Below are 48,053 nucleotides of genomic sequence, written 5' to 3' on the forward strand. Positions count from 1 at the left end.
CTTTTCCTTTCAATACAGGCCCTTCATCCCCGCCAATAAAATGATGACCTATTTTTTGAGGATCTGGATGAGATTTTCTTATTCCATCCATGTCCATAACTACAATAAATTGAACACCTGTGTTTTTTAATATCCTATTTGTATACGTTTGGATTGCAGAGGTATCTGCTTTCCCAACCAAACCATCGATTACAATCGAATCATTCGCCACAATGTGTGCAATTGTTTTTGCCTTCTCTGATTGGCTATCCTCCGTCGTCCGTTCTACATTATGACTAATTAATATATCTGTCACAAGTAAAGAAAAAATTACAACTGTACAAACTAACAATGTAATCGTTTTCCATAAATTCCATAGTCTTCTTCTTTTTTTCATCCCGTTAATGACTCCCCTAATTGCTGAATAGAAAAATAAGTAAGGTGATATTATTTTCACCTTACTTATCTGCTGTTATTATACTTTAAATTTACTAGTCATCGCTTGTAGTTCTTCTGCCATCTCAGCTAAGTTTTGCGAAGCTGAACTAATTTCCTCCATGGAATTAACCTGTTCTTCTGTTGAAGCTGCAACACTTTGCATACTAGCTGTATTTTCTTCTGCAGCAGCTGCAATTTCATCAATAGCATTTGTCACTTCATTTGCATCTCCAGCAATTCTCTTCGTTGTTTCTACCATTTGATTAACTTGAGAAACAATATGTGTAGTAGAACTTAAAATTTCCGTAAAACTTACTTTCGTTTTTGTTACAACATCAAGGCCCTGTTGAACTTCTCCATTCACATTATCCATCGCCTTAACAGTATGTTCAATATCCGCCTTAATTTCTGCAATTAAATTTGCAATCTCTCCAGATGACTCTCCTGATTGCTCTGCTAATTTTCTAACCTCATCTGCTACAATAGCAAATCCTCGTCCCTGTTCACCTGCTCTTGCTGCTTCAATAGCCGCATTTAAAGCTAATAAGTTTGTTTGAGTTGCGATGTTTTGAATTGCTTCAGAAATAGCTCCTACTTGCTTTGATTTCTCATCAAGCAGTTTAATAATAGCATCTGACTCGGATACCGACCTAGAAATAGACTGCATTTGTTTTGCAGTTTGTTCAACTAAATCTTCTCCCTCTTCAGCTCTTTCTCGCGCATGTAATGAGGAAATAGAAATTGACTCTGCGCTTCCAGTTACATCTTGAATTGCTGTATTTACTTGTTGCAATGTAGCCGCACCTTCTTCAACACCTTGACTTTGTGATTCAGCCCCACCTGATACTTGTTCCATTGCAATTGTAATTTGATCTGTCGCATCATTTGCTTGCTGTACGCTCGCTGTTAACTCTTCTGCCGATGCTGCAACATGTTCTGCTGAAAAGCTAATTTGGGTAATAACATCTTGTAAAGACGTAGACATTTCATTAAATGAATTCCCTAATTTCCCTATGTCATCCTTGGAATGGATTGTAATTTTCTCTGTTAAATCTCCCTTACTAATTTTATATGCCGATTCAGCTATTTTTCGTAATGGCCTTGTAATAGACTTTGTAATGAAATAAATTAATATACTACCAAATGCAATAGCGATAGCAATGACAATCAAAGTCTTATAAAACACTGGACTGGCAGCTTGGGTAATTTCTTCATCGAACATAACGCCAACTACTTTCCAGCCCGTTTTCTCATTTGTTGCAAAGATTAAATTCTTTTTATCATCTTGTTCTGTATAAGACACATTTCCTTGTTTATCTTCATAAATTGGTTTAATCCAAGGATCAGTAACTTTTGCACCTGGTTTTCTAGATGGATGACTAACAATTTGCTTATTTTGATCTAAAATAACTGTATAACCTTTTTCACCAATGTTAATCATTTTGGAAATTTTTAAGATGTTATCTAAGTTTAAATTAATTCCTATAACACCTTTACCATCTTTTACTTCTTTTGCAATTGTCACTACCATATTTTTTGTAGATGCTGACTGATATGGTGCAGTAACAATTACTTTTCCTTTATTTTCATGTGCTTCTTTATACCAAGATCTATCTGTTGGATTATACCCATCAGCCATCTGGATAAATGGTTCTCTTATAAACTTTCCCGTCTCTGTTCCAATATAAATACCTTCTACTTCTGGATGAAGCTTTATATATTGCGCTAACTTCGTTCTTACTATTTCTTCTTGTCCGTTTGGATATGTATCCTCTGTTAAGATGTCTGCAAAGTACGTCGCATCAACAAATTTCTCTTCTATATTTTGAGAAATAACAGTATTTAAAATCGAAATATTCTCCTTTGCTTTAGCTGTCATTTGATGTTCAAAATTTGTTTTGGCAGTTTGATATGAAACACCACCGATAATAATTCCTGGTATAGTTAAAATAATAAAAAATGAAATGATTAATTTTTTATTGATACTCATACATTTAACCCAGTTAAATATTTTTTGCATAATAAGCCTCCTTTATGTAATGTGGATACTTGTGTCATTTTATACAATTAACATATATAAAACAATATATAATGATAACATGTAATTTTTTCGTCAATTATGCATTTTTGCATATTCACTCCTTATACTTATTTTAATCATAAAAATAAGAGAACTTTAGCATTATATATGCTAAAGTTCTCTTATTTCTTAACAGCTTATACTCTATAAAACTTCTCTTATAATCCTCAAATCTTTATCCTTCGCCTTATAGTCATATTACTAAAACTCTTCGTCCTAATTTATTTGACGCTCTTTACATAACTAATTGCCTGACTTCCCATTTGCGCCCATGCCTGTTCAAAGGTTTCTCTCGGTACTTTTACATCTAAGCTACCCTCAAGTGGATCTCGAATATATACAGATTCCTGATCATACCCGATAAGTACAATACAATGTTCATTATACGTAATAGAAACATCTCCACTATTTGTTTCCCATGTAGTAAATTCATCTGCATCTAATGGTGCAAATGTTGCATTTGTGATCATGACTACAGGTTGCCCTGCTTTTATACTCTTATAAATTTCTTCTATATTCTTCCCTGTTAAGTCTACAGCTTTATTAGGTAAATATTTTTCCGCTAACTGAAAAAGTGGCCCATGATATACACCATATCCCGATTCAGAAAATGTATAAATATTACCTACAAATCCTTCATTTGGATTCCCGCGCACACCATCGTCTATAAAATCAACTTTTTTTATTTCATTTGCTAATGTCATCTTATCCACTGAAACACCAGCGTATTGTAACATCATCGCTAAACTCGTCACTTCACAGCCTCTATCCAATTCTGGTAACTGCTGAATTAAGGGAACATTTGATAAGATGACTTTTTCATCGTTATTACTAAACTCCGTTTCTTTTCCTCTTTGTATATTTGAGAATGTTAACTTCTCTACATACTTTGGAATTCCATTTGTATATACACTCCATATTGCTGCACCTAGTAAAGCTGTACATATATACCACTTCAATTTTCTTATCGCTTTCACACCCTTATTAATTCGTTAAATAAGAATAAAATGCGTCAGCATCCGTTCGTACCATCGGTACAAAATTTAGTTCTTTTCCTTTTTCAGGCTGATCTTTTTTTATCTTTTCCACTAACTCTTGAATATTCATATTCATTTTATCCATATTAAGCTCATCTGCCATTTGTAGCACCTTTTGTTCATTAATTTCTCTTAATATTTGATATATATCTTTACCATACAAATCAATATGATGTTTTTTTGCTTCTTCTTGTACTTTTTGTTCGTACACTTCTTGTGCTAACTCTTCAATTTCTTTTCCTTTTTGAGAAATGTCTAGCTTTTCTGCTTCTTCTCTTACTTTCTTTCCGTAGATTTCTTCCGCGATGTCTTCGATTTCTTTTCCATCTGTCGAAATACCTAATTTATCTGCTTCATCTTTAATTTTAATCGCATTAATTTGAGTAATTAAATCTACAATTGATGTATTCTCTATAGATATACCTAGCTTTAACGCTTCTTGCTTTACTTTTGTTTCATAGATTTCTTCTGACAGCGTCCCAACATCTTTTCCTTCAATCGATATGCCTAACTGCTCTGCTTCCCTTCCTACTTCTGTTTCATGAATTTCTTTTTCTAGTGTAATTTGTTCTTTTCCTTCCGTTTCAATACCTAGTTTCTCTGCTTTTTCTTCTGTATGCACTGCATGTATCTTACCATTGTTCAATTGTTCTTTACTGCGCTGCGTGTAATCTGTCTTTCCTTTTTGTGTTTCAGAAGGAGAGGCACCCCCTAATATACTTAAACTCATTACTCCAATAGTGAATACCGTCATCATTTTCTTTTTCAAAATTAATTCCTCCCTCTTATACTTTCTTTCCCATCATTCCCCTAGTTTTTTTAATACTATACATACATCTCATCGCTGCTTGAGATAACATTATGATTGATAACCCCCACTCACATACACCTAGTCTCTTCTTCATGTAACGAACTTTCTTTATGCCATACATAATATAAATAGTTTCTTAACTTTACCTTAAAAAAAGACGACCCTGTAAAAACAAGGTCGTCTTCTTACTTATATTTTTTGGTTTTTAGGGAAAATCACTTCAAAACAAGTGCCATCTCCCCATTTGCTCTCTACTGATATTTTTCCGTAATGCTTTTCTACAATCCAATTTGCGATTGAAAGACCTAATCCAGCTCCTTCTGACGTACTTCTTGCTTTATCCCCTTGATAAAAACGATCAAATAATTTCGGAATATCTTCTTCTTTCACTCCTATCCCGTCATCTTTCACCTGTATGCGAATTGAACTACTCGTTTGCGTGCAATCAATTTGAATATGCCCACCTTCGTTTGTATACTTCATCGCATTATCTAACAGTATGACCATCATTTGATGAATCCGCTCTCTATCAGCCATAAAAGATACACCACGTTCTACTTTTAGCATCATTTCTTTTTCTTGATAAGAAGCAATCTCTTTATATGGAGCTACTATTTCTTCTAACAATTTATCAAGTTCAAATGTTTTCTTATCCATCTCAATTTGATTAGAATCAGAACGTGCTAGCAATAATAAATTACTAACGAGTTTCGATAACCGCCTACATTCTTTTGAAATTGTAGAAATATCCATCGCTTTTTCTTCTATCGTAGCGGATGGTGACTGGAATAAAACATCCGTTTTTGATTGAATAACTGCAAGTGGTGTCCTGAGTTCATGTGATGCATCAGAAACGAATTGTTGCTGTTTCTCCCATGAACTTTGAATAGGTACAAGTGCTCTACCAGCTAGGAAAAAGCCAATACCTATCGCACAGAGGCTTCCTATGCTACAACCTATAACGAGAATTAAAAATAAAGTATTTAACATTCCTTCTTCCGCTGTTATATCTCGCACGATTTGAACTATTTCTCCATCTTTTTGAAGCGAAAATGCTCTAAAATATCGTCCTTGTATTTCAATATCTTGTAACTCCTCTAATTTTTCGGGAGAAAAACTTTCCAAATTCTCTTCAAAAATAGAACGGAATTTACGGTTATCGCCCTCTATTTTCACTATTTTTCCATTCCAAGTTATTCTAGTTACTCGCGGATCTCCAATTTGGATATTCTCCATGCGTTTTCTTGGTGGTATTTTAACATCTAATTTTTCTCTATACTGAGCCATCATTTTTATAGATTGATCCACTTCATTATAAATACGCTTATATGTGTATGAATAAATAATACTACCTAATATACCTATTAATAGAATAAATACTAATGAGTTCACTATAGTCAAACGAATGCGTGTTTTTTGAAACATACTTCCTTTTTTCATTGTTCTTTTAATATATATCCAATACCTCGAACGGTTTGAATATCTTTCTGATAACCGAATGGTTCTAATTTTTTACGCAAATGATGCACATATACTTCTACAATCGCTACTGTAGTATCTGAATCAAATCCCCAAACACGATCAAAAATTTGTTCACGCATTAAAATCTTCCCGCTATTTTGAATGAGATACTCTAGTAGCTCATATTGTTTCAATGTCAACTTAATACTTTGTCCATCTACTTGAACGTCTTTATCTTTTCCGAACAATTCAATCCCTTTATAACGAATTGTTTGCTGCGTTGTTAAACTACCACTTCTGCGTAGTAAAGCACGAATTCTCGCTTTTAATTCAGGGGCCTGAAATGGCTTAACAATATAGTCATCTCCACCAAAGTCCAATCCCTTCACCCGATCTTCTAAAGAATCTCTCGCTGTCAAAAACAGGACTGGTGTTTCAATCTTTTCATCTCGTATTTTTTGAATCACTTCAAATCCGTCCATCCCTGGCATCATCACATCCAGCAAAATTGCATCATATATATTTTGAAGAGCTAAAAACAATCCATCTTCTCCATTTATTGCCGTATCTACTTCAAATTCATCACGTAAAATTTGTACGATAGACTCTAATAACGAAGCATTATCTTCTACTACAAGTAAACGCATGCTCTCACCTTCCATCAAATAGTTCAATTCTATTTATTATTACATTTCTTCTCTTTATAACAAAAGAATGTAGTTACATTACGTAATTTCATTTTTAACTATTTCCTTCTAAAATTTTGAAGTTTTATTATAAAAACTTTGTCTTAAATTTAGCTTAATAAAAAATTGAAAGAAATAAGATTCCTCTTATCTCTTTCAATTTTTTATTACATATACCTTTTTACTCGGCAACTCTAAACAATTTAGCTGACCGCCATACACAGCCCCGCCATCAATCCCAATAATACGATTACTACCAAAATACACTCCGCAATCCTCACTACCATGAAGCGTTTTTGTTTCCGTATGCCCAAATACAACAACCTTTTCACCGCTATATCCATTATGAAATTCATTACGGATCCACATTAATGTATATGGTTCAGATTCAGAAACTCGTTTCATCGGTTCAACCCCAGCATGTACAAATATATACTCTTCTGTTTCAATGTAATGATCTAATTCTTGAATAAACTTTATATGTTCCTCTAATACACGAGAGTGTAAAATCGGTTTTTGGAAGTCTTTCTCATTAACCGCAATATCTTCTTCTACAAATCCATAGCTATATAATGTCTTATCTCCACCATTTCTTTTTACCCAATGGTTCCATGAACGTTCCTCATTTGTCGTTAACGCCTTAATCATCATATCTTCATGATTTCCTTTTAAAATGAGTGCTCCCTCTTTTTTCAATTCTCTTACCTTTTCAATTACAGCACGCGCATTTGGACCACGATCTACATAATCTCCCAGTAAGATTAATTGATCCTGTTTCGCATCATATTGAGCTTCTTCCAATAACTGTTCGAACTTTTCTATCTCTCCATGAATATCACTAATAACAAGAATTCTTTTCATATTATCCCCCCTCTTTCTAATTATAGTTCAAAACGACAGAAAGTTCAGAATTGAAATCCCGCATTAACGGGCAGTAAGCCCCCCACTGATTACAGTTTCACTTTATTACAAACTAAACTATTATCCTTACAACAATGTAAGTCTCTTGTCATCCAATTCGATAGTTGTAATTACTGTATTTCCTTATACTGAGAGTAAGAAATGAAACAAAAAATAAGGAGAGATGAGAGATGAAAAAAGTAATGGAAGTTGTAGTAGCGGTAGTAGAGGTTTTCGTAAATGGTAAACAAGTCGCAATGGAGTTAAATAAATAATGAAAAGGACAACATTCACTCTAGACCCTTTACTCATATAAAAGAGATAAGACTTCATCATTTCTTTGATCCCTTATCTCCCTATAGAGAAAGCCGTATCCCTTTTAAGGATACGGCTTTCTCTTATTTTTGACTCGTACGAGCTGAAATGCTAATTGCTCTATCTGTTGCTTTGGCAGCTTCATCTAACGCTTCTTTACTATTCTTCCCGTCATACATCGCTTCTAATGCTTTTACAACTGCATCTCGTGATTCTGGGAATACACTAATTAAAGCCCCTTGTGTTGCTGGAGATTGCTTCGTCGCTTGCAATTGATCTACTGTTACTTTCAACTGTGGATATTTTTCATATTGCTCTTTTACTAATGGCTCATTATATGCATCTGGATTAATTGAGAAATAACCTGTTGCAGTATGCCATTTTGCTTGTACGTCTGGCTTCGTTAAATATTTCATAAAGTCCCAAGCACCTTGTTGCGTTTCTTCTGAAACCATATTCGTCATCCATAATGATGCTCCACCAATAACAACACCATTTTGTTTCGAATCCTCTGGATACGGAATATATGAAACACCTACATTAAACTTAGATGCATCGATTAAATCACGAACACCTGCTGAAGAATCTAAATACATAGCAACTTGTCCAGACTGGAACGCGGCACGAATATCATCCCAACTTGCTCCATACTTTCCAAGGGCGCCAGCTTTATTTAAATCATCTAACATTCCAAATACTTTCTGTCCTTCTTTACCGTTGAATACCGCCTTCTTTGCAGCATCTTTACGGCCGTTTTCGTTATCTACATATAAAGCACCTTGTGTCGCTAACAATTCTTCAAAGAACCAACCGTAGTTAAGCATGGAGAATCCATATTGTTTTACATTTCCGCCTTCTTTAATCGTTAACTTTTTCGCTGCTTCTTGTAATTCCGCATATGTTTTTGGAGCTTTCTCTGGATCTAAGCCCGCCTTTGCGAAAGCATCTTTATTATAAATTAATACTGGTGTAGATGAATTAAATGGCATAGAATACATTTTTCCATCAACTGAATAATAATTTGTAATTGCTTTTTCTAATTTTGACGTATCGTACTTATCTTTTTTTATCCAGCTATCAATTGGTGTGATTTTTTTACTATCAATCATATATTTCGTTGTAATTTCACTCGATTGAACAAGAGCTGGCGCTTCTTTCGTTGCAGACATCGTTCTAAATTTCGTTAAAGACTCTTCATATGTCCCTTGGAACTCTGCCTTTATCTCATATTTATTTTGCGACTTATTATAGTCTGCAACAAGACCATCTAATACTCCTTGTGTTTTTCCACCCATCGCATGCCAGAAGCGAATTACAGTTTTATCACCATTTTTTTCAACTGGTGCTACTTTTGCCTGTGCTTCAGGTTTTCCCTCTGTTTTACTATTTGAACAAGCTGCACTAGATAATGCCATTGTTGCTACCATTAATAGAGCAGCACCTTTTTTAACTAGACTCATTTAAATCCCACCTTCTCTTAGTTATTTAATTGCACCTTTTGTTAATCCTTGTTGTAATTGCTTTTGCCCTAAAAATAGTAAAATCAATGTTGGAATAACGATAACCGTAACACCGGCCATTACGCTTCCCCAATCAGTTGCAACTTCTTGAGACTGAAGCTGCTTTACACCGATTTGCACTGTTCTTACTTTTTCATCAGTGGTCACTAAAAGTGGCCATAAATACATATTCCATGTTGTTAAAAAGCTATATACTCCAAGCGTAATAAAACTCGTTTTACAATACGGTATTACAACGCTGAATAAAAATCTTATATTTCCAATCCCTTCAATAAAAGCAGCTTCTTTCAGTTCATTCGGGAGTGTCATAAAATGTTGGCGTAACAAGAAAATACCGAAAGCTGTTGCAAAAAACGGCACTGTCATCCCGGCGAAACTATTGATCCAGCCAAAGTTTTGAATCGTTAAAAAGTTAGGCACCATCGTTGCTTCCCACGGAATAAGCATCGTTGAAATAAACAGGAAGAAAATTAAGTTTCTCCCTTTAAACTGAAGAAAAACAAAAGCATAAGCTGCTAAACTTGATACGATAAGTTGTCCAATCATAACGACTGTCGATACAATTAAACTGTTATATAAGTATGTAAAAAGCGGTACTTTTTGAAAAATATTAATGAAATTATCAAAAGTAAACTGGGTCGGAAATAACCTTCTCATTTGAATATCGTCTGGTGTCATAAAGCTTATTAAAAATGCATACAGTACAGGAAAAAATACCATCACTGCACTAATAATGAGTAGCATGTATAATAGGAAATTTTGTTTCCACTGTTTAACAATCATTTATAATGCACCTTTCTCTCAGCAAACTTAAATTGAAGTAATGTAGCAACGAAAATGAAAACAAATAATACCATCGCTTGTGCACTTGCTGTTCCAAATTGATGATTCACAAACGCCTCTTTGTAAATCGAGTACACAATTAAATTCGTTGCATCATTTGGTCCACCGTGCGTTAAAATATCAATTTGTCCAAAGCTTTGGAACGCACTAATTAATGTTACTGTTACAATAAAGAATAAAGTTGGTGATAGCATCGGTAATGTAACACGGCGAAGCTTATATAAATAACTAGCGCCATCTATAGATGCACTCTCATATAAAGACGTATCAATATTTTGTAAACCACCTAATATAACTAAAAATGCAAAACCTGTATTCACCCAAACTGTTGTAACTGATACAGAGAATAGTGCCCAGTCCGGACTCGTTAACCATGCGATTGCAGGAAGGTTCATAGAGGCTAATATATTATTAAATAATCCTACACTTGGATGAAATAAAAATAGCCAAATCACTGCACTAGCAGCTACTGATATTCCCATCGTCGAAGAAAACAGAACTCGGAATAACCCAATACCTCTTACCTTTCCATTTGCAATCAATGCAAGAAACAAAGCAAATATAATACTCGTAGGAACTGTATATAAAACAAATAATAAAGTTGATTTTATACTTTTGTAGAAGGCTGGATCAGAGAATAAATATTGATAATTTTCTAAGCCAACGAAAAGATTAGCTTCTCCATGTATATCGGTTACATAAAAACTATAATAAATCGTCCTAAACAATGGATAGAACAGAAAAATCGAAAATAGCAAAATAGATGGCGCCAAAAACAATAATCCTATTCTTAAATCTTTCGTTCTCTCCCATAATTTTTTCTTTTTTGACACCTTTGTTTGAACTGGTAACTTACTTACTTCGATCATTATTTCGCCACCACTTTCAACTCTTCTTCAGCTACCACTTTTAAGCGTTCATTCGTGTTTTCGTTAAAGAAGCATAACTTTTCTTGCGGGAATAATAATTTTACTTTGTCACCTTTGTTCAGGAGTAACTGTCCGATAACTTTCGCACTCCAAGTTGTTCCATTTACCGCAAAGTTCAATATAGATTCATTCCCTAATACTTCTACAGATTGCAACGTCACTTCTTGTCCCTCCTCAGACAGTGCAATATGCTCAGGGCGCATGCCTATGCGAATTGTTCCTTCTGGTAATTGCTTTAACTGTCTAATAGATAATGGAATTTGCAATTGTCCTATATGTAATACACCTTTTTCTTTATTTACTTCCCCATCATTTATATTCATAGAAGGAGAACCTATAAAGCTTGCAACAAATTCGTTTGCTGGTTCGTTATATATGTTAAGTGGTGTTCCAACTTGCTGTATACTTCCTTTATTTAAAACCATGATACGATCACCCATAGTCATCGCTTCTATTTGATCGTGGGTAACGTAAATCATCGTAATTCCTAATCGCTGCTGAATTTCTCTAATTTCAATTCTCATTTGCGCACGTAATTTCGCATCCAAATTCGAAAGTGGTTCATCCATTAAACAGATTGGCGCTTGACTCACAATTGCCCTGGCAAGTGCAACACGCTGTCTTTGTCCGCCTGATAATTGGCCTGGTTTCATTTTCACATACTCTTTCAGTCCTACCATTTCAATAGCTTCCATTAATCGCTTTTGTCGCTCTTCTTTTTGTACTTTTCTTACCTTAAGTCCAAATAAAATATTTTCTTCTACAGATAAGTGTGGATATAATGCATAATTTTGAAATACCATTGATAGATTACGGTCTTTCGGCTCTAGATCATTTGCAACACGTTCATTAATAATTAAATCTCCTGAAGAAATCTCTTCTAAGCCAGCGATCATTCGTAATAATGTGCTTTTCCCGCATCCCGAAGGTCCAACTAAAACAAAAAATTCACCCTTCTTAATATGAACCGATACGCCTTTAACCGCTGTCTCTTCTGCATTTTTATATACCTTTGAAACATTTTTCAATTCAATCACAAGGTTGCACTCCTTTTTTCTTCTTGTATCCATACTTCATAATGACTTGTTGAAATCGCACTTGCTCCTGCACGAATTGCAATTTCCGCATCTTCTCGCGTTTGAATCAGCCCTCCTGCAATAATAGGAAACTCTATTTCCTCTACTAGTTGCTTAATAATAGAAGGCATAATCCCCGGCATAATCTCTACTGCATTTGGTTTAGTCGTTTTACAATTTTCAATTGATTTAGTAAGAGATAAAGTATCTACAATAAAAATACGTTGAATTGTTTTCAATCCAATTTTATTAGCATTTCGAATTGTTGAACCCTTTGTTGAAATAATACCTTGTGCCCCGATAACATCTTGAATATACAAAAGCGCTTCCTCTGTATTCGTATTTAAGCCTTGTATAAAATCACAATGAAGAAATACATCATGTCCATGTTTCTGCAATTCATATACACGCTCTGGTAATTCCAGCATTGAACCAGTCATAAGAAAAACTGTTTTCGGCAATTTTTTGTATGCTTTGTATCCTTTCCAATCCTTTATCATCGCAATATAAGGTTCTTTAAACATTTATTCCACCTAACTGTTCTATTTTTATCCAAACTAAAAACACCTACTTACATAGAACGCCTTTCTCCTTATTTGAACTCTAGGGAATAGAGCACACCTAAGAAAGTGGCACATTATATGTAAGTGGGTGTTCTCAAATGTTCTCTACCCTAGTTATTTTGTTACCTTTACTATATTACGCATTTATTAAGTCAGTTTTGATAGATTGTTAATTAGGTGTTAATCGAATGTTAATATTCACCATATCATTATTTACATTAATCTAGATATTAAAATATAAATAAATAGAACGAAACAATACTTAAAATTCAATCAATATGTAAATTCATTCCATAGTTAATGATTTTTAGTTTGCTTGCCACTGCTTGCAAACTAAAGTTATCCCAAGCAGTACTATAAAGTGGAATGCGCCTTTTCTCTTGTATTGATATGGCCTAGGCTGTAACAACATCAGTACCATATCCGTTCCCTTGAAACTCAGCTAAAGTTTCCACACTTGCCTCAGCAGCTACGGGCGTACTTCTGGCACTGCAACAAACAGAAACTACTTTTTCATTTTTTACAATTGCCAAATAAGGTTGCCTCCTTATTTACTCCATTTACCATCCATTCATAATCTATTTTTCATGTTCAAAATAAAAATCCCATTCAAATACACATTACTGAATCCATCATACTAACTGATTTCTTCATTCTGTCTATCTAAATGGGATTATTTTTCGTTTTTTACTCTACTGGTTGTTGTGGCTGTACTACTTCATTCGCTCCAGCTACCCTCAACATATTTACAATATCTTTAAAACCTCTTTTTTCAGCGTATTGCAGTGGTGTCAGATGTTCCTTGTTAGCCATGTTTACATCTGCACCGTGATCAATAAGTAATTGAATTACTTTCTTATGGTTTTCACTACCATTTCCTAATACAATTGCTTCTAATAACGCTGTTCCACCACGTTCATTTTTATAATTCACATCAATATCTGTATGCTCTAATAATTCTTTAACAACCTCTACATGGCCACGCTCAGATGCAGAAATAAGTGCTGTCCCACCTGACCTAGTCGTTTCTTTCGTATTAACTCCTGCATTAATTAATACTTTTACAATATCCGTATATCCTTCTCTACTTGCATAAAGAAGTGGATTACTTTTTTTCTCATCTTTAATTTCAATATTAGCACCTGCACCAATTAATGCTTTAACTGTCTCTACATGATTTTGGTACGTCGCTGCAAGGACAGGCGTTTCTCCGTTGTCACCTTCTACGTTTATATTCGCTCCATCCTGAATCAACTTCATAGCTGTCTCTGTGTCTCCAAGAGTAGCTGAAAGTAACAACTGTTTGTCCATTAAATTTATACTTTTCTCTTCTTTAGATTCTTCCTGTTCTTTATGCTTCTCTTTTTTCTTCTCATTTTTCACATGAACCGGTTTCGATTCTGGTTCTTCTTGCTTATCGCAAGCCACTACCGTCATTAAAAGTCCTAATAAAATACATAATAAAATTTTTTGTTTTCTCACAACTACAGCTCCTATGAAAGATAATGTTTTCTTAACCATTCCTCCATCACATACAATAACTCTTCTTGAGTACATTTATCCATAAGCCCTTTAGATTCCTTCTTTAATCGGATTATCTTAAGCTTATACTATGTTTCTCAACCTATTGAAATGATACGCCTGATGGCCCCATCATTAACATTATGAAGCAATTAGTTTAGCACGTTTTTACCGCATTTGTATACATTTCTAAAAAGTACATAAAGTGAAACTTTAATTAGTGGGGGTTTTGTTCATCCACCACTAATTATTAGCCCACACCAGTTGGGCTTTTACGGGCAGCCCGACTCCACCTAACTTCTTTGCTTTCACTAAATTTTGAGGTGGGGATCTTACCGCCCGTTAATGCGGGATAAATGATTGCTTTAGGTTACTATATTCCATTGTAACCGTTCTTCTAAAAATTTTACACCTTTTCTATATTTGCACCTGAGTAATAATAGAAAAAGACAACTATATAGTTGTCTTTTTCTATTATTAATGATGTCCACCATGATTTCCTGCCTTCGGTTTCCCCATCATCTCTTTATTCATTTCCCATTTATGCTCTGCTAGCTCTTTATACGAAAGAACTTTCCCCTTATAGTTAGATACAAAGCTCTCTGCATCTTTTTTATTTTTAAATGAGATGACATTATAAGCCATCGGTGTCGTTATTGTTTTATCATATACGTAAGTAGCGTCTTCTAACGAAATCCAATCTTTCGAATCATAATCTCGGACAAATTTCTCTTTCGTCTTTTCATCTGAGTTGATCTCCATCCATTTATACATACAACCGATATCATCAAACTTTAACGCTTTTCCATTTTCTAAAATAATTTCTGTTGCAAATTGATTATCTGTTACCCTAATTTGGCAAATATCACATTTATCATGTTTCTCATCAATGGCAACAGCTGCTGTTTCCTTTTTCCCACACCCGACTACCGTAAATACGAAACATAAACATATAGCAAGTACGACATATTTTACTTTCATCAATATTCCTCCCTAGAAACCGTATACTCCACGAAAAGAATACCAAAAGGTTGTGTGAGATTTGTGAAAAAACAATGTGCTTTTTGTAATATAGGAAACCAAAAAAGATGTGTAGTTATTTCTACACATCTCTCATCACTCGCAACCTGTAATTAACAAATCATCTTCTAATTTAACTAATAATGTATCCGCACTAATTTCCTGTCCAACTTCTACATTTACCAATCTTATATTTCCACTAATCCCGACTGCAACCTTTTCAAGCTCACCGTTACTTTTTCGGATCATCATTAATTTTTCCCACTCATATACGTAAGAAGATTCATTAACAAAAATCTCTTCTACTTTTCCTTCATAAGAGCTATAAATCTCTTCCATTCTTGTTTTCATATAAAATCTACTCCCTATTTCACACTTCACTATTTTCATCTTATTCTACCATTCTTATGAGAAGCAGCTTACTTTTTAAAAATTCAAATTAACTACCGTGAACAAAATGACCAAAATAAAAATTATGCTTCTAATGATGTTATTTTTCAAATTATTTACCATTTGAATAGATGCTTTTATTATAAATAAAAAACCTTTTTCTGAATTTTTATTCTATTTTGAAAGCGCAATCATTCTTTTAAGGGGGAAATTACATGTTAGCACTACTTGGATTTGCGATGGTATTTGTCTTTATGTTTTTAATTATGACGAAACGTATGTCAGCGCTAGTAGCATTAATATTAATTCCGAGTGTTTTTGCATTAATTGGCGGATTCTATGCCAATATGGGGCCTATGATGTTAGAGGGGATTCAAAAATTAGCACCTACTGGTATTATGCTTATGTTCGCTATTTTATATTTTGGGATTATGATTGATAGCGGTTTATTCGATCCTGTCATTAGTAAGATTTTAAAATTTGTAAAAGGAGATCCTTTAAAAATCGTTGTCGGAACGGCTATATTGACTATTATCGTTTCTCTAGATGGTGATGGTACAACAACATACATGATTACAGTTTCCGCAATGTATCCACTATATAAGCGCCTTGGAATGAACCCCCTCATATTAGCTGGAGTTGTTATGTTAGGGGCAGGGGTAACAAATCTTACACCTTGGGGTGGACCGACAGCTCGTGTTATGAGCGCACTTGGACTTGAGGCTTCCGAATTATTTACACCTCTTATTCCAGGAATGATTGCTGGTGCAATTTGGGTTGTTTTCGTTGCCTACTATCTTGGAAAAAAAGAAAGAAAACGTTTAGGAATTATGGATGTACAGTATTTAAAACAAATGCAAACAATGGATGAGCAAGCTGCAACTGTCGAAGCCGCAGTGCATAAACGTCCTAAACTTCTATGGATTAACTTTTTATTAACCGCTACATTACTTGTCTGTCTCATACTAGAAGTTATGCCGTTACCTGTTTTATTTACAGTCGCTTTTGCTATCGCTGTTATGATTAACTATCCAAACTTAGAGCAACAGAAAGAACGTATTGCTTCTCATGCAGGGAATGTATTAGCAGTTGTTTCTCTCGTATTTGCTGCCGGTATTTTCACTGGTATTTTATCTGGAACAAAAATGGTAGATGCCATGGCTAACAGTGTAGTAACTCTTATACCAGATGCACTTGGACCACAATTGCCAATTATTACAGCTCTTCTTAGTATGCCATTCACATTTTTCATGTCCAATGATGCATTTTACTTTGGGGTATTACCTATTTTAACTAAGGCTGCTGCTACTTACGGAATTAGTGCAGCTGAAATGGGACGTGCTTCCTTACTTGGGCAACCCGTTCACTTATTAAGTCCTCTTGTTGCATCCACTTATTTATTAGTTGGGATGGCAAAAGTTGATTTTGGTGAACATCAACGTTTTACTTTATTGTGGGCAGTTGGAACGACAATGGTGATGTTGATTACTGGCATTGTAATTGGGATTATTCCAATATAAGACGCAAAAAACAGTAGAAGAAATAAATCCTCTACTGTTTTTTATTATGAAGAAACAAGAAAATACCGTCTCTCCGGTCTCCCCACACTCCCATATATTAGCTCTGCGTGGACTTTCTTCCCAGATATTAAATACTCTAAATAGCGCCTTGCAGTTGATCGACTTACGCCTACCATTGAACTTAGTACCTCTGCTGTAATCCCTTCTTCATTAACTGTTAACATATGTTTTTTTATTTTTGCTAAAGTTAAGGGGTCTATCCCTTTCGGGGCATATTCCATTTCATTTCCCTTTACGCCTCTTTGAGACCATAAATGTTCTATTTGTTCTGTAGATAATTGATTATTTTTCTTCAGCTGCACAATCTTTTTTTGATAACTTTCCAAACTCGCCTTAAATCGATCAAACATTAGTGGCTTTACAATATAATCTGTTACTCCGCCCCGCAGGGCGTGCCTCACTACATCTGTTTCCGATGCCGCTGTAATCATAATAATATCTGTATCGTGCAAATGATGCCTAATATATGTGACAAGTTCCGTTCCTTGCATATCAGGTAAGTACACATCTAATAACACAAGCTGTGGCTTCACAAGCTCTAGCCATTCTTTCGCTTGTTCTCCAGTCGTTGCCGTTCCAATTACTTTAAATCCCTCAATTTTTTCAGTAAAACGACGATGAATGTCAGCAATCCGAATATCATCTTCTACAATTAATACTTCAATCTCCTCACCCATTACTATTCGCCTCTCTCTTTCGGTAGTGCAATAATAAATAACGCACCACCTAAATCCCCTTTTTCGATTGCAATACTTCCATTTAAATCTTCTACTAACTCTTTCACTTTTGCTAATCCATATCCTCGCTCTCCTCCTTCTTTCGTCGAAAAGCCTTTATAGAATATGCTAGTAATTATTTCATCATGAATCCCTTGCCCTGAATCTTCCACTTCAATTAATATTTCTTCTCCAATATCAGTTACAAACATCCTTACCCTCTTATCATTCTCTTCATTTTTTTCAATTGCTTCAAATGCATTCGTAATTAAATTTCCTAAAATAGAAACGACATAATTACTCTCAATATGTGGACTTAATTTGTCTAAACCACTTTCTCTATCTAGCATAAAATCAATCTTCAACTCTCGTGCTCTATTATAAAATCCAATTAAAATTCCACCTAGCCATGGATTTTGAATCCGCTTCATAATAAATTGAACAAAATCTTGATATACCGCTGTTTCCTTATGAATAAGCTCTAAAGCATCTTCATATGATTCTAATTGGATAAGACCTGAAAGCGTATACAATAAATTGTTATATTCGTGCGCTTGCGCTCGTAATGCCTCTGTATATTGCTTCGTCTGAGATAATTCTGCTGTTAACTGATCCATTTCAGATTTCAAACGTAAGCTCGATACAACGCCAGTTACTTTATTCTTTACTTTAATAGGTAGACGGTTCGCAATAACAGCCTGTCCTTTTATATTTAATTGGCGATCAAACTGTTCTTCACCAGTTTGAAGTACATCTAGTATCGTTGAATTAGGAATTACATTTAAAATAAATTCCCCAATAATATTTTGTTGTTTATCTAGCGAAAGAATATCATAAGCTGCTTGATTGACTAAACTAATCATGCCATTTTTATCGATTACAATAATCCCTTCACGTACAGATTGAATCACTGTACTATGCTCTTCATATAAAGATGAAATTTCTTCTGGTTCCATACCGAACATCATTCTTTTTATACTTGCCGCTAAATATATAGAGCCGATTACTCCAATTAATAGCCCTATTATTGTAATCCAAAATACACGCTTTCCATACACCTCTACCGCTCCATGAATATCATCCATTGAAAATCCAACAGACACCACACCAATGATTTCATTTTCCTGATTACGGATTGGAACTTTTCCGCGTAATGAAGGGCCTAATGATCCAGTTGCTTTCGAAACATATGATTTTCCTTCTAATAAAACGCCTTTGTTATCTCCACCAATCATCGCTTCTCCTATTTTATCTCGCTCAGGATGTGCATATCGAATCCCCTCTTTATTTCCAACTACAATGAAGTCAGCCTCTGTATCCATTCGAATTCTTTCTGCAATCGGCTGAATAATAGAAGCTGGGTTTTCTTTTTGAAAAGCTTCCTTTATTTCAGGTATAGCAGCAACTGTTTTCGCAACATGCAAAGCCCTTTTGCCAATTTGCTCTTCTACCGTTTCAGATAATATGTAATAAAATAAATAACTCGTTAGCATAAGTACAACTAAAATAAGTGTACTAATAGTTAATGTAATTCTCGGTTGGAGTTTTAATTTTTTTAATTTCAAAACCATTCCCCTAACATGATTAAAGATAGAATTTAAAGAATATACAGTCTCTTTAATTATACTTAATCATAACACGGTTACTCTATATTTCTTTCTTTTTCTCTTCATAAAAAAAGAAACGAAGTAAAATTACTACCTCGTTTCTTAACATTCGTTATTACACTTTAAACTTACTAATCATCTCTTGTAATTCTTCTGCCATTTGTGATAAATGGACTGCTGCTGCATTTATTTCATCTACTGAAGCTAATTGTTCCTCAGAGGAACCAGCAATATTTTGAACGCTTGCTGCATTTTCTTCAATTGTAGCTGCAATTTCATTAATAGATGCACTTACTTGTTTTGCATCTACCGTCATTTGTTTTGCTACATCTACCATGTTATCAATTTGTACAACTGTATCATCCGTAGATTTCAATATTTCAGCAAAGCTTTGCTTCGTTTCATTTGCAACTACAAGTCCTGATTGTACTTCTGCTCCAACTTGATTCATAGAGCTTACTGTTTCTTTTATATCAAATTGAATCTCTTTCACTAGTTTCCCAATTTCCGTAGAAGACTGTCCTGATTGTTCTGCTAGCTTTCGCACTTCATCTGCTACAATTGCAAATCCTCTTCCTTGCTCTCCAGCTCTCGCAGCCTCAATTGCCGCATTTAACGCTAATAAATTTGTCTGTTCTGCAATATGTTGAATCACTTCAAGGATTGCTCCAATTTGTTTCGACTTATCGTCTAACAAACCAATGATTTTGTCTGACTGTGAAACAGACTCATGAATTAATTGCATTTGATTCACAGTTTGTTCAACTAACTTCCCACCATTTTCAGCTTTTTTCTTCGTATACATAGAGGCTGTAGATACTAATGAAGAACTATCTGCAACACGCTGAATTCCTTCTGTAACTTCTTCTAACAATGTTGCTCCTTCTTCAACTTCTTTCGTTTGTATTTCTGCACCACTTGATACTTGCTCTATCGCCTGTGTAATTTGTTCCGTCGCTTCGCTTGTCTGCTTCATACTAGCTGTTAATTCTTCTGAAGATGCCGCTACATGACTTGCTGAAGTGTTTATATTGGAAATGACACTTTGTAACGATGCAGCCATCTCGTTAAAACTTTCTCCTAGCTGTCCAATTTCATCTTTAGAATGAACTGTAATTGATTCTGTTAAATCACCTTCACTAATCTTCTTCGATGATATGACAAGTTGTTTTAACGGTTTAATAATAGACGCAATTATGAAGTAAATTACAATCCCACCGATTATTAGTGAAATTCCAAGAACAGTTACTGTTTTATAGAAAATAGGTTCAGCCGCTTCGATAATTTCTTTGGAAGGCATAATTCCTGCTATTTTCCACCCAGTTTTCTTATTCGTTTTAAAAGTGATATTGCGATCTTCACCATCTAATGAATAATGAAAATCCCCAGCTTCCTGTTTATACAATTCTTTACTAAGTTTCTCTTCTAATTTCTCTCCTGGCTTCATTTTCGGGTGCGCTACTACATTTTTATCTTGATCAAATATCGCTACATATCCTTCCTTACCGATATTAACCATCTTGGAAGTAGTAACAATATTATTAATGATTAAGTCAATCCCAAGAACTCCACTTTTATCCTCGTTTTGTTTTGCTAGTGTAATAACAATATTCCCTGTCGTTTTTGACTTATATGGAGCAGTTACAATTACCTCTCCACTTTTCTTCACGGCCTCTTTATACCAATCTCTTTCTGTAGGATTATATCCATCTGGCATCTGAATAGCTGGTGATTGAATGAACTGTCCATTACTAGATCCTGTATAGATTGCTTCCATTTCTGGATGCAGTTTATTGTATTCTTCTAGTTTATTTTGTATGTTTTGAATTTGATCTGCTTGGTAACTTGATTGTGTGAATAATTTCGTAAAATAAGTTGCATCTACTTTTTTACTATCCAATTCTTTATTAATTACATTATCCAAAATTTTTATATTATCTTTCGCCGAGTTTAAAATCGTTTCATTAAAATTCGTCTTCGCCTGTTGATAAGACGTCCAACCAATTACAATACTTGGAAGAACTAAAATAATAATAAATGATACAAGTAACTTTGTTTTTAAACTACTACTCCTTAATTTCCCTTGAAACATACTTCTACCCCTCCATACCGTTTTAAATGTAATTAATTAACATTTAATCTTTCTATAAAAATAATACGATTTAAATGTATCGATGAGACTCTCTATCTTTTTCTACATCATAAAGAATTGATACATATCTTTTTCATTCTATATAAATTAAATAATTAAAACAATATATAAAAATGTATATTATTCGAAATATTATAATTCACAGAAGAACCTCTAGTATTTCACTTACTAGAGGTTCTTTCCACCTTATTATTCTTTATCTTTTTCTACTTCTTTTTTCTCATCTTCTACTACAGATACAACAGGTTTATCACTTGATAATTGTTGTACTGCTCCTTTTCCTGCAAATCCTTCTAATAGCTCTTTTAAGTCAATTCCAGAAGAAGCCTTTAACGTTTCTTGCATCGTTGCCATTAAATCAGTCGCATAGCCCGCAACTTTTCCGGCCCCGCTATTTTTACCACCGCCGCCTGTATCGACAACTGTGATTTTATCAATATTACTAAGCGGACTTGCAACTTCCTTCGCATAACTTGGAAGCATTTTAAGTACCATATCCATAATTGCCGCTTGGCCATATAACTCAAATGCCTCTGCAATTTTTTGTTTCGCTTCTGCTTCTGCTAAACCTTTTAACCTAATAACATCGGCTTCTGCCGTACCTTGTGCTTTTTGTACTTCCGCTTTTGCTTGACCTTGCGCTTTTTCGATTTCCGCCTTCGCTAAACCTTCCACACGTACTTCTTCCGCACGCGCTCTCGCTTCAGCCTCAATCTTATATTGATCCGCATCTGCCTTTTTAATTTGTTTTACTTTTTCTGCTTCCGCTGATTGCTCAACAGCATAGCGATCTGCATCTGCTTTTTTCTTTACTTCTGCATCGTATTGCTTTTCACGACGCGCAATCTCTTTTTCTTCTAATTCAATTTGTTTCTCACGCTCAATGATTTTAACGCGCATTTGCTCTTCTGTAACACCTTGTTGCGCTTTCGCTTGTTGTAATTCGTAAGAAAGATCCGCATCTGCACGTGCTTGCTCTTGTTCTCTCTTATAGGACTGTACTTTTAATTCTTTATGTTTTTCAGCTTCAGCGATTTGTGCATCACGTTGATATTCTGCTTCTTTTGCCTCTTTTTCAGCACGTGCTTTTTCAATACGTGCTTCTTTTTCACGCTCTGCATTTGCAATTGTTGCATCACGCTTAACTGTCGCAATTTGCGGCTGACCAAGCGCATCTAAGTATCCGTTTTTATCCATTATTTCTTTAATTGTGAAAGAAACAATGCGAAGTCCCATCTTCTTTAAATCTGTAGAAGCTACTTCATGTACCTTTTGAGCAAATTGCTCTCTATTACTATACGCATCCTCTACTGTCATAGAAGATAAGATTGCACGTAAGTGACCTTCTAAAACCTCTTTTGCTTCTACTTTTAACTCTTCTGTTTCTTTTCCTAAATATTGCTCAGCTGCAGTAGATACTTCTTCAATTGTAGAACCTACTTTAATAATAGAAACACCATTTACTGTAACTGGAACACCTTGCTTCGTATACGTATCACGTGTACCAACTTCTAATTTGTAGTTTAATAAGCTTAAAGGCTCTGCTCTTTGCATAATTGGAACTACGAAAGTACCGCCCCCACGGATAATCTTAATCTTCTTTCCATCATCAGTGGTAACAACATTCTTTCCTCCACCAAGCCAGTTCCCTGTAACAATTAACGCTTCATCTGGACCAACCGTACGATACTTCGTAATGAATACTAAAATGAGTAGAATTAAAATTGCCAGTAAAACTCCACCGATAATTAATGGAATCGTCATGTAAATTCCCCCTTATAATTTTGGTTTTTTTAAAGAATAAGCGATGTTTTGTACAAGTAAAACACCATCTTGGACTCCCTCGATAATAACCTCTGTTCCTTGCGAAATATCTTTTTTTCCAACAGTTTTAGCTGGGATTGCATTACTTCCAAATTGGGATAAAATTAATACTTCACCAAATCCTTCTGTAGGAATTGTCGTAATGACTTCTCCTTTGCAACCGATAAATTCATCCATACGTTGCATCGTATTTTGTTCTGCTTCTGCAATCGGTTTTAAAATTAGTATTTTCATGATGAAAACACCGATAAAAGATATAGCAAATGCAGCCCCGAAAATAGTAATACTATTAAAGGAAAATAAGTACTCTCCTATATAACTAAGCCCACATAACATGGCGAAGAAACTAAGTAATAAAGTAACAACGGATACAGATCCGCCCCCAAAACTAAATATCGATTCAAATATATCTCCAAAGAAGATATAAATAACAGTGAGTATAGTAGCAATAATAAATCCATATAAATAAATTGTTTCAAGTGGATAACCAAACAAGACCATTTCTTATCCCCCTTTCTTAAACAATCCCTTTTTTGTTATGTGTATGCCCCACCTCTTTCAAAGATTATAGTTCTTAATTTTCAGTTATTTAATCTTTAAAGAAAAGCCTGTAAAACAGGCCCCTAAAAAAGAACAGGAGAAACCTATTGTGACAGGCTCCTCCTAGAAAATAACCGATATATTATATATCTATATAATATACTATTTTCCACAAAAAGTAAAGTTAAACATACATTGGAAAAGTGCTTATTTTCCCCCGATTGGTGTGGGCTAATAATCATTGGAGGATGAATGATTAAAGTTTCACTTTACTGATAATGAGTACGTTCCATCGCCATTATCATATTTATATACATACAAGTAATACTTGCCTGGTTTTGCATTAAATTTCGCTTCTATATGATTCCCATTGGCTTGACCGTAAGCTGCATAATTTTGCATATCTGATTCATGGTGAAGTACCCATGTCATCCCAATTCCATACTCATTTAAAACAGAAATGTCGATATCTTTCGCTGATGCTACATTAAATGTATAAACATCAGTATGGTCCCCGCCAATAAGATTACCTTTTATCGTACTATTTAGCCCGATACGATTTGCTTCCTCTGGACGATTATTTGGTTCTGATTCTGTTAAACTTCCATCTTTAATCGTAACAGTTGTTTCGCTTCTACTCTCTTTGCCTTTATCATCTTTTACTCTTAACGATACTTTATAAGAACCTTCTCTTTCATATACATGTACTGGATTCACTTCTACACTTGTGCTTCCATCTCCAAATTCCCATAAATAAGAAACAATTTTTCCATCTTCATCGTTTGAGCCATCACTTTTAAATTGAATTCCCTCTTTTACAAGACCGCTATAAGGGCCATTTATATTAACCGTTGGAGCTTTATTTTCTCCATCATCTTTTGCGATTCCATGGAAGACTACATCATATTCAAATTCATTTGAGCTATTCACACGATAATTGACGAAGTATGCTGTAACAGTTTTGTAGCCACTCCATTCTTTTTGCGCCAATTGTTCTAAAGATTCATTTACTCTTTTACTCATTGCTTTCCAATCTTCTGATTCACCTTTTGTGACACTACCTGTATACGTACCTTCTAATGTAAATGTATTAAAGAATTGAGAATTATGTTTTGTCATTTTTGTATCTTTCATAGGCAACGTATCACTAATTTCTTTTTTCACTTCAGTTAACGATTTCGGTGCATGTTCAGCTAAATAATCATCTGCTACTTCCGGTACATTATATTTATCTTGATTATCAATTAACTGCTGCATATACTCTTGATACTCTTTATTTAACTTAGGATCTTTACTTAGATTTTCACGATATGCATCATAATTTTTCACGTCATTCGCACGAATCAAATCTTGAATTTTATCAAATGTTTCAAACTGATGCGTATATAAGTAAGACTGCAATGCGAACGAGTAATTATAGAAATCCCAAGAACCGTATTTAGCAAATAGTGTACGCTCTGCTGTATAACGGCTTGCAGGATCAGATGATAATCCGCTAATTATACTCTTTCTTGGTACAACGTTATTCGTACGAGTAGATCCTGCGAAAAACTCTGCATTTCCTTCTTGGAACCAAGTTAGCCTTTCATTTTGATACATATCTCCTCTTCCAAATAAACCAGGAACTTCATATCTCCCTTGCAGATAATGAGTAAATTCATGACGGAATAACTCTTCTAAACTATAAATACTTTGCTCTGGTGTACGCTCATATGTAAAGAATGTACCTGTCTCTTCAATATAAATTCCACCGTTGTTTGTTTCATATCCATACAATTGTCTATTTAACTGATATTCATCTGGACTATTATAAATTACGATCGTTAATACATCATCCGCATTTCCTGGCTCTAACGCTTTGTCATTTCCAATTACACGGTGATACTGTGCCTTTACTTCCTTCGCAGCCCAATATAGTCTCTTAATTTTTTCTTCTGATACTTTATCTCCTGTTTTGAACACAATTGATCCATCGTCGAATGTATACGTTTTTGGTAGGTATTGCTCTTTTCCTTCTTTACGTATTTTCTCTAAATCTACTGTATTCCCGCTATAATCTTTACCATTATAATTTGTTGTAATTTGTTCTACCGCAACAAAATACGGTTCACTTAAGCGCGGGTACATATGCATTGCTTGTGTAACAACCTCTAATCCTTTATTTGGATTGCTATGAAACTTCCCTAAACGGCTAGCAAAATAAATGCCATTATTAACGAGCCATTTATTTTCTGGCGTTACTTCATTTAGAAGAGCAATACGATTTATTTCATTAATAAACCCATCTACTTTTCCATACCACATCGTTTCATTCGCTTCTTTACGAGCCTCAGTTAAGTACGACTGCATATCATAGTCAATACCTTGCATAATATCGTATATTGCTTGTCCCTTCATTCGATCATTTACATAAGTAGTATAATTATCATTGTATTGCTTTAAAATATTCGATGCATATTGAACCGTTTCAACATCGCTTGAAGCATTACTAATTAATTTACCGTACGCAGATACGACTGTATCTTGTTCAACTGTACCAAGCTTAAAGTTTGGATTTTTTGCGATTGCTTTTAAAGCAGGTAAACATTTATCCTGGAAGCTTCTTTCATTTAAGTCGCTTAATTCACTATTATAAAATGCAAGATAAAAAGCTGAACGCAGCACTTCAGTAAACGTTTGAATTCCTTTTGAATCATCTTTCGTAAATGTACTACCTCTATGAGCTAATTCATCTATAATGACTTGCATTTTTCCTTTATCTTTATAAAAAGCCTTTGCATCTTCATTAAACTGGAATAAGTCTGTAATTTGGTGCCATTTAATACTGCCTAACGTTTCAACTAATTCTTGGTCATTCATTTTGTTTAAATCAGCCATTGAATAGCTTTCTTTAACCTGCTTTACTGCAGTTTTCTTCGTAATAGATGCTGGTCGCTGTGAAAAATCTCCTACTTTTAAACGTTCTTGAAATGATAAAGTTTCATCAACTTTTGAAATATGTCCAACTTCATCTACCGACTTTTCAATTCCAACCGGTTTCGTTTTTAACACGTTATACGGTACTTTTTCTTCCGCTGCTGCATGAGTTTGAAGTGCGCCTAACGATAAAGCCATTGTACTAATGCTAAGCATCACTTTATTGATCTTTGATTTCTTGTTCATATCCTTGCCCCCTATTTTAATATTCCATTCAAGAATTTAACATAAAATCTGGATGTAACAATATAAAATGCAATATTTCATATTATTTCTTCCTATAATTTGTACATATCGTGAACGCATTGCTCTTTACCTCCCTAAAACAAATTGCATCCTTTCACATTATAAAAAGGGAATTTTTTGACAATTAAAAACTTAATTGTTATGATTATTATAATTGTTAACTTTATTAAATAAGGGTGGGATTCTATGATAAAAAAAGAAAACAGTGTATTTTATATCTCCTTCTTGCTAACAACATTATTCATTATATGGGGAATTACCCCAGCAAGTTGGATACAAGGCTACGATTTACAAAGTGTTACATCTTCTTTAAACTCATTTATCCTCAATAAATTTGGATGGTTTTACTCTCTACTTATGACTACAATGATTATTTTGGCTGCTTATTTAGCATTTTCCAAGTACGGTTCTATTCGTCTTGGTAAAGATGGAGAAAAGCCAAAATATAATTATCCATCTTGGCTATCCATGTTGTTTGGGGCAGGAATGGGAATTGGACTCCTCTTTTATGGAATCGCTGAACCGATTTCACATTTTACAGATCCATTAACAGGAAAAGCGGGGACAGAGGAAAGTGCCAAACTCGCTATGCAATATTCATTTTTCCACTGGGGTCTCTTTCCATGGTCACTATACGCAATGGTCGCTTTAACAATTGCATATTTCACATTCCGCAAACAAAAAGGTAGCACTATCGGGGCTACAGTTACTCCATTATTTAATCGATCGAAAAATTCTCGTATCGGAAAAACAGTCGATATTTTAGCTGTTTTAGCCACAGTATTTGGCATTGTACCATCTGTGGGGATTGGTGCTCAACAAATTGCTGGAGGATTAAGCTATTTATTCCCTTCTATTCATAACACTTTACTTACACAGCTCGTACTTATCGCCATCTTCGCCGTTTTATATTTAACGAGTGCACAAACTGGCTTAGATCGTGGGATTAAATATTTGAGTAACTTAAATTTCTCTCTTGCAGGTATTTTACTCGTCTCCTTTTTATTTTTAGGGCCAACCGTATTTATTATGAAATATTTCACATCTACACTCGGTTCTTATATTGGAGCTTTGCCTAGTATGGGATTAAATTTAGGAGCATTTAATGAAAAATCTTCTTCTTGGATTGAAAACTGGACTATTTTCTATTGGGGATGGTGGATTTCTTGGTCTCCATTCGTCGGTACATTCATCGCTCGTATTTCTAAAGGGCGCACAATAAAAGAATTTATTTTTGGAGTTGTATTAGTCCCGACTCTTATCTGTACATTTTGGTTTGCAGTATTTGGTGGTACCGCAATCCATATGGAAATGTTCCAATCGCTTGGAATAGCTGATGAAATTGCAAAAAATGGTACAGAGATTGGATTATTTGCTGTTATTTCACACCTACCATTCTCTACATTTTTAACGATTATCGGGTTGATTCTAGTAGCCACATTTTTCGTTACTTCTGCCGATTCAGCAACATTTGTCGTTTCCATGCAAACGAGTAACGGAAGCTTATCACCGAAAAATAGTTTAAAACTTATATGGGGATTAACAATCGCGATAATTGCCGCTATTTTATTACAAGCTGGAGGATTAAATGCACTACAAATCGCAGCTATAATTGCTGCGCTACCATTTTCTATTGTAGTCGTTCTTATGGTTATTTCACTCTTTAAAGAACTACGAAAAGAAGATGTTAATTTGCAAACGAAAGAAGTGCCGAAAAAAATAAAAAAGGTTATGTAACGATTGGCGCCTCAAATTACTTTTAAATCCGTGATAAATGAGGAAAGAATAAATTAATAAAACCCATTCATATGAATGGGTTTTTTACTCTATTATATAGTGTTGTAAACATGCCTTCTCCTCAAAACCTACCCTCTTGTACAACTTCATCGCACAATCATTATTGGTATTCAAGCATAGTACTATCTCTCTCATCCCTTGGAAAGAGAAAATATACTGAATTGCCCCTTGCAATATCCGCTCTCCGACACCTTTTCTTCTACTATTTTCAGCGGTTGCAATAAATTCAATATTCGCTTCATGAAACTCCGGATTTACTTCAACATATACATAACCTTCTAACTTACCATTCTTCATACTTACAAATAATTTATTCGTATCACTTAAACGTTCAATGATTTCATTTCCTTCATAATATGTATTAGGAAAAATATTATTATGTAAAACAATAAACTGCTCAAATACTTGTTGAGATGCTTCCTCTACTTGATTTATTGTACATTGCTCCACATTAGTTTTCTTTAAAATTAAAACGCTATGTTTCTCTTGTTTTTTAGCTTGTAAATATTTCATAAAGTCGATACCATTACTATTTTTCACGTGATAAAATCCATGAAACTTTTGAATATGAAGTGGAATTTTCTCGATAAGTTTCTTCCACATACTTAAAGCAATCTCTCCCCAATTCGAAGCTATAATAAAAGGCCCCCAAATCTCCGCACTTTCGCTTATCTCATCTATATCAAATCCTAATACACCTACAATTTCATTATTAGCATTATAAGAAACGACAAAAGACTTCTCCCACCCTATATCAGAAAAACCATGAAGAATAGCGTCCAATATTTCTTCATGATTTTCCCCGCAATAACCAACATGCTGCGTAATATCTTTATTCATCATCGAAATAAATTCTGCAGCTTCTTCGATCTTTGAAATAGAATTAATATGCATAACTTCCCCTCCTTTTCTAATACACTTAGACAATCACTAGTAATATCCTTCTCTAGTAAAAAAAGACATCATCATATGCATGTTTCTAATAAAACCGCCATGATAATGTCTTCTCAAAAAAGCAAAAATTAATTATATATAATAATAAGATTAAACGTTATTTATTTCTTAAATAATCTCTTTCTAAATACGAACATACTTAGTGCGGAAAGAACAAGTGTTATGCCAGAAAGTAAAATCGAAGTGCTAGCTTCACCGCCTGTTGATGGTAAAAATTTCTTGCCTTCCTCTGGCTTATTAGTATGTTGTTTATTTAAAGTGTCTGCTTTTCTTCCCTCGTTTTCAACAACTTGATTATTCCCTTTTGGCTCTTGATCCAATCCTGTTGCTGATTCTTTTACTTCTTTCTTTGGTTCTTTCGCTTCTTCAACTTCTTTTGTTGGCTCTTTTTCTTCTTCTTTTGTTCCTTCAACTTCTTTTACCGGCTCTTTCACTTCTTTTTTTGTTCCTTCAACTTCTTTTACCGGCTCTTTCACTTCTTCTTTTGTTTCTTCAACTTCTTTTACCGGCTCTTTCACTTCTTCTTTTGTTTCTTCAATTTCTTTTACCGGCTCTTTTTCTTCTTCTTTTTCCACTATATTCTGTATAACTGTTCCGTTAAACCTTATGCTAATTTCATCAGAATCTAAATCAAATTTATACACCTTTTCACCTGGGGTACTCCATTTTATTACTCCGTTATTAAACGTCCCTCCCTCACTTACCAATTGAATATTTTCAATACTTTCTCCTTCTAAATCATATACAGGAACTTGAATTTCTTCGTTTATTTTTGCATCATTTAAAATGATATTTTGTCTTCCAACATCAATTGTAAACCACTGACCTAATTGTATTAACGGCCTTACATCACGAATCTCATTTCCAGCTAAATTTAAGCTAAATAAGTTTAGCATGGAACCAATAACCGTTACATCTTTAATATGATTGTCCGCAAGATTTAACCACTGTAAATTTTCCAATGAAGATAGTGGTGTTATATCTTCAATTTGATTATGAGATACATTCACATTATTCAATTGTTTCAAGTTTGAGATAAACTCAATATTTTTCAGACCTACTCCTTCTAAAGTGAGTTTTTCTAAGTTCGTCATATATTCTAAACCTGTTATATCTTTTATCTCATTTCCTTTTTCTTTAAGTATCTCTAATTTTTTAATCTGTAATAAATCTTCTTTTGTGATAGGAGCGTTTAAATTCTCTCTACCTAAATTCTCTTTATTAATATGTTGTTGTAAAGTTTTATCGAGAATTACATTTTGACTTTCTTTTTGTTTTTCAACTATATTCTGTATAACCGTGCCATTAAATCTTATTTTACTTTCAGTAGAATTAGTATCTAGTTTAAATTCATATATTTTTTCTCCAGGACTATTCCATTTTATAAATCCGTTATTCAGAGTAGCCCCCTCACTTTGTAGATTAATATTTTGAAGTGGCTCTCCTTTAAGGTTGTATACTGGGATTTTTATTTCTTCATCTACACTTGCTTCATTTAAAAAGATTTTTTGTCTTTGAATGTCAATTGAAATTCGCTTACCTAATTCCTCAACAGGCCTTACGTCAAAAATTTCATTTGCTCCAAGATTTATCTCATGTAAATTTGTTAAAGTGCTCAACGGCGATATATCAGAGATATAATTCTCTTCTAAATTCAGCACTTGTAAATTTCCTAATTGAGATAGTGATGATATATCTTTTATTTCACTATCAGAAATTTCTAGTTCAATAAGATTACTCATTTTACTAATAGATTCAACATTATTAATTTTATTGTTCCCTATCCATAATAGTTCCACATTATTTAATCGATCAATTCCCGTAAGATCACTGATTTGATTATTTGCTAAGTATAATTGTTTCATAGTTGATAATGTAAATAATGGCTGGATATCTTTAATGTTATTACCGATTAAATCTAATGTTTTAATTTTTTTCATTTTACTTAATGGTGTAAGATCAGAAATTTTATTATCTCTTAAAAAAAGCATATTAATATTCTCTAACTGCTCAATTGGGTGAATACTTTCAATTGAATTAGATGTTAAATCAACGTACTTCAAACCTCTCAATTTCGAGATGGCTGATATGTCTTTTACATTAGACTCTCGTAACGTCAACTTCTCTAAGTTTGTCATATACTCTAAACCAGTTATTTCATTTATTCCTTTACCTGAATAAATGGATAATGTTTTAATTTGTAATAAATCTTTCTTTGTGATTGGCGCATCTACATTATCTCTATTTAAGTTATATTTATTAATATATTTTTGTAATTGCTTATCTAATATTACATTTCCGTTTTCATCTTGTTTCTCCTCTTTATTTTCCTTTTGTTTTTCTGGAACATTGTTCTCTAAATTCAATGTATTTACTTCAAACTGTACTTGGTACTTATTGTCATAGGCCATTGTTGGAATATAAATATGCATTCGCATATTATACCTTTTTCCTAATTCCCCTACTTCAAACTGAATCACTTTCGTTCCATTTTTCTTTTTGTCTTCTGATATTACTTTCACATCATGAAACACACCTGGAGTGTGAATATCCTCTGTCTTCAAGTATTGAAAGAAATCACTATCACTTAACGTTGCTGTTACAATTTTCTTTCCATTCTCAATTGTTAATTTCGGATCCTTTATATAAACAGCTGCCATAGACTCTTCATTCGTTTTATCTTTATACGCTTTAATAACAGCGTCATATGTACCATCTTCTAAACCTTGTCCAGTTTTATTCGCCTCAATTGCTACTGCCGCTAAAGCAGGTGTTGAATACAAAGCAAACGGAAGTGATAACGCCGCCGCTATAATCATTGCATTTATACGTTTTCTTTTATTTTGTTTCAACTTTACATCTCCTCCGAAATATATAATTCGAAATGTAATCATTTCTCGAATAAATGATAATGATTTTCGTTATCATTGTCAACTGAAAAAATAAAAAGTTTACAAAAAAAGAACCTCTTTAAAAGAGGTTATGCCATTTTCTCACCTGATTCTTCTCTAAAAAAGCTTTTCATCGCATGAAATACGTCTGCTTTTTGCTTTAAAATATAATATCTGAAATTATCATCTTTAATATTTTTATAGGCTGACATAAGTGTACTATGGCGGTTGTACTGGTTCACTTCCCCATACCCAAACATATTACACTTCTTCATTAGCTCTTCAACAAGCTTTACACATCTAGCATTATCTGATGTTAAATTATCACCATCTGAAAAATGGAATGGATAAATATTATAGCGGTCTGGTGAATATTTATTATCGATAAGTTCTAATGCTTTTTTATATACGGAGGAACATATTGTTCCGCCACTTTCTCCTTTTGAGAAAAATTCTTCTTCTGTAACGACTTTCGCTTCTGTATGATGAGCAATAAATTCAATATCAACTGTTTCATACTTTGTGCGTAAAAATCTTGTCATCCAGAAAAAGAAGCTACGTGCCATATATTTCTCCCATATTCCCATCGATCCACTCGTATCCATCATCGCTAATACAACAGCTTTTGAATCTGGCTTTAATACTTCATTCCAAGTGCGGAACTTTAAGTCTTCTTGATGAATTGGATGAAAAGATGCTTTACCACCCATCGCATTTCGTTTATATGCGGATATCATTGTTCGTTTCTTATCGATATTTCCCCATAATCCTGTTTTTCTAATGTCATTAAATTCAACATGTTCAATCCGGTTTTCATCCATTTCTTTTCTCTTTAAATTAGGCAGTTCTAACTCTCTGAAAAACGCTTGCTCTAATTCTAAAATAGAGACTTCAGCTTCATAGTAATCTTCCCCAGCTGCATCTCCTGCTCCTTGCCCTTTTCCTGGCCCTTTTTGTTTTTGACCACCTGATCCATCTCTCGCAACGACATCACCAACTTTGCTGTCACCGTTTCCTTGCCCAACATGTTTATTTTTATCATAATTGTATCTAATCTTATATTCATCTAGAGAACGAATTGGTATTTTTACAACATCCTTACCATTAGACATAACTATACTTTCTTCTGTTACAAGATCGGGTAAATTATTCTTAATTGCCTCTTGTACTTTTTCTTGATGGCGCTGTTGGTCGTCATATCCTTTGCGATGGAGGGACCAGTTTTCCTGTGAAATCGTATAATTTGGTTGATTTTCTTCGCCCATTCCTTTCCCTCCTTACTGTAATTGTCTTCCTGTATGAACAGCAATCTATAAATTTTGTTCTGTAATATGCAAGCTAGAATATTTGAAAGGTAACTGCCCACAGAAAATCATCCCATAAACATTTATAACGTTTTTCATACAATACCCCGAGCATCCTAAACAAAATTTTGCCACTCACATAAATAGAAAGAAATATTCAGCCACTGATAAGAAAGAAACACAATGCATTGTTGCACACATTTTTACTTTGCAACATATTGTATTGTGTTGGCTTTTTTCGTATGAATGGTTGGTTACTCTATCATATGCATATTGTAAAAATAATTGACAATAAATTCATAAAATTGCATCTTAATTTATTACATTTGGACAAGGTATGACACTTTATACACATATGAACGGATAATAAAACGCTGTCCCGCAAAATACAAGAGACAGCGTTTTGTTATCAAACTATCTGTTTAACAAGCTACCTACATAGCGTAGTAATTCATTTGCTGAAGAAGAATTATAGCCATGCTCATCAATTAAACGCGCAACAACATCATTGATTTTCTTAAGCTGATTTTCGTCCGGCGTTTTCGTTGATGTTGTAATTTTCACTATATCTTTTAAATCAGCAAATAGTTTTTTCTGAATCGCTTCACGAAGACGTTCATGTGAATTATAATCAAAACGTTTTCCTTTACGGGCATAAGCAGAAATGCGAATTAAAATCTCTTCACGGAACGCTTTCTTAGCATTTTCTGAAATTCCAATTTGCTCTTCAATTGAGCGCATTAATTTTTCATCTGGACTCATTTCTTCTCCTGTTAACGGATCACGTAATTTCGATTTATTGCAGTACGCCTCAACGTTATCTAAGTAATTATCCATAAGCGTCTTAGCTGATTCTTCATATGAATAAACAAACGCTTTTTGTACTTCTTTCTTCGCGATTTCATCGTATTCTTTTCTCGCTAATGAGATGAAGTTCATGTAACGTTCACGGTCTTCATTACTAATGGATGGATGCTGATCTAGCCCATCTTTTAAAGATCTAAGTACATCTAACGCGTTAATAGATGGTACCTCTTTTCGAATGATTGTAGACGAAATTCGGTTAATGACATAACGAGGATCAATACCCTTCATACCTTCATCTTGATATTCGCGTTGTAATTCTTCTACATCAATCGCATTATAACCTTCTACCGTTTCTCCATCATACAAACGCATCTTTTTAATTAAATCAATATCCGGACGCTTCGGATCTTTTAAACGAGTTAAAATAGTGAACATTGCTGCAACGCGAAGTGTGTGTGGTGCAATGTGAACATTCGATACATCACTTTCACGAATCATTTTTTCATAAATATGTTCTTCTTCACTTACTCGTAAATTATAAGGAACTGGCATTACAATAATTCTTGAGTGCAATGCTTCATTTTTCTTATTTGCTATAAATGAGCGATACTCTGTTTCATTCGTATGCGCTACAATTAATTCATCTGCTGAAATAAGCGCAAATCTTCCCGCTTTGAAATTCCCTTCTTGCGTAAGCGATAATAAGTGCCATAAAAACTTCTCATCGCATTTTAACATCTCTTGGAACTCCATCATTCCTCGGTTTGCCTTATTTAATTCTCCATCAAATCGATACGCACGTGGATCTGATTCTGAACCATATTCTGCAATCGTAGAAAAGTCCAGACTACCTGTTAAATCTGCAATATCCTGTGATTTTGGATCAGACGGACTAAATGTACCAATCCCTGTACGGCGATCTTCAGAGAAGAAAATACGCTCTACAACTACATCCTCAATTCTTGATCCGTATTCTTGCTCTAAACGCATGACATTTAGTGGTGATAAATTCCCTTCAATTCTAACCCCATACTCATTAAAGAAATCATCTCGTAAATGATGTGGAATTAAATGCAGTGGATCCTCGTGCATTGGGCATCCTTTAATTGCAAAAATTGCTCCGCGATCTGTTCTTGAATATGTTTCTAATCCTCGTTTCAACATTGTAACTAACGTTGATTTCCCTCCACTAACAGGACCCATTAATAATAAAATTCTTTTTCTAACATCTAATCGTTTTGCAGATGGATGAAAATATTCCTCTACAAGACGTTCTAGAGCATCCTCTAATCCAAAGAGCTGATTACTAAAGAAATTATACTTTCTTCTACCATCAACTTCTTCAATTCCAGCGTCTTTTATCATATTGTAAATGCGAGAGTGTGCTGTTTGAGCCACCCATGGTCTTTCTTTCACAAGCTCCAAATACTCCGCAAACGTACCTTCCCATTGTAAACGTTCTTCTGCTGCTCGATGCTGTTCAATCTTTTTTAGAATATCCATTATAGCTCCTCCCCCATCTCCTTGTTCAATCGGATTATTATAAAAGGTATGCTAGGATGTCCTTAAACATTCTTTAAATCAAAACGAAATATATAATAGCACGCTAAAATTCTCTCCAAAATTCAAAGAAAATTCTGTATAATATAGGTATTAACATTTTTACACTGCTATTCATTATAAATAAATTCTTTTCTTCTAAGAACCTTACATACATTTTGGATAATAAATAAAACTCATGAACCGAAAAAAGTAAGGAGGATATTAGTATGAAATTATTATTAATTTTAGGTGTATCACTCACATTTCTTACAGCTATTTTTACATCCGGTTACAATGACAAACCAGGTACACATAAAAAATGATGTGCTTTTAGCACATCATTTTTTTATTTATAATACATATTTTCCATATCATATTTGGATAGTGGTCGGCTATAATAATAACCTTGTACAAGCTTCACATTCTTTTCTTTCAAAAACTGTATTTGCTCCTTTTTTTCTACTCCTTCTGCAATTATATTCAATTCTAAAGTATGAGCTAAATGAATAATTGCAGCTGTAACATTCGTATCACGTTCATCTATATGTATACCTTCCATAAAAGAACGATCAATTTTTAAAGTATCAATTGGATATGTTTTTAAATAACTTAAAGATGAATAGCCTGTTCCAAAATCATCTAAATGAATCTTTAAATTTTGTTCTTTTAATTGTAGTAACACTCTCTTTGATATATCTTTATGTATAAGAGCTCCTTCTGTAACCTCTATCGCTAATAAATGAGCTGATACATTGTACTTATTTAAAGCCCGTGTAATCATCTCTATTAATGTAATAGAACGAAAGTGTCTAGCTGAAATATTAACCGCAATTGGGACCACTTCATATCCTTTATTTAACCATTCGCGCAGTTGCTGACACACTTGATTTACTACCCATTCATCGAGCTTAATAATAAACCCTGTTCTTTCTGCCAACGGAATAAATTGGTTTGGAGAAACAAATCCTAATTCCTTATTCTCCCACCTTATTAAAGCTTCCATACTAGCTATTTTTTTCGTTTCAATATTAATTTGTGGCTGATAATATAAGAAAAATTCATTTTTTTCTATAGCACGATGTAACTGGTTTTCTATTATAAACCTTTGTTCACGCTCACAGTCTAATCCACTACAATAAAAATGATAATGTCCTTTTCCTTTTTCTTTTGCTTTTTCTAAAGCAGCATCGACCCTCTGAAATAGTATTTTTTCATCTTCTCCATCTGCTGGAGCCATTACAATTCCAATTGATGCACTTAAATATACATCTTCTTCTTCGATTACAAAATATTCACTAATATTTTTCAGTATGCTTTTTGCAACTTCCTCTACATATTCTTTCGTTATATTTTCTATCAACATAACAAATTGATCATCGTGTTCTCTAAATAAGTGCATATCTTCTATTTTTAGATTGCTTAAACATTCTGTAACTTTTTGTAATACTTTATCTCCCTCTTTATGACCAAATGTATCATTAATACGATGAAACTCATCTAAATCTATAAATACAAGTGCAAAATTTACACTCTCATTTAAAAAAGTATTTAACTTATTTGTACATGAAATTCTATTCATTAATCCCGTTAACTGGTCATAGTAAGCTAAATATTCTGTTCGCATTTCGTTTAATACTTGCCTTGTAACATCTCTCGTAACAATATAAATCCCAACAATTTCACCGTTCACAATAATCGGGATAGTTCTCAAAGAAATATATAGCTCGTACCCTTCTTTATGAACATATTTCTTTGAAACAATTTGTTTTGCTTTTCCTTGCATCGATCCCTTAAATATAATTTGAAAATCTTTTTCATATTCTTTATTAATGAATTCAAAAATAAATTTATTATTTAATTCCTCATACCGGTATCCAAATATTTCATACGTTGCCGGATTTGCATATGTAACTCTCCCTATAGAATCTATAGATATAATTGAGTCATTATTATATTCCAGTAACGACTTAAATAACATTTGTTTTTCCTCTATCTTTGTCTTCTCCTCAATTTGAGCTGTAATATCTCTTGTAATACAAATAACAAATTGACATATTCCTTCTTCGTCGCAGACAGGATTAAGTGAAGATTCATAATGTATCTCACCTTTTGGTAAATTGACTACATCACAAAAGGTGTGTGCTTTCGCTTCTCTCACTACTTTTGCATATTGCCTTTGCAATATCCCCGCTATATCTTTTGGTAATACTTCTGCAAAAGTTTTTCCATAGCACTCTTCGCTTAACCTAGCATAATCCATTCCTATTTTATTCACATACATATATTGAAACGTTTCATTATCAATAACTTTCAATATGAATACTAAATCTTGAATAGTATGTAATAATCCTTGTCTAATTAAATCCATATCTATCATACTTAAAAAGGTATTTTGATTACTATATTCTTCCTTCATATTTATCTCAACCCGTCTTATCTATTTTTAATCATATATCCCATTCTATATGATTATGTCCTCTCTTTTAAATGTATGATTATATATTATTTTTATTTTATAAAAAAAGTCGCCATATGGCGACTTTTAATAAACGATTTCTAAATCTAATCCAGGGTAATTTTGTTGACGGAACGCTTCATAAATTAAAATTGCTGCTGTATTAGATAAATTTAATGAACGTACTTTATCTGTCATTGGAATACGTAAACAATGATCAAAGTTTTCTTCGATTACATTAGCTGGTAAGCCGTTTGTTTCTCTTCCAAATACAAAATAGTAATCCTTCTCACGCTTGCTATAGTCAAACGCTGTATGAGCTTTCTCGCCATACTTTGTTAAATAGAAGAATTCACCGTCTTTATTTTTTTCATAAAATTCTTCAATTGAATCATAATACGTAATTTTTACGTGCTGCCAATAATCTAATCCTGCACGCTTTAACATTTTATCATCCGTTGAAAATCCAAGCGGTCTAATCAAATGTAATTCTGTTCCAGTTGCTGCACAAGTACGAGCAATATTCCCTGTATTTGCTGGAATTTCTGGCTGATATAAAACAACATGTACTCCCACGCGATATTCACCTCTGTTTTTTGTCTACTACGTATTATACCACTTGAGCGAAAAATCTCTACCCATTAATAATATGAAAGAATTTATATTTCATTTGTGGTGTATATTTACTAGAGTCTTCATAGTTCCAATAACGTCGACGGCTATTCGCTGAATGTGCATTTACAAGCGGCATACCATCTGCATCTTTTGCTACCACAATCGTCGTATGATTCCATCTTCCGTCATCCTCGAAATCATAAGCAATGACATCTCCAAGAATAAGTTCTTCTGGCCTCTCTACCGCCTCTGCTCGAAGTCCTGTTGTAGCACCTGACAAATACCAATAAAAAGAATGTGCAACAGCCCAGCTCCAACTCCACTGATTCTCCCTTTGCCACCATCCTTTACGAATATTAGGATACCCGTTCATAGGTACTTCTCCAGTATGAAGACATTGAGAAATGAAATTCGTACAATTATCAGGGAAATTACGATACATAGGATTCCGGTCATCCCACCAACGCTCTGCATATTTCACTGCCTCTAAACGATTATACTGATAAGAACCGTACTTCTCTTTCGTAATATCCCTTTCTAATGTCTCACCCATTCTAATTTCTTCTGACACTTCAATAGCAGAATCGCCTATAATTCGACTATTATTTAAACAAACTCTTCGTTTTAATTGTTCCTCTTCAATATAAAATAATTCTTTATGCTTAATTAAATATTTAAAATGTATTTGATAATCAATTTCTTGATGGTCATTACTATTTAATTGTCTAATGAAAGAAACATCCGCAGTTGCTTTCACTATATGTGCACTACGCCTTTGAAACAATTGTTTCTTTCTCAGTGCCATTTGTAATAAATCCTCAGCAATACCATCCACATTCGTTCTTTTCTCCGTTATATATGCTAAAAATTGTTGTACTTGGTTTTCAATCTTCGTTTTTACAACCATTCCGTCTCCCTCCCATATTACAATATGAAAAAGGGAAATATTATCTACTCTTTTTTCTGTGCTAACAATTCAAGCCCGCGATTCATTTCATGAAGCACTTCTTCATCTTTCTCACGTTCCATCGCTTTCTCAATCGCTTCGCCTACTCCATCTCCGCCAATTTTCCCAAGTGCCCATGCTGCCGTTCCGCGTAGTACCGGTCTTGGGTCATCTTTCATAACACCAATTAAATCAGGAATTGCCGATGCTTCTTTAAAATGTGCTAATGCTAAAATCGCATTTCTTTGCAGTGGCTTTTTCCCTCTCCATGACCCTGACATAATCCCATATTTCTCTTTAAAATCACGATTACTAATTGTTAAAAGTGGCGTTAATAATGGTTTAACTAGCTCAGGATCCGGCTCCATCTCAGGATGATTATGAAAATCCATTCCTTTGTTTTTCGGACAAACAGTCTGACACGTATCACATCCATATATGCGATTTCCTATTTTATCGCGATATTCTTCAGGTAGGAATCCTTTCGTTTGTGTTAAAAACGCAATGCACTTCTTCGAATCTAACTGTCCCCCCTGTATTAAAGCACCGGTAGGACAAATATCGATACATTTCGTACAGCCCCCGCATTGATCTTCTATCGGCTTATCTGGCGGGAATGGAACATTTGTAATCATTTCCCCTAAGTATACGTACGAACCAAATTCAGGTGTAATAATAGAGCAGTTTTTACCGCTCCATCCAATACCAGCACGCTCTGATACAGCTCGATCACTTAATTCACCTGTATCAACCATGGACTTCACTTCTATATCGGGAAGTTTTTCAATTAAATATGCCTCTAATTTTTGCAAACGATCTCGTAAAACAAGATGATAATCTTGTCCCCAAGAAGCACGACAAAAAATCCCACGGCGTTCTCCACGCTTACTTAATGGTGCATTTTTTAATTTTGAAGGATATGCTAAAGCAATCGCAATAATTGATTTAGCACCCGGTAATAACAGTTGCGGATTCGTTCTCTTCTCTATATCAGGCTCTTCAAATCCAGATTGATAATTTAATTGTTGTTGCTGGATTAAGCGCTGCTTTAATTCCTCAAAAGGAGAAGCGCTCGCAAAGCCTATTTTATCTATGCCAATTGTTTTACTATACGCAATTACATCTTGCTTTAATTGTTCAAAATCCACTCTTAATCGCCTCCTCAGATGAATCCACCCCTTATGTAACCACTCTATTGGTTAGTAATTCACGTTTGGAATACTATTATTTACTTCTATTTTCGCATGTAATTATATTTTTCAAACATTAAAAAACGCAATGCCTCGTTTATCTCGGAAACGAAACACTGCGTTGATCACAATTTATAGAAAAACATTTAATAAAATTTGGAGCGGGTGAAGAGAATCGAACTCTCGACCAGAGCTTGGAAGGCTCTTGTTTTACCACTAAACTACACCCGCAAATATGAATTACATATAAGATATTAGAATAACTTATGTAAAGTAGTATAGCATGTAAAAAAAGTAGAGGCAAGAATTTTATCGAAAAAAGTCGAAAAAGTGATGAGAGACCTCATCACTTTTTCAATTCTTTATCAATTGCCTTCTTCATACTATCAAAATCAGGATTTGCAAGATTTCCGTTTACATATACAGAAGGAGCACCTTGAACTTTTAATTTTTGAGCACGATCTGAATCTTTACTTACTTTTTCTTTAATGTCTTTACTGTGTAAATCTTTCTTAAATTGCTCTACATTAACTTTCGGCAGTTTCTCTTTCACAATGCTAAGAAGCAAATCTTCTGTAATCCATTCTTCTGTATCTTTCTTTTGATTTTGATAGATCTCATCATAGAAGATCCAGAATGAATCTTTATCTTGTTTATAAATTGCTTCACCAGCTGCTGCACCTAAATCTGAGTCTTTTCCAATAAATGGGAAGTTAATAAAGTATAACTGCACTTTGCCTTTATCAATATACTCTTCTTTTAATCGAGGTAATACTGTTACATCCCAAGTACGACAAGCAGGACATTTAAAGTCTCCAAATTCAACTACCTTAACTGGAGCATCATCTTTCCCTAAAGATTGTTGCGTAGAATAAGCAAACATCTCATTCCCTTTATCTTTTTTGTCATTTATGATGCTATACGCAATTGTTCCAATTACAATTAATACTGCGATAGAAAAAACTATACCAAGAGCCATGAGTTTATTTGATTTCATATACATTCCTCTTTAAATTCATATTCTGTATACAGCATTGTACACAATACACATAATATCAACACTTATATACGTCACGCAATGAACACGCTCACATAAATTACAAAAACACAATAATTGTGACGATATTGTGTCACAATTTATTCAAAAAAAGAAGCTCCTCTGTAGGAACTTCTCTTAACTTACTGCTTTTTTACGCGCGCTATTTAACATCGACTGCTCTATTTTTATATCATGACGAATTACCAATTTCTCACTAACTGCTTGAACATACTCATCATGGCTTATATAGCCTTCTTTCTCCATTAGTCTCAAAACGACATTACGTCTCTCTACTGCTTTATCATAATTTTGTGCAGGTGAGTAATAAGCAGGTGCTTTTACTACAGCAGCCATCATTGCACTTTCAGCCAACGTTAATTGGTTCACCTTTTTACCGAAGTAAAGGTTTGCTGCTTTTTCAATTCCCCATGCTCCTTCTCCATAATAAATATTACTTACATATAATTTTAAAATTTCATCCTTCGTAAATGTGCGTTCAATTTTTTTCGTATAAAAAATCTCTTTCCACTTCCGAGAAAATGTACGTTCATTCGTTAAAAAGGCATTTTTAGATAGCTGCTGTGTAATTGTACTTCCTCCTTGCACGACACCACCAGCCTTTATATTCTCAACAGATGCCCTAATAATTGCTATATAATCTAAACCGTTATGATGATAAAATCTTTTATCTTCTGTCGCAATAAATGCATATGTTAATGATTCTGGCACCTCTAACTTAGCCGGTACATGTAATTTACTAATATCACTTTTCTCAATCATTACATTTCCAATGAATAATAACGTACAACTTAACAATAATAATAATATGATGGCTTTATAAAAAAGTTTAGTCATTGGATTTAATGCAACTTTTTGATGATAGTTCACCCTAGATAATACTCGTTCTTTCATCTTGAACACCTCTTTTCCACACAGCATATAACTCTTACTTTAAGAATACATTGTTGTAAAAAAATATCCCATCGATTTCTCTTACACGTACCTTACATCATTGTAAGGTATAAAGTGAAACTTTAATGAGCCCTCATCAATCAGGCTTACTGCCCAGCAAATAGTGGGATAAAAAAGTATTGTATCACAGTATTTTTTTATCTACTATTCATCTGAAATATTGAATATAGGTTATGTTAAAGTACGAATAACCAATAATAGAGAAACCCTTAAGACTATTATATTTTCACTTTACACTTTAATTATATCATCTACAAATATATATACTTTTGACTATCTAGTAATCTAAATGTATATAACATATAGATTTATTATACAGAACAAATGTTCCTCAAATCAATACTAGTGCTATTATTATTTTGACCTTTTTCTTAAACAGTATACAAAAAAAGAGTAGTGATTCGAATGTATCTCAAATCGGCTACTCTTTTCTTTACAATCTTCCTATTAAATTATACGGCTGTACTTCCCACGTTTCATACGGAATAAAATGTGTTGCTCTCATTGCATCAAGCGTTCTGGATTTCATATGAGGACGCGTTATATACTCATCTATGTTCTCTTCATTTAAATCAACAAATTTAGCCTCTTGTATTTCTTCAGGTTGAATTTTTATTTCACCACTTATATATGCTACTTTAAAAACAACAGCTAGAATATGCATAGAAGTATTATAATAAACGCCTGTAATTCCGATAGGCTTCACCGTTAACCCTGTTTCCTCTTTTATTTCCCTACAGACAGCTTGATCGAGCGCTTCGCCTTCTTCTACCTGTCCTCCTGGCAACTCCCACGTATCAGCTCGCCAGTGCACTTTTGCTAATAACACTTCATTTTTTTCATTTGTTAAATAACCTGCTACAGCAACGATATGCTTTGGTGTCTTATGTTCCATATTAAGCCTCCTAGAGATAATGAATATTTTATATATCCCTATAATCATATTCCCTACCTACAACAAAATACCTTTAATACTTCATCACCTTAATTAACTTCATAAAAAAGACCCTATCCGCTAAGCGAAAAGGGTCATCTATCGTATTACTCTCCTAAGTCTACGTTGTGATAAACTTGTTGAACATCTTCTAAATCTTCTAATGCATCAACCATTTTCTCAAATTGTGCTTGAGCATCTTCAGGAAGTGTTACATCACTTTGTGCAAGCATTGTTAATTCTGCAACTGTAAACTCCTCAACGCCAGCACCTTTAAGTGCAGATTGTACTGCATGAAATTGATCTGGTTCAGCATACACGATAACAGAATCTTCTTCTTCTAGAATGTCACGTGCATCTACATCTGCTTCCATTAAAATTTCAAGAACTTCATCTGATGTTTTACCTTCAAGGCCGATAACAGCTGTCGCATCAAACATGTAAGCTACAGAACCGTTCACACCCATATTACCACTGTTTTTGCTAAATGCAGCTCGTACATCTGCTGCAGTACGGTTTACGTTATTTGTAAGTGTATCTACAATAACCATAGCTCCATTTGGTCCGAATCCTTCATAACGAAGCTCGTCATAATTTTCTTCTGAACCGCCTTTTGCTTTTTCAACTGCACGATCAATAATTGTTCTTGGAACATTGTATGTTTTCGCACGCTCTAATACAACTCTTAGTGCTTGGTTTGATTCTGGATCTGGCTCGCCTTGTTTTGCTGCCACATAAATTTCACGCCCAAATTTCGCGTATATACGGCTTGTATTTGCATCTTTTGATGCTTTTTTGTCTTTAATATTGTTCCATTTACGGCCCATACTTTCCACTCTCTTTCCCGTTTTAAATCTACATAAAAATATTAATATGAAATATAATGTGTGTTCAACACATTTTTAAAAGAAATATAAAAAGTTCATTTTTGATTCATATTACAGACATAATATAAATCACTATCATTTTGTTCTTTCGACAAGTTATATTATACATGAATTCCTACGTTTATTACGAATTTTAGAAGCACATAGTATAATTTAACTAAAAGACTCTAACATTTCTGTTAGTGTCTTTTTATATTGCTAATACCGATTTCCATATTATTCCCATAATTGTTTTCTATTGTTGTATAATAAAAATAGGAAAAAATTTGAAGAAAAGATGGAGGGTGAATTATGACACATTCAAAAGACAAAAAATCACATGCTTTTAAAGGAATAGGAGAAAAATTAAACCCAACTATCTATCAAGTGAGATTCATGAAATTAGATGAACCAATTCGATTTGAGTCGTTTCCTGAATTAAAGGAATTAGGAGACTGGTTGAGTACTTCAACGCACATGTGGTCATGCCACTCAACTATGTACAAATACAACAGAGAAGAGTTTGAAAAGAAGTTCTTAGAAATTACGAAATTAACAGCTGATCATGTACTAATATCTACTGGTGGCGTCGGATTTAACTTCATGTCACCAGGTTGGAGAAATTCTCTATAAAATAATGAAATTATATAAAGGGATAAAAATTTATCCCTTTATTGTTTTGTAGTTTTCCCCAACTGTATCGCATGTACTAAATGAATAAGTTTACCTTAATCATTTATAACCATTTCACCAACACACCATTTTTGCTTATTTTATAGTGTGATGAAAACATAAAAAGACTCTACACATTTGGTGTAGAGTCTTTTATTACGCCGTTCATGATACCGATGGTCGGGGTCGAACCGACACTCCCGAAGGAACACGATTTTGAGTCGTGCGCGTCTGCCAATTCCGCCACATCGGCACAAAAGAAAAGGCGGCAACCGGATTTGAACCGGTGATAAAGGTTTTGCAGACCTCTGCCTTACCACTTGGCTATGCCGCCATATTAAATTTTATTGGAGCGGAAGACGGGATTCGAACCCGCGACCCCAACCTTGGCAAGGTTGTATTCTACCACTGAACTACTTCCGCAAAAATGGCTGGGCTAGCTGGATTCGAACCAGCGCATGACGGAGTCAAAGTCCGTTGCCTTACCGCTTGGCTATAGCCCATCGAATTCTTACTTAATTATATGTAAGTATCCATTAGATTATTTGTAATTTTTAAAATAAAAATGGGGCGACTGATGGGAATCGAACCCACGAATGCCGGAGCCACAATCCGGTGCGTTAACCACTTCGCCACAACCGCCATGTTGTGTAAATATATTTGGCAGGGGCAGTAGGAATCGAACCCACACTGGAGGTTTTGGAGACCTCAGTTCTACCTTTAAACTATGCCCCTATGTAAATGGTGGAGGGGGGCAGATTCGAACTGCCGAACCCGAAGGAGCGGATTTACAGTCCGCCGCGTTTAGCCACTTCGCTACCCCTCCGAAACTTACATGGTGCCGGCTAGAGGACTTGAACCCCCAACCTACTGATTACAAGTCAGTTGCTCTACCAATTGAGCTAAGCCGGCGTATTTTATTAAAATAAATGGTGGCTCGGGACGGAATCGAACCGCCGACACGAGGATTTTCAGTCCTCTGCTCTACCGACTGAGCTACCGAGCCTTATTAAAATGGCGGTCCCGACCGGGGTCGAACCGGCGATCTCCTGCGTGACAGGCAGGCATGTTAACCACTACACCACGGGACCATTTGGTTGCGGGGACAGGATTTGAACCTGCGACCTTCGGGTTATGAGCCCGACGAGCTACCGTGCTGCTCCACCCCGCGATAATACTATTCATATAAAATTTATATGGTGGAGGATGACGGGATCGAACCGCCGACCCCCTGCTTGTAAGGCAGGTGCTCTCCCAGCTGAGCTAATCCTCCAAAGTGGTGACCCGTACGGGATTCGAACCCGTGTTACCGCCGTGAAAGGGCGGTGTCTTAACCACTTGACCAACGGGCCAAATATTATAAATCCTATGGCGGAGAGCAAGGGATTCGAACCCTTGATACGCTTGTGACGTATACACGATTTCCAATCGTGCTCCTTCGGCCAACTCGGACAGCTCTCCAATGGCTCCGCAGGTAGGAATCGAACCTACGACCGATCGGTTAACAGCCGATAGCTCTACCGCTGAGCTACTGCGGAATAATATTGCCTGGCAACGTCCTACTCTCACAGGGACAAGGTCCCAACTACCATCGGCGCTAGAGAGCTTAACTTCCGTGTTCGGTATGGGAACGGGTGTGACCTCTCTGCCATCATTACCAGACATTATTCTTTTGAGACAATCATTATTATAACTCATTTACTTTAAAAGTCAATAAGTTTTTTATGTTCTCTCAAAACTAGATAACATTGCTACATATTATATGGTTAAGTCCTCGATCTATTAGTATTCGTCAGCTCCACATGTCACCATGCTTCCACCTCGAACCTATCAACCTGATCATCTTTCAGGGATCTTAC

Annotated in this window: 36 protein-coding genes, 16 tRNA genes, 2 rRNA genes and 3 pseudogenes (1 of these 57 only partly in view); 3 read left to right on the plus strand and 54 right to left on the minus strand. The window is 34.5% G+C overall.

All coding sequences use genetic code 11. The features are described from left to right. From GBN91_RS24285 to GBN91_RS24360, 17 genes and pseudogenes are all read right to left on the minus strand, one after another. A protein-coding gene (locus tag GBN91_RS24285; protein WP_016121818.1) for a sensor histidine kinase crosses the window boundary here: on the minus strand, positions 1-376 show its start. The gene continues 1,229 nt to the left of window position 1, outside the view; 376 of the gene's 1,605 nt are visible here — the first part of the coding sequence; it begins with the start codon at positions 374-376; the stop codon falls past the left edge of the window. 78 nt (positions 377-454) lie between these two features. Next, on the minus strand, positions 455-1,402 hold the full coding sequence (locus GBN91_RS29775; protein WP_433846465.1) for a methyl-accepting chemotaxis protein: 948 nt from the start codon (positions 1,400-1,402) through the stop codon (positions 455-457). After that, a pseudogene (locus tag GBN91_RS29780) lies at positions 1,394-2,437 on the minus strand (HAMP domain-containing protein); the annotation flags it as partial. The gene GBN91_RS29775 and the pseudogene GBN91_RS29780, both read right to left, overlap by 9 nt. A 281-nt stretch (positions 2,438-2,718) precedes the next feature. Further along, complete coding sequence (locus GBN91_RS24295; protein ID WP_002023225.1) at positions 2,719-3,474, minus strand: C39 family peptidase; 756 nt, start codon at positions 3,472-3,474, stop codon at positions 2,719-2,721. A 7-nt stretch (positions 3,475-3,481) separates the two neighbouring features. After that, entirely contained in the window at positions 3,482-4,303 is an 822-nt protein-coding gene (locus GBN91_RS24300) for a hypothetical protein (protein WP_016121816.1), read from the minus strand. Positions 4,304-4,534: 231 nt separating this feature from the next. Further along, entirely contained in the window at positions 4,535-5,785 is a 1,251-nt protein-coding gene (locus GBN91_RS24305) for a sensor histidine kinase (protein WP_000715832.1), read from the minus strand. Further along, positions 5,782-6,453, minus strand: coding sequence for a response regulator transcription factor (locus GBN91_RS24310; protein WP_001238623.1), 672 nt, complete (start codon positions 6,451-6,453; stop codon positions 5,782-5,784). The genes GBN91_RS24305 and GBN91_RS24310 overlap by 4 nt, the downstream gene beginning before the upstream one ends. A gap of 195 nt (positions 6,454-6,648) precedes the next feature. Beyond that, positions 6,649-7,353: a metallophosphoesterase family protein gene (locus GBN91_RS24315; RefSeq protein ID WP_000821975.1), complete on the minus strand. Its 705-nt coding sequence runs from the start codon at positions 7,351-7,353 to the stop codon at positions 6,649-6,651. Between the two features lie 437 nt (positions 7,354-7,790). Further along, on the minus strand, positions 7,791-9,167 hold the full coding sequence (locus GBN91_RS24320; RefSeq protein WP_000060602.1) for an ABC transporter substrate-binding protein: 1,377 nt from the start codon (positions 9,165-9,167) through the stop codon (positions 7,791-7,793). A gap of 21 nt (positions 9,168-9,188) precedes the next feature. Next, complete coding sequence (locus GBN91_RS24325) at positions 9,189-10,010, minus strand: carbohydrate ABC transporter permease (protein ID WP_000635946.1); 822 nt, start codon at positions 10,008-10,010, stop codon at positions 9,189-9,191. Further along, positions 10,007-10,939 (minus strand): carbohydrate ABC transporter permease, encoded by a 933-nt coding sequence (locus tag GBN91_RS24330; RefSeq protein ID WP_152122555.1) that lies wholly within the window; start codon positions 10,937-10,939, stop codon positions 10,007-10,009. The genes GBN91_RS24325 and GBN91_RS24330 overlap by 4 nt, the downstream gene beginning before the upstream one ends. After that, positions 10,939-12,036 carry an ABC transporter ATP-binding protein gene (locus GBN91_RS24335; RefSeq protein WP_000571389.1) on the minus strand — a complete coding sequence of 366 codons (1,098 nt, stop codon included), beginning with the start codon at positions 12,034-12,036 and terminating at the stop codon, positions 10,939-10,941. Before GBN91_RS24335 ends, GBN91_RS24330 begins: the two co-directional genes overlap by 1 nt. Further along, positions 12,033-12,599 (minus strand): glycerol-3-phosphate responsive antiterminator, encoded by a 567-nt coding sequence (locus GBN91_RS24340; protein ID WP_000472003.1) that lies wholly within the window; start codon positions 12,597-12,599, stop codon positions 12,033-12,035. The genes GBN91_RS24335 and GBN91_RS24340 overlap by 4 nt, the downstream gene beginning before the upstream one ends. Positions 12,600-12,907: 308 nt before the next feature. Then, a pseudogene (locus tag GBN91_RS24345) lies at positions 12,908-13,183 on the minus strand (GNAT family N-acetyltransferase); the annotation flags it as partial. A 142-nt stretch (positions 13,184-13,325) separates the two neighbouring features. Next, on the minus strand, positions 13,326-14,195 hold the full coding sequence (locus GBN91_RS24350; protein WP_000287336.1) for an ankyrin repeat domain-containing protein: 870 nt from the start codon (positions 14,193-14,195) through the stop codon (positions 13,326-13,328). Positions 14,196-14,636: 441 nt separating this feature from the next. Continuing rightward, positions 14,637-15,140, minus strand: coding sequence for a nitrous oxide reductase accessory protein NosL (locus GBN91_RS24355; RefSeq protein WP_152122558.1), 504 nt, complete (start codon positions 15,138-15,140; stop codon positions 14,637-14,639). 135 nt (positions 15,141-15,275) lie between these two features. After that, positions 15,276-15,530, minus strand: coding sequence for a hypothetical protein (locus tag GBN91_RS24360; RefSeq protein ID WP_076876414.1), 255 nt, complete (start codon positions 15,528-15,530; stop codon positions 15,276-15,278). 254 nt (positions 15,531-15,784) lie between these two features. Between GBN91_RS24360 and GBN91_RS24365 the strand changes: the two genes are divergently transcribed. Then, the gene (locus GBN91_RS24365) at positions 15,785-17,089 is read left to right on the plus strand and encodes a CitMHS family transporter (RefSeq protein WP_000880474.1); all 1,305 of its coding nucleotides are present in this window, start codon (positions 15,785-15,787) and stop codon (positions 17,087-17,089) included. A 44-nt stretch (positions 17,090-17,133) separates the two neighbouring features. Here GBN91_RS24365 and GBN91_RS24370 read toward each other — a convergent pair whose 3' ends face one another. The 7 genes and pseudogenes from GBN91_RS24370 to colA all read right to left on the minus strand — a co-directional run bounded on the left by GBN91_RS24370 (position 17,134) and on the right by colA (position 27,150). After that, positions 17,134-17,826 carry a response regulator gene (locus tag GBN91_RS24370; RefSeq protein ID WP_000503463.1) on the minus strand — a complete coding sequence of 231 codons (693 nt, stop codon included), beginning with the start codon at positions 17,824-17,826 and terminating at the stop codon, positions 17,134-17,136. A gap of 2 nt (positions 17,827-17,828) precedes the next feature. Continuing rightward, positions 17,829-19,436 (minus strand): ATP-binding protein, encoded by a 1,608-nt coding sequence (locus tag GBN91_RS24375; RefSeq protein WP_002060713.1) that lies wholly within the window; start codon positions 19,434-19,436, stop codon positions 17,829-17,831. A 151-nt stretch (positions 19,437-19,587) separates the two neighbouring features. Further along, a complete protein-coding gene (locus GBN91_RS29785) occupies positions 19,588-20,535 on the minus strand; it encodes a methyl-accepting chemotaxis protein (RefSeq protein WP_370512796.1) in 948 nt (315 codons plus the stop codon). Continuing rightward, positions 20,530-21,564 (minus strand): annotated as a pseudogene (locus tag GBN91_RS29790) (HAMP domain-containing protein); the annotation flags it as partial. The gene GBN91_RS29785 and the pseudogene GBN91_RS29790, both read right to left, overlap by 6 nt. 249 nt (positions 21,565-21,813) lie before the next feature. After that, complete coding sequence (locus GBN91_RS24385; protein WP_000155019.1) at positions 21,814-23,388, minus strand: flotillin family protein; 1,575 nt, start codon at positions 23,386-23,388, stop codon at positions 21,814-21,816. A 12-nt stretch (positions 23,389-23,400) separates the two neighbouring features. Continuing rightward, entirely contained in the window at positions 23,401-23,949 is a 549-nt protein-coding gene (locus GBN91_RS24390; RefSeq protein ID WP_000242444.1) for an NfeD family protein, read from the minus strand. 303 nt (positions 23,950-24,252) lie between these two features. Further along, positions 24,253-27,150, minus strand: coding sequence for a collagenase ColA (gene colA, locus GBN91_RS24395; protein ID WP_061113507.1), 2,898 nt, complete (start codon positions 27,148-27,150; stop codon positions 24,253-24,255). Positions 27,151-27,396: 246 nt separating this feature from the next. Between colA and opuD the strand changes: the two genes are divergently transcribed. After that, complete coding sequence (gene opuD, locus GBN91_RS24400) at positions 27,397-28,947, plus strand: glycine betaine transporter OpuD (RefSeq protein WP_152122559.1); 1,551 nt, start codon at positions 27,397-27,399, stop codon at positions 28,945-28,947. Between the two features lie 84 nt (positions 28,948-29,031). On the opposite strand, the gene GBN91_RS24405 is transcribed toward opuD, so the two are convergent. The 13 genes from GBN91_RS24405 to GBN91_RS24465 form a co-directional block, all read right to left on the minus strand. After that, positions 29,032-29,901 (minus strand): GNAT family N-acetyltransferase, encoded by an 870-nt coding sequence (locus GBN91_RS24405; protein ID WP_152122562.1) that lies wholly within the window; start codon positions 29,899-29,901, stop codon positions 29,032-29,034. Positions 29,902-30,062: 161 nt separating this feature from the next. After that, positions 30,063-32,813: a leucine-rich repeat domain-containing protein gene (locus GBN91_RS24410; RefSeq protein WP_152122564.1), complete on the minus strand. Its 2,751-nt coding sequence runs from the start codon at positions 32,811-32,813 to the stop codon at positions 30,063-30,065. A 128-nt stretch (positions 32,814-32,941) separates the two neighbouring features. Then, positions 32,942-34,117, minus strand: coding sequence for a sporulation protein YhbH (gene yhbH / locus GBN91_RS24415; protein ID WP_006925084.1), 1,176 nt, complete (start codon positions 34,115-34,117; stop codon positions 32,942-32,944). Positions 34,118-34,570: 453 nt separating this feature from the next. Then, positions 34,571-36,466, minus strand: a complete 1,896-nt coding sequence (locus GBN91_RS24420) for a PrkA family serine protein kinase (RefSeq protein WP_006925087.1) — start codon at positions 36,464-36,466, stop codon at positions 34,571-34,573. A 385-nt stretch (positions 36,467-36,851) separates the two neighbouring features. Beyond that, positions 36,852-38,921: a sensor domain-containing protein gene (locus GBN91_RS24425; RefSeq protein WP_152122566.1), complete on the minus strand. Its 2,070-nt coding sequence runs from the start codon at positions 38,919-38,921 to the stop codon at positions 36,852-36,854. A 126-nt stretch (positions 38,922-39,047) separates the two neighbouring features. Continuing rightward, complete coding sequence (gene trmL / locus GBN91_RS24430) at positions 39,048-39,536, minus strand: tRNA (uridine(34)/cytosine(34)/5-carboxymethylaminomethyluridine(34)-2'-O)-methyltransferase TrmL (RefSeq protein ID WP_000538147.1); 489 nt, start codon at positions 39,534-39,536, stop codon at positions 39,048-39,050. A 58-nt stretch (positions 39,537-39,594) separates the two neighbouring features. Further along, entirely contained in the window at positions 39,595-40,482 is an 888-nt protein-coding gene (locus GBN91_RS24435) for an amidase domain-containing protein (protein WP_000260591.1), read from the minus strand. Positions 40,483-40,526: 44 nt separating this feature from the next. Further along, on the minus strand, positions 40,527-41,669 hold the full coding sequence (gene queG, locus GBN91_RS24440) for a tRNA epoxyqueuosine(34) reductase QueG (protein WP_000345215.1): 1,143 nt from the start codon (positions 41,667-41,669) through the stop codon (positions 40,527-40,529). Positions 41,670-41,868: 199 nt separating this feature from the next. Further along, positions 41,869-41,942, minus strand: a tRNA-Gly gene (locus GBN91_RS24445). Positions 41,943-42,057: 115 nt separating this feature from the next. Next, positions 42,058-42,708 carry a DsbA family protein gene (locus tag GBN91_RS24450; RefSeq protein WP_000841309.1) on the minus strand — a complete coding sequence of 217 codons (651 nt, stop codon included), beginning with the start codon at positions 42,706-42,708 and terminating at the stop codon, positions 42,058-42,060. A 177-nt stretch (positions 42,709-42,885) separates the two neighbouring features. Beyond that, a complete protein-coding gene (locus tag GBN91_RS24455) occupies positions 42,886-43,662 on the minus strand; it encodes a transglycosylase domain-containing protein (RefSeq protein WP_006915721.1) in 777 nt (258 codons plus the stop codon). A 493-nt stretch (positions 43,663-44,155) separates the two neighbouring features. Then, a complete protein-coding gene (locus GBN91_RS24460; RefSeq protein WP_006915722.1) occupies positions 44,156-44,617 on the minus strand; it encodes an NUDIX hydrolase in 462 nt (153 codons plus the stop codon). Between the two features lie 146 nt (positions 44,618-44,763). After that, positions 44,764-45,483 carry a YebC/PmpR family DNA-binding transcriptional regulator gene (locus tag GBN91_RS24465; protein ID WP_000532952.1) on the minus strand — a complete coding sequence of 240 codons (720 nt, stop codon included), beginning with the start codon at positions 45,481-45,483 and terminating at the stop codon, positions 44,764-44,766. Positions 45,484-45,834: 351 nt separating this feature from the next. Here GBN91_RS24465 and GBN91_RS24470 point away from each other — a divergent pair, with 351 nt between their 5' ends. After that, complete coding sequence (locus GBN91_RS24470) at positions 45,835-46,155, plus strand: DUF3884 family protein (RefSeq protein WP_000149743.1); 321 nt, start codon at positions 45,835-45,837, stop codon at positions 46,153-46,155. Positions 46,156-46,365: 210 nt separating this feature from the next. On the opposite strand, the gene GBN91_RS24475 is transcribed toward GBN91_RS24470, so the two are convergent. The 17 genes from GBN91_RS24475 to GBN91_RS24555 form a co-directional block, all read right to left on the minus strand. Then, a tRNA-Leu gene (locus GBN91_RS24475) sits at positions 46,366-46,447 on the minus strand. A 10-nt stretch (positions 46,448-46,457) separates the two neighbouring features. Then, positions 46,458-46,528 (minus strand) — tRNA-Cys (locus GBN91_RS24480). Between the two features lie 14 nt (positions 46,529-46,542). Next, positions 46,543-46,617, minus strand: a tRNA-Gly gene (locus GBN91_RS24485). A gap of 5 nt (positions 46,618-46,622) precedes the next feature. After that, positions 46,623-46,697, minus strand: a tRNA-Gln gene (locus GBN91_RS24490). Between the two features lie 63 nt (positions 46,698-46,760). Continuing rightward, a tRNA-His gene (locus GBN91_RS24495) sits at positions 46,761-46,836 on the minus strand. 19 nt (positions 46,837-46,855) lie between these two features. Continuing rightward, a tRNA-Trp gene (locus tag GBN91_RS24500) sits at positions 46,856-46,929 on the minus strand. 7 nt (positions 46,930-46,936) lie between these two features. Further along, a tRNA-Tyr gene (locus GBN91_RS24505) sits at positions 46,937-47,020 on the minus strand. A 10-nt stretch (positions 47,021-47,030) separates the two neighbouring features. After that, positions 47,031-47,106 (minus strand) — tRNA-Thr (locus tag GBN91_RS24510). 18 nt (positions 47,107-47,124) lie between these two features. Then, a tRNA-Phe gene (locus tag GBN91_RS24515) sits at positions 47,125-47,200 on the minus strand. 9 nt (positions 47,201-47,209) lie between these two features. Continuing rightward, positions 47,210-47,285, minus strand: a tRNA-Asp gene (locus GBN91_RS24520). 3 nt (positions 47,286-47,288) lie between these two features. Next, a tRNA-Met gene (locus GBN91_RS24525) sits at positions 47,289-47,365 on the minus strand. 26 nt (positions 47,366-47,391) lie between these two features. Next, positions 47,392-47,467, minus strand: a tRNA-Val gene (locus GBN91_RS24530). 4 nt (positions 47,468-47,471) lie between these two features. Next, positions 47,472-47,546: transfer RNA gene (locus tag GBN91_RS24535), tRNA-Glu, on the minus strand. A 17-nt stretch (positions 47,547-47,563) separates the two neighbouring features. Further along, positions 47,564-47,655: transfer RNA gene (locus GBN91_RS24540), tRNA-Ser, on the minus strand. A gap of 2 nt (positions 47,656-47,657) precedes the next feature. Next, a tRNA-Asn gene (locus tag GBN91_RS24545) sits at positions 47,658-47,732 on the minus strand. Positions 47,733-47,740: 8 nt separating this feature from the next. After that, positions 47,741-47,856 (minus strand): 5S ribosomal RNA (gene rrf, locus GBN91_RS24550). A gap of 100 nt (positions 47,857-47,956) precedes the next feature. Further along, positions 47,957-48,053, minus strand: a 23S ribosomal RNA gene (locus tag GBN91_RS24555); the annotation flags it as partial.

The organism is Bacillus sp. B1-WWTP-T-0.5-Post-4 (assembly GCF_009183795.1).
GTDB lineage: Bacteria > Bacillota > Bacilli > Bacillales > Bacillaceae_G > Bacillus_A > Bacillus_A cereus.

Excerpts from the sequence above, each read along its gene's own strand:
- GBN91_RS24460 (WP_006915722.1), bottom strand. The coding sequence starts at position 44,617 with ATGGAACATAAGACACCAAAGCATATCGTTGCTGTAGCAGGTTATTTA.
- GBN91_RS24315 (WP_000821975.1), bottom strand. The coding sequence starts at position 7,353 with ATGAAAAGAATTCTTGTTATTAGTGATATTCATGGAGAGATAGAAAAG.
- GBN91_RS29785 (WP_370512796.1), bottom strand. The coding sequence starts at position 20,535 with ATGGCTGCATCGTTACAAAGTGTCATTTCCAATATAAACACTTCAGCA.
- GBN91_RS24355 (WP_152122558.1), bottom strand. The coding sequence starts at position 15,140 with ATGAAAGTAAAATATGTCGTACTTGCTATATGTTTATGTTTCGTATTT.
- GBN91_RS24360 (WP_076876414.1), bottom strand. The coding sequence starts at position 15,530 with ATGAAAACAAGAATGGAAGAGATTTATAGCTCTTATGAAGGAAAAGTA.
- GBN91_RS24425 (WP_152122566.1), bottom strand. The coding sequence starts at position 38,921 with ATGAAGGAAGAATATAGTAATCAAAATACCTTTTTAAGTATGATAGAT.
- GBN91_RS24350 (WP_000287336.1), bottom strand. The coding sequence starts at position 14,195 with ATGTACTCAAGAAGAGTTATTGTATGTGATGGAGGAATGGTTAAGAAA.
- GBN91_RS24455 (WP_006915721.1), bottom strand. The coding sequence starts at position 43,662 with ATGAAAGAACGAGTATTATCTAGGGTGAACTATCATCAAAAAGTTGCA.
- GBN91_RS24375 (WP_002060713.1), bottom strand. The coding sequence starts at position 19,436 with ATGGTTTTGAAATTAAAAAAATTAAAACTCCAACCGAGAATTACATTA.
- GBN91_RS24325 (WP_000635946.1), bottom strand. The coding sequence starts at position 10,010 with ATGATTGTTAAACAGTGGAAACAAAATTTCCTATTATACATGCTACTC.
- GBN91_RS24370 (WP_000503463.1), bottom strand. The coding sequence starts at position 17,826 with ATGGGTGAGGAGATTGAAGTATTAATTGTAGAAGATGATATTCGGATT.
- GBN91_RS24420 (WP_006925087.1), bottom strand. The coding sequence starts at position 36,466 with ATGGATATTCTAAAAAAGATTGAACAGCATCGAGCAGCAGAAGAACGT.
- GBN91_RS24470 (WP_000149743.1), top strand. The coding sequence starts at position 45,835 with ATGACACATTCAAAAGACAAAAAATCACATGCTTTTAAAGGAATAGGA.
- GBN91_RS24305 (WP_000715832.1), bottom strand. The coding sequence starts at position 5,785 with ATGAAAAAAGGAAGTATGTTTCAAAAAACACGCATTCGTTTGACTATA.
- GBN91_RS24465 (WP_000532952.1), bottom strand. The coding sequence starts at position 45,483 with ATGGGCCGTAAATGGAACAATATTAAAGACAAAAAAGCATCAAAAGAT.
- GBN91_RS24365 (WP_000880474.1), top strand. The coding sequence starts at position 15,785 with ATGTTAGCACTACTTGGATTTGCGATGGTATTTGTCTTTATGTTTTTA.
- colA (WP_061113507.1), bottom strand. The coding sequence starts at position 27,150 with ATGAACAAGAAATCAAAGATCAATAAAGTGATGCTTAGCATTAGTACA.
- GBN91_RS24340 (WP_000472003.1), bottom strand. The coding sequence starts at position 12,599 with ATGTTTAAAGAACCTTATATTGCGATGATAAAGGATTGGAAAGGATAC.
- GBN91_RS24330 (WP_152122555.1), bottom strand. The coding sequence starts at position 10,939 with ATGATCGAAGTAAGTAAGTTACCAGTTCAAACAAAGGTGTCAAAAAAG.
- GBN91_RS29775 (WP_433846465.1), bottom strand. The coding sequence starts at position 1,402 with ATGTCTACGTCTTTACAAGATGTTATTACCCAAATTAGCTTTTCAGCA.
- GBN91_RS24390 (WP_000242444.1), bottom strand. The coding sequence starts at position 23,949 with ATGGTCTTGTTTGGTTATCCACTTGAAACAATTTATTTATATGGATTT.
- GBN91_RS24405 (WP_152122562.1), bottom strand. The coding sequence starts at position 29,901 with ATGCATATTAATTCTATTTCAAAGATCGAAGAAGCTGCAGAATTTATT.
- GBN91_RS24310 (WP_001238623.1), bottom strand. The coding sequence starts at position 6,453 with ATGCGTTTACTTGTAGTAGAAGATAATGCTTCGTTATTAGAGTCTATC.
- GBN91_RS24450 (WP_000841309.1), bottom strand. The coding sequence starts at position 42,708 with ATGAAATCAAATAAACTCATGGCTCTTGGTATAGTTTTTTCTATCGCA.
- GBN91_RS24320 (WP_000060602.1), bottom strand. The coding sequence starts at position 9,167 with ATGAGTCTAGTTAAAAAAGGTGCTGCTCTATTAATGGTAGCAACAATG.
- GBN91_RS24385 (WP_000155019.1), bottom strand. The coding sequence starts at position 23,388 with ATGACGATTCCATTAATTATCGGTGGAGTTTTACTGGCAATTTTAATT.
- opuD (WP_152122559.1), top strand. The coding sequence starts at position 27,397 with ATGATAAAAAAAGAAAACAGTGTATTTTATATCTCCTTCTTGCTAACA.
- GBN91_RS24435 (WP_000260591.1), bottom strand. The coding sequence starts at position 40,482 with ATGGTTGTAAAAACGAAGATTGAAAACCAAGTACAACAATTTTTAGCA.
- yhbH (WP_006925084.1), bottom strand. The coding sequence starts at position 34,117 with ATGGGCGAAGAAAATCAACCAAATTATACGATTTCACAGGAAAACTGG.